The organism is Acidovorax sp. NO-1, assembly GCF_000238595.1.
GTDB lineage: Bacteria > Pseudomonadota > Gammaproteobacteria > Burkholderiales > Burkholderiaceae_C > Acidovorax.
The window spans coordinates 1-51,780 of the sequence record NZ_AGTS01000149.1; the positions used below are offsets into that span (position 1 = coordinate 1).

Annotated in this window: 42 protein-coding genes and 2 tRNA genes; 30 read left to right on the forward strand and 14 right to left on the reverse strand. The window is 64.9% G+C overall.

Annotated elements, in window-relative coordinates:
• The 17 genes from KYG_RS21665 to KYG_RS21745 all read left to right on the forward strand — a co-directional run.
• Positions 1–527 (forward strand): EF-Tu/IF-2/RF-3 family GTPase (locus KYG_RS21665; RefSeq protein ID WP_008906423.1); only part of this gene is annotated, 527 nt, incomplete at its 5' end.
• A gap of 12 nt (positions 528–539) precedes the next feature.
• Positions 540–615, forward strand: a tRNA-Trp gene (locus tag KYG_RS21670).
• Between the two features lie 91 nt (positions 616–706).
• Entirely contained in the window at positions 707–1,093 is a 387-nt protein-coding gene (secE, locus tag KYG_RS21675) for a preprotein translocase subunit SecE (protein ID WP_008907080.1), read from the forward strand.
• Positions 1,090–1,686 carry a transcription termination/antitermination protein NusG gene (nusG, locus tag KYG_RS21680; RefSeq protein ID WP_008907081.1) on the forward strand — a complete coding sequence of 199 codons (597 nt, stop codon included), beginning with the start codon at positions 1,090–1,092 and terminating at the stop codon, positions 1,684–1,686. The genes secE and nusG overlap by 4 nt, the downstream gene beginning before the upstream one ends.
• A gap of 137 nt (positions 1,687–1,823) precedes the next feature.
• The gene (rplK, locus tag KYG_RS21685) at positions 1,824–2,255 is read left to right on the forward strand and encodes a 50S ribosomal protein L11 (protein WP_008907082.1); all 432 of its coding nucleotides are present in this window, start codon (positions 1,824–1,826) and stop codon (positions 2,253–2,255) included.
• Positions 2,256–2,951 (forward strand): 50S ribosomal protein L1, encoded by a 696-nt coding sequence (gene rplA, locus KYG_RS21690; protein ID WP_008907083.1) that lies wholly within the window; start codon positions 2,256–2,258, stop codon positions 2,949–2,951.
• Between the two features lie 240 nt (positions 2,952–3,191).
• The gene (gene rplJ / locus KYG_RS21695; RefSeq protein WP_034695835.1) at positions 3,192–3,716 is read left to right on the forward strand and encodes a 50S ribosomal protein L10; all 525 of its coding nucleotides are present in this window, start codon (positions 3,192–3,194) and stop codon (positions 3,714–3,716) included.
• A gap of 40 nt (positions 3,717–3,756) precedes the next feature.
• On the forward strand, positions 3,757–4,134 hold the full coding sequence (gene rplL / locus KYG_RS21700; RefSeq protein ID WP_008907085.1) for a 50S ribosomal protein L7/L12: 378 nt from the start codon (positions 3,757–3,759) through the stop codon (positions 4,132–4,134).
• A gap of 266 nt (positions 4,135–4,400) precedes the next feature.
• Positions 4,401–8,513, forward strand: a complete 4,113-nt coding sequence (rpoB, locus tag KYG_RS21705) for a DNA-directed RNA polymerase subunit beta (RefSeq protein ID WP_008907086.1) — start codon at positions 4,401–4,403, stop codon at positions 8,511–8,513.
• Positions 8,514–8,644: 131 nt separating this feature from the next.
• Positions 8,645–12,880 carry a DNA-directed RNA polymerase subunit beta' gene (gene rpoC / locus KYG_RS21710; RefSeq protein WP_008907087.1) on the forward strand — a complete coding sequence of 1,412 codons (4,236 nt, stop codon included), beginning with the start codon at positions 8,645–8,647 and terminating at the stop codon, positions 12,878–12,880.
• A gap of 153 nt (positions 12,881–13,033) precedes the next feature.
• Positions 13,034–13,618, forward strand: coding sequence for a LemA family protein (locus KYG_RS21715; RefSeq protein ID WP_008907088.1), 585 nt, complete (start codon positions 13,034–13,036; stop codon positions 13,616–13,618).
• Positions 13,619–13,637: 19 nt separating this feature from the next.
• Positions 13,638–15,068, forward strand: coding sequence for a 16S rRNA (cytosine(967)-C(5))-methyltransferase RsmB (rsmB, locus tag KYG_RS21720; RefSeq protein ID WP_085942650.1), 1,431 nt, complete (start codon positions 13,638–13,640; stop codon positions 15,066–15,068).
• Positions 15,069–15,102: 34 nt separating this feature from the next.
• Positions 15,103–15,687: a DUF4390 domain-containing protein gene (locus tag KYG_RS21725; protein WP_008907090.1), complete on the forward strand. Its 585-nt coding sequence runs from the start codon at positions 15,103–15,105 to the stop codon at positions 15,685–15,687.
• Positions 15,684–17,981, forward strand: coding sequence for an ATP-binding protein (locus KYG_RS21730; RefSeq protein WP_008907091.1), 2,298 nt, complete (start codon positions 15,684–15,686; stop codon positions 17,979–17,981). Before KYG_RS21725 ends, KYG_RS21730 begins: the two co-directional genes overlap by 4 nt.
• A gap of 39 nt (positions 17,982–18,020) precedes the next feature.
• Positions 18,021–18,707: a response regulator gene (locus tag KYG_RS21735; protein ID WP_008907092.1), complete on the forward strand. Its 687-nt coding sequence runs from the start codon at positions 18,021–18,023 to the stop codon at positions 18,705–18,707.
• A 65-nt stretch (positions 18,708–18,772) separates the two neighbouring features.
• Positions 18,773–18,848: transfer RNA gene (locus tag KYG_RS21740), tRNA-Phe, on the forward strand.
• A gap of 202 nt (positions 18,849–19,050) precedes the next feature.
• Entirely contained in the window at positions 19,051–20,307 is a 1,257-nt protein-coding gene (locus tag KYG_RS21745) for an Hsp70 family protein (protein WP_008907093.1), read from the forward strand.
• Positions 20,308–20,439: 132 nt separating this feature from the next.
• Here KYG_RS21745 and rsmI read toward each other — a convergent pair whose 3' ends face one another.
• Positions 20,440–21,399, reverse strand: coding sequence for a 16S rRNA (cytidine(1402)-2'-O)-methyltransferase (rsmI, locus tag KYG_RS21750; protein ID WP_008907094.1), 960 nt, complete (start codon positions 21,397–21,399; stop codon positions 20,440–20,442).
• Here rsmI and KYG_RS21755 point away from each other — a divergent pair.
• The 3 genes from KYG_RS21755 to KYG_RS21765 all read left to right on the forward strand — a co-directional run bounded on the left by KYG_RS21755 (position 21,399) and on the right by KYG_RS21765 (position 23,167).
• Positions 21,399–21,800 carry a YraN family protein gene (locus KYG_RS21755; protein ID WP_034695839.1) on the forward strand — a complete coding sequence of 134 codons (402 nt, stop codon included), beginning with the start codon at positions 21,399–21,401 and terminating at the stop codon, positions 21,798–21,800. The two genes, rsmI and KYG_RS21755, sit on opposite strands and share 1 nt — an antisense overlap.
• 99 nt (positions 21,801–21,899) lie before the next feature.
• A complete protein-coding gene (locus KYG_RS21760; RefSeq protein ID WP_008907096.1) occupies positions 21,900–22,502 on the forward strand; it encodes an SIS domain-containing protein in 603 nt (200 codons plus the stop codon).
• Positions 22,499–23,167 carry a BON domain-containing protein gene (locus KYG_RS21765; RefSeq protein ID WP_008907097.1) on the forward strand — a complete coding sequence of 223 codons (669 nt, stop codon included), beginning with the start codon at positions 22,499–22,501 and terminating at the stop codon, positions 23,165–23,167. Before KYG_RS21760 ends, KYG_RS21765 begins: the two co-directional genes overlap by 4 nt.
• A 97-nt stretch (positions 23,168–23,264) precedes the next feature.
• Here KYG_RS21765 and KYG_RS21770 read toward each other — a convergent pair whose 3' ends face one another.
• The 4 genes from KYG_RS21770 to KYG_RS21785 form a co-directional block, all read right to left on the reverse strand.
• The gene (locus tag KYG_RS21770; protein ID WP_008907098.1) at positions 23,265–24,179 is read right to left on the reverse strand and encodes an NAD(P)-dependent oxidoreductase; all 915 of its coding nucleotides are present in this window, start codon (positions 24,177–24,179) and stop codon (positions 23,265–23,267) included.
• A 96-nt stretch (positions 24,180–24,275) separates the two neighbouring features.
• Complete coding sequence (locus KYG_RS21775; protein WP_008907099.1) at positions 24,276–25,412, reverse strand: PilT/PilU family type 4a pilus ATPase; 1,137 nt, start codon at positions 25,410–25,412, stop codon at positions 24,276–24,278.
• Positions 25,413–25,476: 64 nt separating this feature from the next.
• Positions 25,477–26,112 carry a Crp/Fnr family transcriptional regulator gene (locus KYG_RS21780; protein ID WP_008907100.1) on the reverse strand — a complete coding sequence of 212 codons (636 nt, stop codon included), beginning with the start codon at positions 26,110–26,112 and terminating at the stop codon, positions 25,477–25,479.
• 58 nt (positions 26,113–26,170) lie between these two features.
• Positions 26,171–27,214 (reverse strand): type IV pilus twitching motility protein PilT, encoded by a 1,044-nt coding sequence (locus tag KYG_RS21785; protein WP_008907101.1) that lies wholly within the window; start codon positions 27,212–27,214, stop codon positions 26,171–26,173.
• 37 nt (positions 27,215–27,251) lie between these two features.
• On the opposite strand from KYG_RS21785, the gene KYG_RS21790 reads away from it, so the two are divergent.
• Complete coding sequence (locus KYG_RS21790; protein ID WP_008907102.1) at positions 27,252–27,971, forward strand: YggS family pyridoxal phosphate-dependent enzyme; 720 nt, start codon at positions 27,252–27,254, stop codon at positions 27,969–27,971.
• A gap of 6 nt (positions 27,972–27,977) precedes the next feature.
• Here the strand turns inward: KYG_RS21790 and ltaE are convergent, their stop codons facing one another.
• The 3 genes from ltaE to KYG_RS21805 all read right to left on the reverse strand — a co-directional run bounded on the left by ltaE (position 27,978) and on the right by KYG_RS21805 (position 30,870).
• Positions 27,978–29,048, reverse strand: a complete 1,071-nt coding sequence (ltaE, locus tag KYG_RS21795; protein ID WP_008907103.1) for a low-specificity L-threonine aldolase — start codon at positions 29,046–29,048, stop codon at positions 27,978–27,980.
• A 132-nt stretch (positions 29,049–29,180) separates the two neighbouring features.
• Positions 29,181–30,158 carry a tripartite tricarboxylate transporter substrate binding protein gene (locus KYG_RS21800; RefSeq protein WP_008907104.1) on the reverse strand — a complete coding sequence of 326 codons (978 nt, stop codon included), beginning with the start codon at positions 30,156–30,158 and terminating at the stop codon, positions 29,181–29,183.
• 64 nt (positions 30,159–30,222) lie between these two features.
• The gene (locus tag KYG_RS21805) at positions 30,223–30,870 is read right to left on the reverse strand and encodes a TetR/AcrR family transcriptional regulator (RefSeq protein WP_008907105.1); all 648 of its coding nucleotides are present in this window, start codon (positions 30,868–30,870) and stop codon (positions 30,223–30,225) included.
• A gap of 155 nt (positions 30,871–31,025) precedes the next feature.
• Between KYG_RS21805 and KYG_RS21810 the strand changes: the two genes are divergently transcribed.
• The 6 genes from KYG_RS21810 to KYG_RS24605 all read left to right on the forward strand — a co-directional run bounded on the left by KYG_RS21810 (position 31,026) and on the right by KYG_RS24605 (position 40,087).
• The gene (locus tag KYG_RS21810) at positions 31,026–32,630 is read left to right on the forward strand and encodes an AMP-binding protein (RefSeq protein ID WP_008907106.1); all 1,605 of its coding nucleotides are present in this window, start codon (positions 31,026–31,028) and stop codon (positions 32,628–32,630) included.
• Between the two features lie 219 nt (positions 32,631–32,849).
• A complete protein-coding gene (locus KYG_RS21815; protein ID WP_008907107.1) occupies positions 32,850–36,134 on the forward strand; it encodes a carboxyl transferase domain-containing protein in 3,285 nt (1,094 codons plus the stop codon).
• Positions 36,135–36,224: 90 nt separating this feature from the next.
• Positions 36,225–37,364, forward strand: coding sequence for an aminotransferase class V-fold PLP-dependent enzyme (locus tag KYG_RS21820; protein ID WP_008907108.1), 1,140 nt, complete (start codon positions 36,225–36,227; stop codon positions 37,362–37,364).
• 54 nt (positions 37,365–37,418) lie between these two features.
• Entirely contained in the window at positions 37,419–38,717 is a 1,299-nt protein-coding gene (locus KYG_RS21825) for a DUF445 domain-containing protein (protein ID WP_008907109.1), read from the forward strand.
• A 267-nt stretch (positions 38,718–38,984) separates the two neighbouring features.
• The gene (locus KYG_RS21830; protein WP_160165359.1) at positions 38,985–39,794 is read left to right on the forward strand and encodes a hypothetical protein; all 810 of its coding nucleotides are present in this window, start codon (positions 38,985–38,987) and stop codon (positions 39,792–39,794) included.
• Positions 39,794–40,087: a hypothetical protein gene (locus KYG_RS24605; protein WP_139019448.1), complete on the forward strand. Its 294-nt coding sequence runs from the start codon at positions 39,794–39,796 to the stop codon at positions 40,085–40,087. The genes KYG_RS21830 and KYG_RS24605 overlap by 1 nt, the downstream gene beginning before the upstream one ends.
• Positions 40,088–40,940: 853 nt before the next feature.
• On the opposite strand, the gene KYG_RS21835 is transcribed toward KYG_RS24605, so the two are convergent.
• From KYG_RS21835 to purU, 5 genes are all read right to left on the reverse strand, one after another.
• Positions 40,941–41,666 carry an LrgB family protein gene (locus tag KYG_RS21835; protein WP_008907111.1) on the reverse strand — a complete coding sequence of 242 codons (726 nt, stop codon included), beginning with the start codon at positions 41,664–41,666 and terminating at the stop codon, positions 40,941–40,943.
• Complete coding sequence (locus KYG_RS21840; protein ID WP_008907112.1) at positions 41,650–42,024, reverse strand: CidA/LrgA family protein; 375 nt, start codon at positions 42,022–42,024, stop codon at positions 41,650–41,652. Before KYG_RS21840 ends, KYG_RS21835 begins: the two co-directional genes overlap by 17 nt.
• 6 nt (positions 42,025–42,030) lie before the next feature.
• Positions 42,031–43,530, reverse strand: coding sequence for an FAD-linked oxidase C-terminal domain-containing protein (locus KYG_RS21845; RefSeq protein WP_008907113.1), 1,500 nt, complete (start codon positions 43,528–43,530; stop codon positions 42,031–42,033).
• Between the two features lie 269 nt (positions 43,531–43,799).
• Entirely contained in the window at positions 43,800–44,705 is a 906-nt protein-coding gene (locus tag KYG_RS21850; RefSeq protein WP_008907114.1) for a LysR substrate-binding domain-containing protein, read from the reverse strand.
• 21 nt (positions 44,706–44,726) lie between these two features.
• On the reverse strand, positions 44,727–45,575 hold the full coding sequence (gene purU / locus KYG_RS21855) for a formyltetrahydrofolate deformylase (protein ID WP_008907115.1): 849 nt from the start codon (positions 45,573–45,575) through the stop codon (positions 44,727–44,729).
• Positions 45,576–45,639: 64 nt separating this feature from the next.
• Between purU and KYG_RS21860 the strand changes: the two genes are divergently transcribed.
• The gene (locus tag KYG_RS21860) at positions 45,640–47,949 is read left to right on the forward strand and encodes a bifunctional diguanylate cyclase/phosphodiesterase (protein WP_008907116.1); all 2,310 of its coding nucleotides are present in this window, start codon (positions 45,640–45,642) and stop codon (positions 47,947–47,949) included.
• Positions 47,950–47,975: 26 nt separating this feature from the next.
• On the opposite strand, the gene KYG_RS21865 is transcribed toward KYG_RS21860, so the two are convergent.
• On the reverse strand, positions 47,976–48,875 hold the full coding sequence (locus tag KYG_RS21865) for a ChaN family lipoprotein (RefSeq protein ID WP_008907117.1): 900 nt from the start codon (positions 48,873–48,875) through the stop codon (positions 47,976–47,978).
• 73 nt (positions 48,876–48,948) lie between these two features.
• Between KYG_RS21865 and KYG_RS21870 the strand changes: the two genes are divergently transcribed.
• Entirely contained in the window at positions 48,949–50,937 is a 1,989-nt protein-coding gene (locus KYG_RS21870; protein ID WP_050813922.1) for a type IV pili methyl-accepting chemotaxis transducer N-terminal domain-containing protein, read from the forward strand.
• Positions 50,934–51,695 (forward strand): response regulator, encoded by a 762-nt coding sequence (locus KYG_RS21875; protein ID WP_008907119.1) that lies wholly within the window; start codon positions 50,934–50,936, stop codon positions 51,693–51,695. Before KYG_RS21870 ends, KYG_RS21875 begins: the two co-directional genes overlap by 4 nt.
• The last annotated feature ends 85 nt before the right edge of the window (positions 51,696–51,780 follow it).

A 51,780-nucleotide genomic window follows, 5' to 3' on the forward strand; every position in this document is an offset into this window, starting at 1 on the left:
CGATCTCTGGTCGCGGCACCGTGGTGACCGGCCGTATCGAGCGCGGCATCATCAAGGTCGGCGAAGAAATCGAAATCGTCGGTATCAAGGACACTGTCAAGACCACCTGCACCGGCGTGGAAATGTTCCGCAAGCTGCTGGACCAGGGCCAGGCTGGCGACAACGTCGGCCTGCTGCTGCGCGGCACCAAGCGCGAAGACGTGGAGCGTGGCCAGGTGTTGTGCAAGCCCGGCTCGATCAAGCCCCACACGCACTTCACCGCTGAAGTGTATGTGCTGAGCAAGGACGAAGGCGGCCGCCACACCCCCTTCTTCAACAACTACCGTCCCCAGTTCTACTTCCGTACCACGGACGTGACCGGCGCCATCGAGCTGCCAGCCGACAAGGAAATGGTCATGCCTGGCGACAACGTGTCGATCACTGTGAAGCTGATCAACCCCATCGCCATGGAAGAAGGTCTGCGCTTCGCTATCCGCGAAGGCGGCCGTACCGTCGGCGCTGGCGTCGTGGCCAAGATCATTGCTTAATTGGCAGGATACAGGGGTATAGCTCAATTGGCAGAGCGTCGGTCTCCAAAACCGAAGGTTGTAGGTTCGATTCCTACTGCCCCTGCCACTTGAAAGTGGCCCAAAACAAGCCCGCCAGACCCTGGCGGGCTTCGGCGTCTTAGGTGACACCGTGTTCAGAAGCAGGAAATATTTCAAAGATGGCCACTTCACAGGTTGAAACTGTCAATACCGGCGCAGACAAGATCAAGCTCGCAGCAGTTGTGGCTTTGGTGGTCGCTTCGGTGGCGGGCTTTTATTTGCTGAGCAAGCAAGGACCGATTGCTCAATGGGGGGCGCTCATTGCTGGGCTGATTGCCGCAGCAGGAATGTTTTTGGTCTCCGAGCCTGGCCGCCAGTTTGTAGCCTTTGCCAAGGATGCTTGGCGTGAAGTGAAGAAGGTCGTGTGGCCCACCCGCAAGGAAACCTTGCAGATGACCGCCTACGTGTTTGCATTTGTTGTGGTGATGGCGCTTTTCCTGTGGCTCACCGACAAGACGCTGGAATGGGTCTTGTACGACTTGGTTTTAGGTTGGAGGAAGTCATGACCACGGCTGCGGAAATCACTGGAGCGGAAGCTCCTGCCGGCGCTGCTGCATCGGCGAATCCAGACTTGCGCTGGTACATCGTCCATGCCTATTCGGGCATGGAAAAGGCGGTGGAACGCAACATTCTGGAGCGTATCGGTCGCTCTGGCATGCAGGACAAATTTGGCCGTATTCTCGTCCCGACCGAAGAAGTTGTGGAGATGAAAAACGGTCAGCGTAAAACGACCGAGCGTCGGCTTTTTCCTGGCTACGTATTCGTCGAAATGGTCATGGACGACGACACCTGGCACTTGGTGAAGCACACCAACAAGGTGACTGGATTTGTGGGTGGGGCAAAGAATCGGCCAGCCCCCATTTCTGAAGAAGAAGTCCAGAAAATTGTCAGCCAGATGCAGGAAGGCACGGACAAGCCTCGCCACAAGATCGAGTTTATGGTGGGTGAGTTGGTCCGGGTCAAGGAAGGGCCCTTCACAGACTTTAATGGCTCTGTGGAAGAAGTGAATTATGAAAAGAGCCGCGTACGCGTCTCTGTCATGATTTTCGGTCGCTCAACGCCGGTTGAGTTGGAATTCGGTCAGGTAGAAAAAACCTGAAGCCTGCACCCTCAGGCATGGATCTGGATGTCGCACTTTTCGGCTCGGTGCGAACATTTTGATAGCGAGTCGTTAACCCCGGGGAGCCACAAGCTGCGTAGTGCGGCGCTGGCGTTATCACCCGCAAGGAGTAAAGCATGGCGAAAAAAATCGTCGGTTTTATCAAGCTGCAAGTTCCAGCTGGTAAGGCCAACCCGTCACCACCCATTGGTCCCGCACTGGGCCAGCGCGGTCTCAACATCATGGAGTTCTGCAAGGCGTTCAACGCCCAGACCCAAGGTGTGGAGCCAGGTCTGCCATTGCCCGTGGTCATCACGGCATTTGCGGACAAGAGCTTTACCTTCATCATCAAGACGCCTCCCGCGACGACCCTGATCAAGAAGGCCATCAAGCTCGAAAAGGGTTCTTCCAATGCCCTGAAGACCAAGGTTGGCAAGATCACGCGCGAACAGCTCGAAGAGATCGCCAAGACCAAGATGAAGGACATGAACGCCGCTAACGTTGACGCTGCTGTCCGTACGCTGGCTGGTTCCGCACGCTCGATGGGCGTGACGGTGGAGGGTTTGTAAATGGCCAAGTTGACGAAAAAGCAAAAGGCCCTGCAGGGCAAGGTTGACAGCACCAAGCTGTACGCTTTTGCAGATGCAGTGGCGCTCGTGAAAGAAGCTGCAACGGCCAAGTTCGATGAGTCCATCGACGTGGCAGTGCAACTGGGCATCGATGCCAAGAAGTCGGATCAAGTGGTGCGTGGCGCCGTGGTGCTGCCCAATGGCACTGGCAAGACGACCCGCGTGGCTGTGTTTGCGCAAGGCGCCAAGGCAGATGAAGCCAAGGCTGCAGGTGCTGACATCGTTGGCATGGACGACTTGGCCGCCATGGTCAAGGCTGGTGACATGCCTTTCGACGTGGTGATTGCTGCCCCTGACGCCATGCGCGTTGTGGGTACCCTGGGCCAGATCCTCGGCCCTCGTGGACTGATGCCTAACCCCAAGGTTGGCACCGTGACCCCTGACGTCGCCACCGCTGTGAAGAACGCCAAGGCTGGTCAAGTGCAGTTCCGCGTGGACAAGGCCGGTATCGTGCACAGCACCATTGGCCGCCGCTCGTTCGACAACGAAAAGCTGCAAGGCAATCTGGCTGCGCTGATCGATGCCCTGAACAAGGCCAAGCCAGCTTCTAGCAAGGGCCTGTACCTGCGCAAGGTTGCTGTGTCCTCCACGATGGGCGTTGGCGTCCGCGTGGATACGCAATCCATCGCAGCGTAATTGCGATAAAAAATCTTCGGGCCTGTCAAAGGGCCTGATGTGGTGGGCTGCAGGTGGTGCAATACCTGCCTGCAGGCCATCCAAGACCGTTGGTGTGTGGCTCGCCGCACTTAATCCCCTTGTGGGGCCAACGCAGATGGCGATCCCGCTGCAGATGGAATTCGTTCCGAAACAGTTGGTCGCTGCAACAAGAGCGCGCAGGAGGGTGCAAGCCTGAATGCGCAATTTAAGGAGTAGACCTTGAGTCTTAATCGCAGTGAGAAAGAAGCGGTCATCAGTGAAGTGACCAGCCTCGCCGCTAAAGCTCAAACGCTTGTGATCGCGGAATACCGTGGCATCACGGTCGCCGACATGACCAAACTGCGCGTTGATGCACGCAGCAAGGGTGTGAGCCTGAGTGTTCTGAAGAACACCCTGGCCCGCCGTGCTGTGGCAGGCAGCCAGTTTGACGTGGTGGCTGACCAGATGACTGGTCCCCTGATCTATGGCTTCTCCGAAGACGCCGTGGCCGCCGCGAAAGTGGTGGCTGACTTTGCGAAGACCAACGACAAGTTGGTGATTCGCGGTGGCGCTTTCGGTGGTAAAGCCCTGGACGTTAACGGCGTGAAGCAACTGGCCAACATTCCTTCCAAGGAAGTTCTGCTGGCTCAGATTTGTGGCTTGCTTATGTCCCCCATGTCGCGTACGGCCGTTGTGCTGGGCGCACTGGCGGCGAAAAAAGGCGAAGGCGCAGCCGCTCCGGCCGCCGAACCTGCAGCAGCTTGATAGCTGGGCAGTCAACCAACACAATTGTTAGGAAATCAAAATGGCATTCGATAAAGACGCATTTTTGACCGCGCTGGACAGCATGACGGTTCTGGAACTCAATGACCTGGTGAAGGCCATTGAAGAGAAGTTTGGCGTGAGCGCTGCAGCCATGGCTGCTCCTGCTGCCGCTGGTGGTGGCGCTGGCGCTGCTGCTGCCGAAGAAAAGACGGAATTCAACGTGGTGCTGACGGAAGCCGGCGCCAACAAGGTGTCCGTCATCAAGGCAGTGCGCGAAATCACCGGCCTGGGCCTCAAGGAAGCCAAGGACCTGGTGGACGGCGCTCCCAAGAACGTCAAGGAAGGCATTGCCAAGGCCGACGCCGAAGCAGCCGTCAAGAAGCTGGTGGAAGCCGGCGCCAAGGCCGAACTCAAGTAATTCGGTCTTGCTCAAGGGCTGGAGTGCTCCTCAAAGGGCCTCCAGCCTTTGGTGCTTTCAGAGAGCACCCGTAAGCCCCGTTCGCAACGAGGCTTTCGAGTGTCTTCTGACAACCCCGACAGCAGAAGACGCCTTGGTTCGGGTGATGTGCAACGCATCACCGTCCGCCATGGTTGGTAGTGGCCAACCGCCAAGCCCATAAGGACAACGCTCCTTGTGGGTCAGTCGTCGAAGACCCAGGACTCATGTCTTTGCCCGGAGATCTCATGGCCTATTCCTACACCGAACGCAAGCGAATTCGCAAAAGTTTCGGCACCCGCGATAGCGTGCTCGAAGTTCCTTATCTGCTGCAGATGCAGAAGGATGCCTACACCGCTTTCTTGCAGGCTGATAAAGCACCCCAAAAACGTACCATTGAAGGTCTTCAGGCTGCATTTGACGCCGCCTTCCCCATCGTCTCCCACAACGGGTTTGTGGAGATGAAGTTCATCGAATACAACCTGGCCAAGCCGGCTTTTGACGTGCGCGAGTGCCAGACACGTGGTCTGACCTTTGCCTCGGCCGTGCGCGCCAAGGTTCAGCTGATCATCTATGACCGCGAGTCCTCGACATCGCAGTCCAAGGTGGTCAAGGAAGTGAAGGAGCAAGAGGTCTACATGGGTGAAGTGCCCCTGATGACCGACAAGGGCTCGTTCATCATCAACGGTACCGAGCGCGTGATCGTGTCGCAGTTGCCCCGTTCGCCTGGCGTGTTCTTTGAACACGACAAGGGCAAGACGCACAGCTCGGGCAAGCTGCTGTTCTCGGCACGGATCATTCCATACCGTGGCTCATGGCTGGATTTCGAGTTCGACCCCAAGGACATCCTGTACTTCCGTGTGGACCGCCGCCGCAAGATGCCGGTCACGATCCTGCTCAAGGCCATCGGCCTGAACCCCGAGTCCATCCTGGCGAACTTCTTCGTCAACGACAATTTCCGCCTGATGGACAGTGGCGCGCAGATGGAATTCGTGTCCGAGCGCCTCAAGGGTGAAGTGGCGCGCTTTGACATTACCGACAAGAGCGGCAAGGTCATCGTCGCCAAGGACAAGCGCATCACCGCGCGCCACACCCGTGAGCTGGAGCAGTCTGGCACCACGCACATCAGCGTGCCCGAAGACTTCCTCATTGGCCGCGTGGTCGCCCGCAATATTGTGGACGCCGACACCGGCGAAATCATCGCCAAGGCCAACGAAGAGCTGACCGAAGCGCTGCTCAAGAAGCTGCGCTCTGCTGGCGTGCAAGACCTGCAGGTCATCTACACCAACGAACTCGACCAAGGTGCCTACATCTCGCAAACGCTGCGCATCGATGAAACGGTGGACGAGTTTGCTGCGCGCGTGGCCATCTACCGCATGATGCGTCCTGGCGAACCGCCGACGGAAGACGCCGTGCAGGCGTTGTTCCAGCGCCTGTTCTACAACCCCGACACGTACGACCTGTCGCGCGTGGGCCGCATGAAGTTCAACGCCAAGATTGGCCGCGACGAATCCACCGGCCCCATGGTGCTGTCCAACGAAGACATCCTGGCCGTGGTCAAGATTCTGGTGGACCTGCGCAACGGCAACGGCGAAGTCGATGACATCGATCACCTGGGCAACCGCCGCGTGCGTTGCGTGGGCGAGCTGGCCGAAAACCAGTACCGCACCGGCCTCGCACGTATCGAGAAGGCTGTAAAGGAACGTCTGGGCCAGGCCGAGCAAGAGCCGCTGATGCCCCACGACCTGATCAACAGCAAGCCGATCTCGGCCGCACTGAAGGAATTCTTCGGCGCATCCCAGCTGTCGCAGTTCATGGACCAGACCAACCCGCTGGCGGAAATCACGCACAAGCGCCGCGTGTCCGCACTGGGCCCAGGCGGTCTGACCCGCGAACGTGCAGGCTTTGAAGTGCGTGACGTGCACGTGACCCACTATGGCCGCGTCTGCCCTATCGAAACGCCTGAAGGCCCGAACATTGGTCTGATCAACTCGCTGGCCCTGTACGCCCGCCTGAACGAGTACGGTTTCATTGAAACCCCGTACCGTCGCGTGGTGGATGGCAAGGTGACCAACGACATCGATTACCTCTCTGCCATCGAAGAAGGCAAGTACGTGATTGCGCAGGCGAATGCGCAGCTCGACAAGGACGGCCGCCTGACGGGCGAACTGGTCTCCGCCCGTGAAAAGGGTGAGTCCATCCTGTGCGGCGCAGACCGTGTGCAGTACATGGACGTGTCGCCTGCACAGATCGTTTCCGTGGCGGCTTCGCTGGTTCCGTTCCTGGAGCACGACGATGCGAACCGCGCACTGATGGGCGCCAACATGTCGCGCCAGGCCGTGCCTGTGCTGCGCCCCGAAAAGCCGCTGGTCGGCACGGGTATCGAGCGCGTTGCTGCAGTCGATTCCGGCACGGTGGTCACGGCCAACCGTGGTGGCATCGTGGATTACGTGGATGCCACCCGCATCGTGGTGCGCGTGAACGACGCCGAAGCCGTGGCTGGCGAAGTGGGCGTGGACATCTACAACCTGATCAAGTACCAGCGTTCGAACCAGAACACCAACATCCACCAGCGCCCCATCGTCAAGAAGGGCGACATGCTGGTCAAGGGTGATGTGATCGCCGACGGCGCATCGACGGACTTTGGCGAAATCGCCATCGGCCAGAACATGCTGATCGCGTTCATGCCCTGGAACGGCTACAACTTCGAAGACTCGATCCTGATCTCCGAACGCGTGGTGGCCGAAGACCGCTACACCTCGATCCACATCGAGGAACTGGTGGTGATGGCCCGCGACACCAAGCTGGGCGCCGAAGAAATCACGCGCGACATTCCGAATCTGTCGGAACAGCAGCTGAACCGCCTGGACGAGTCCGGCATCATCTACGTGGGCGCCGAAGTGCAGCCCGGCGATACGCTGGTGGGCAAGGTCACGCCCAAGGGCGAAACCACCCTCACGCCCGAAGAGAAGCTCCTGCGCGCCATCTTCGGCGAGAAGGCATCGGATGTGAAGGACACCTCGCTGCGCGTGGACCAGGGCTCGCAAGGCACGGTGATCGACGTGCAGGTGTTCACCCGCGAAGGCATCCAGCGCGACAAGCGCGCCCAGCAGATCATCGACGATGAACTCAAGCGCTTCCGCCTCGACCTGAACGACCAGCTGCGCATTGTGGAAGCCGACGCCTTTGATCGTATCGAGAAGCTGCTGACCGGTCGCGTGGCCAACGGTGGCCCGCAAAAGCTGGCCAAGGGCACGAAGATCGACAAGGCTTACCTGGCCTCGGTGGAGAAGTTCCACTGGTTTGACATCCGCCCTGCGGAAGACGAAGTCGCCACCCAGCTCGAATCCATCAAGAATTCGCTGGAGCAGACGCGCCACAGCTTCGACCTGGCTTTTGAAGAAAAGCGCAAGAAGCTCACGCAAGGCGACGAGCTGCCCGCTGGCGTGCTCAAGATGGTTAAGGTGTACCTGGCCGTCAAGCGCCGCCTGCAGCCTGGTGACAAGATGGCAGGCCGCCACGGTAACAAGGGTGTGGTGTCCAAGATCGTTCCCGTCGAAGACATGCCTTACATGGCCGACGGCACCCCTGCCGACATCGTTCTGAACCCGCTGGGCGTGCCATCGCGGATGAACATTGGTCAGGTGCTGGAAGTTCACCTGGGCTGGGCCGGCAAGGGCATTGGCCAGCGCATCGGCAACATGCTGCAGGAGCAGGCCAAGGCCGCTGAAGTGCGCAAGTTCCTCGAAGAGGTGTACAACTCGCGCGGCCGCACGGAAGACCTCTCGCTGCTCAGCGATGACGACGTGATGGCCATGGCTGCCAACCTGACCAACGGTGTGCCCTATGCGACGCCCGTGTTCGATGGTGCTTCGGAAGAAGAAATCAAGGACATGCTCAAGATCGCCTACCCGGACGACATCGCCGAACGCAAGGGCCTCACGCCCACCCGCACGCAGGCTTACCTGTTTGACGGCCGCACGGGCGAGCGCTTTGAGCGCCCGACCACCATCGGCTACATGCATTACCTGAAGCTGCACCACTTGGTGGACGACAAGATGCACGCCCGCTCGACTGGTCCTTACTCGCTCGTCACGCAGCAGCCGCTGGGTGGTAAGGCGCAGTTCGGTGGCCAGCGTTTCGGGGAAATGGAAGTGTGGGCGCTGGAAGCGTACGGCGCCGCCTACGTGCTGCAGGAAATGCTGACCGTGAAGTCCGACGATGTGGTGGGCCGTACCAAGGTGTACGAATCCATCGTCAAGGGCGAACACGCCATCGAAGCCGGCATGCCGGAATCGTTCAATGTGCTGGTCAAGGAAATTCGTTCCCTGGGCCTGGACATCGAACTCGAACGCTCCTGAACAGGATCGGGATTATTAAAAAAGTGAGCTGCTAGCGCTTGTTAATAAAGGCTTTGCGTATGTTTAAGCATCCAAAGCCCCGTGTATCAAGCGCTGGTAGCTATGATTTTTGACGAAAAGGAAAGAGTCACATGAAATCGCTACTCGACCTGTTCAAGCAATTTACGCCGGATGAGCACTTTGACGCCATCCGCATTGGCATGGCCTCGCCCGAGAAGATCCGTTCGTGGTCTTTCGGTGAAGTGAAGAAGCCCGAAACCATCAACTACCGTACGTTCAAGCCCGAGCGCGACGGCCTGTTCTGCGCCAAGATTTTTGGTCCTATCAAGGACTACGAATGCCTGTGCGGCAAGTACAAGCGCCTGAAGCACCGCGGCGTGATCTGCGAGAAGTGCGGCGTGGAAGTCACGCAGACCAAGGTGCGCCGCGAGCGCATGGGCCACATCGATCTGGCCGCGCCTTGCGCCCACATCTGGTTCCTGAAGTCGCTGCCATCGCGTCTGGGCCTGGTGCTGGACATGACCCTGCGCGACATCGAACGCGTGCTGTACTTTGAAGCCTACGTGGTGACCGACCCCGGCATGACCCCGCTGAAGAAGTTCAGCATCATGTCCGAGGACGACTACGACGCCAAGCGCAAGGAATACGGCGACGAATTCATCGCCAAGATGGGCGCTGAAGGCATCAAGGACCTGCTGGAATCCATCGACATCGACCTGTCGATCGAGAAGCTGCGCGGCGACCTGACCGGCTCCGAAGTCAAGGTCAAGAAGAACGCCAAGCGCCTGAAGGTGCTGGAAGCGTTCAAGAAGTCGGGCATCAAGCCCGAGTGGATGGTGCTGGAAGTGCTGCCCGTGCTGCCCCCGGACCTGCGTCCGCTGGTGCCGCTGGACGGTGGCCGCTTCGCCACATCCGACCTGAACGACCTGTACCGCCGCGTCATCAACCGCAACTCGCGTCTGCGCCGCCTGCTGGAGCTGAAGGCCCCTGAAATCATCGCGCGCAACGAAAAGCGGATGCTGCAAGAGGCTGTCGATTCGCTGTTGGACAACGGCCGCCGTGGCAAGGCCATGACCGGCGCCAATAAGCGCGCACTGAAGTCCCTGGCTGACATGATCAAGGGTAAGTCGGGCCGCTTCCGCCAGAACTTGCTGGGTAAGCGCGTGGACTACTCCGGTCGTTCCGTGATTACCGTGGGCCCAACGCTCAAGCTGCACCAGTGCGGTCTGCCCAAGCTGATGGCGCTGGAGCTGTTCAAGCCCTTCATCTTCTCGCGCCTCGAAGCCATGGGCATCGCGACGACGATCAAGGCCGCCAAGAAGGAAGTCGAATCCGGCACCCCCGTGGTGTGGGACATTCTGGAAGAGGTCATCAAAGAGCACCCCGTGATGCTGAACCGTGCGCCTACGCTGCACCGTTTGGGTATCCAGGCCTTTGAGCCCATCCTGATCGAAGGCAAGGCCATCCAGTTGCACCCCCTCGTTTGCGCGGCCTTCAACGCCGACTTCGACGGTGACCAGATGGCTGTTCACGTGCCGCTGTCGGTGGAAGCGCAGATGGAAGCCCGCACGCTGATGCTGGCCTCCAACAACGTGCTGTTCCCTGCGTCGGGCGAGCCCTCCATCGTGCCTTCGCAGGACGTGGTGCTGGGCCTGTACTACGCCACCCGCGACCGCATCAACGGCAAGGGCGAAGGCCTGGTGTTTGCCGATACCGGCGAAGTGCAACGTGCCCTGGACGCTGGCGAAGTGGAGCTGGCCGCCAAGATCACGGTGCGCATGACCGAGTGGACCAAGGACAAGGAAACCGGCGAATTCGTGCCGTCGTACTCTCTGGTCGAAACCACGGCGGGCCGTGCGCTGCTGTCTGAAATCCTCCCCAAGGGGTTGCCGTTCTCGCACATGAACAAGGCGCTCAAGAAGAAGGAAATCTCCAAGCTCATCAACGTGTCCTTCCGCAAGTGCGGCCTGAAGGAAACCGTGGTGTTTGCCGACAAGCTGCTGCAAAACGGCTTTCGCCTGGCCACACGCGCCGGTATCTCCATCGCCATTGACGACATGCTGGTGCCGCCGCAAAAGGCCGGCATCATCGAGCGCTCCGAGAAGGAAGTCAAAGAGATCGAACAGCAGTATGTGTCCGGTCTGGTGACGTCTGGCGAGCGCTACAACAAGGTGGTGGACATCTGGGGCAAGGCCGGTGACGAAGTCTCCAAGGTGATGATGGCCCAGCTGTCCAAGCAGAAGGTCATGGACCGCCACGGCAAGGAAGTGGATCAGGAGTCCTTCAACTCCATCTACATGATGGCCGACTCCGGCGCCCGTGGCTCTGCCGCCCAGATCCGCCAGGTGGCCGGTATGCGGGGTCTGATGGCCAAGCCAGACGGCTCGATCATCGAAACGCCCATCACCGCGAACTTCCGCGAAGGCCTGAACGTGCTGGAGTACTTCATCTCCACCCACGGTGCCCGTAAGGGTCTGGCCGACACGGCGCTGAAGACGGCCAACTCGGGTTACCTCACGCGCCGTCTGGTGGACGTGACGCAGGATCTGGTCGTGACCGAAGAGGACTGCGGCACTTCCAATGGTTCGCTGATGCGCGCCATCGTCGAAGGTGGTGAAGTGATCGAGTCGCTGCGCGACCGTATCCTGGGCCGCACCGCCGCCGAAGACGTGCTGCACCCCGAAACCCGCGCTGTGCTGGTCGAAGCGGGCGTGATGCTCGAAGAAGACGTGATCGAAGAGCTGGAAAGCGCTGGCGTGGACGAAGTGAAGGTGCGTACCGCACTGACCTGCGAAACCCGCTATGGCCTGTGCGCCAAGTGCTATGGCCGCGACCTGGGCCGTGGCGGCCTGATCAACCTCGGCGAAGCCGTGGGTGTGATCGCTGCCCAGTCCATCGGCGAGCCCGGCACGCAGCTGACCATGCGTACGTTCCACATCGGTGGTGCCGCTTCGCGTGCTGCCATCGCGTCCAGCGTGGAAGCCAAGTCCAACGGCGTGATCGGCTTCAATGCCACGATGCGCTACGTGAGCAACACCAAGGGCGAGCTGGTGGTGATTGCACGTTCGGGTGAGATCATCATCCAGGACGAGCATGGCCGCGAGCGTGAGCGCCACAAGGTGCCTTACGGCGCCACGCTGACGGTGAAGGCCGACCAGCAGATCAAGGCCGGCACGATCCTGGCCAACTGGGATCCGCTGACGCGACCCATCATCACCGAGTTCGCCGGTCAGACCAAGTTCGAGAACGTCGAAGAAGGCCTCACCGTTGCCAAGCAGGTCGATGAAGTGACCGGCCTGTCCACGCTGGTGGTGATCGACCCCAAGCGCCGCGGCGCTGCCAAGGTCGTTCGTCCGCAGGTCAAGCTGATTGACGCCCAGGGCAACGAGGTGAAGATCCCCGGCACCGACCACTCGGTGACCATCGGCTTCCAGGTGGGCGCTCTGATCCAGGTGCGCGACGGCCAGGATGTGGGCCCCGGCGAAGTGCTGGCGCGTATTCCGGTCGAAGGCCAGAAGACCCGCGACATTACCGGCGGTCTGCCCCGCGTGGCCGAGCTGTTCGAAGCCCGTACGCCCAAGGACAAGGGCACGCTGGCCGAGATGACCGGTACCGTGTCGTTCGGCAAGGAAACCAAGGGCAAGGTCCGCCTGCAGATCACCGATCCTGAAGGCCACGTGTTCGAAGAACTCGTGCCCAAGGAAAAGAACATCCTGGTGCACGAAGGCCAGGTGGTGAACAAGGGCGAATCGATTGTGGACGGCCCGGCCGACCCGCAGGACATCCTGCGTTTGCTGGGTATCGAAGAGCTGTCGCGCTACATCGTCGATGAAGTGCAGGACGTGTACCGCTTGCAGGGCGTGAAGATCAACGACAAGCACATCGAGGTGATCGTTCGCCAGATGCTGCGCCGCGTCGTGGTCGAGAACGTCGGCGAGTCGAACTACATTGCCGGTGAACAGGTCGAGCGTTCCGAGATCCTCAACACCAACGAGGCACTGCAGTCCGAAGGCAAGATTCCTGCGACCTACAGCAACCTGCTGCTGGGTATCACGAAGGCATCGCTGTCGACCGACTCGTTCATCTCCGCCGCTTCCTTCCAGGAAACCACCCGCGTGCTTACCGAGGCGGCCATCATGGGCAAGCGCGACGAGCTGCGTGGCCTGAAGGAAAACGTGATCGTGGGTCGCTTGATCCCGGCTGGTACCGGCCTGGCCTACCACCAGGCACGCAAGGCCAAGGACGCCATGGACGACGCAGAGCGCCGTGCCATCGCCGAAGCCGAAGCCGCCGAGATGGAAGCCCAGGGCGAAGCAACGGAAGTCGAAGGCAGCGCATCCGCCGCTACCGACGCAGCCGCTGACTAAGCTCCCGGGCTGGCTCCAGAAAGCTCCCGTCCTGTCCCTGGCAGGCCGGGAGCTTTTTTCTGGGGACACGCAGAAAGATCGATCCCCCTGGATCGTTTTGATTGTCTTTTTCGGGCCGGTAATGCGCAGTTCATGCCAAACCGGCCAATGAGCATGTGGTCATCGCCCCTTTTCTGGATTGTTTTTGCCATCGCCATGTTCTGGGCGCTGGGCGCGTACAACCGTCTGATGCGCTTGCGCTCGGCCGTGGTGCAGGCGTTTGGCAGTTTTGATGCGCACATGGTGCGGCAGCTCGCGTTTCTGGGCGAGGTCGATGCATCGCATGCCGCACAGGCACCCGAGCTCGCTGGCGCCGCAGCGCCCGAGATGGCCGCCTTGCAAGGTGCCGCTACCCAGCTGAGTGCGTCGCTGGCCATGGCCCGTGCGCGGCCTCTCAAGCCCGACGCCGTAGCAGCGCTGGCGGCGGCGCGTGAGGTGCTGCATGCCTGCTGGCAGAAGGTCGACCGCGGCATGCCAGCGCAAAGCGTCGCCGCCACGCCTGCAGGGGCTGATTCCGCGGTCGTGCCTCCATCGGTGCCCAGGGCACTGGGCGCGCGGTGGCAGGAGCTTGTTCAGCAAAACGAACAGGCGATTGGTGTGTTCAACGATGCGGTGTTGCACTACAACGCCGCCATTGCCCAGTTTCCGGCCAGTGTTCTGGCCTGGGTGTTCGGATTCAAGGCCGCACGCGGGCTGTAGACAGTAAGCGAGAAACACGATGAGCCCATCCCGGCCACCACCTCCTGCCCGCGCACCGAGCGGTTCCGGCCCTGACCAGGCTCTGCGTGCTGCCCGCACTCCGCCCGCGGCGGGCGGCCAACCCGTGCCGCTGTGGCAACAGCTGGCAGCTGTGGCCGGGGCCTTGCAGGCCATCCGCGCCGGCCAGTCGGGCACTGCAGCCCTGGCGGCCGTAGACGCCGCGTTACGCCCGGGCGTGCAGGCTCTGCTGTTCCAGGTGCTGCGCCAGGCGGGGCGGGCCGAGGCGCTGCGCAGTCAGATGGTGGCACGCACGCCCCCACCGGCTGCAGATGCGCTGCTGTGCACGGCGCTGGCGCTGTGCTGGGACCCCGAACAATCCCCGTATGAGCCTTTCACCCTGGTCAACCAGGCGGTGGAAGCCGCCAAGCGCAGCGCGTCCACCCGGGCGCAGTCGTCGTTCCTCAATGGGTGCCTGCGGCGTTTTCTGCGCGAACGCGAGGCGCTGGTGGCACGGACCGACCGTGATCCGCTGGCCCGATGGAACCATCCGGTGTGGTGGATCGAGCGTTTGCGCAAGGACCACCCCACACACTGGGAGCAGATTCTGCGGGCCAACAATGCCCACGCTCCGATGACGCTGCGCGTTAATGCACAAAAAAGCACTCCAGTGCTTTACCAGAAAGCGCTCGCAGCTATTAATTTGGAAGCAAAACCGGTGGGTGATATGGGGCTGCTGCTGCGCAAGCCCGTACCGGTGCCAACCCTGCCGGGCTTTGCTGAGGGCTGGGTTTCAGTGCAGGATGCCGCCGCCCAGATGGCTGCGCCCTTGCTGCTGGGAGGGCTGGATCTCGCCCAGCCTTTGCGTGTGCTGGACGCCTGCGCGGCACCCGGGGGCAAAACCGCCCACCTCCTGGAGATGGCGGGGAGCGGTTCGCCCCTGCAGGTTACGGCCCTGGAGGTGGATGCCGTTCGCAGTACCCGGATTGGCGATGCCTTGCAGCGCCTGGGACTGCGTGCCAAGGTGGTGGTGGCCGATGCAGCGCGCCCGCAAGACTGGTGGCAGCAGCACTGCGAGGGCGTCCCGTTCGATGCCATTTTGCTGGATGCTCCCTGCACCGCTTCCGGCATCGTGCGACGCCATCCGGATGTCCGCTGGCTGCGCCGTGAAAGCGATATTGCCCAGCTCGCCAGGCTGCAGGCGCGTTTGCTGGCAGCGCTTTGGCCGCTTCTGCGCCCGGGCGGTCGGCTGCTGTACTGCACCTGCTCTGTCTTCCGGGAAGAGGGCGATGAACAGGTGCAAACGTTTCTTGCACACAACACCGACGCCACGTTGCTCCCGTCGCCGGGCCATTTAATTCCCGGCAACGACGACAAGCGCGGTGCCGTCCCGGACAATCAGTCGGGTGATCACGACGGTTTTTTTTACGCACTGTTGCAAAAATCAGCGTAATGAGCTTCTCAGAGCTCGTTGGCTGCTGGCCGGGATGTTTTGCCTGTTTTTGGGCTGGGCTGCATGGGCGCCGTCGGCCGTGGCCGGGCAACCGGTGGCTCCGGAAGTGGGAGAGCTGCGCCTGGACCGGGCCGAGGACGGCCTGTATCTGAGCACCACACTGGATCTGATCCTGCCGGAATTGGCAGAAGACGCCCTCTACAAAGGCATCCCCATGTTCTTTGTGGCCGAGGCCCAGGTGCTGCGCGACCGCTGGTACTGGTCTGACCGCCAGGTTGCCGAAGCGACCCGTTACCTGCGGCTCAGTTATCAGCCCTTGACCCGACGATGGCGATTGAACATCTCGCCTGTGCCCTTTGCAAACAGTGGACTGGGGGTGGTACTGGGCCAGAACTTCGATGACTACTCGGACGCACTATCGGCCATTCAGCGCATTTCGCGCTGGAAGATCGCTGATAGCGACGTGATCGAGGCCGATGCGGTCCACACTGTCAATTTCCGGTTTCGACTCGACATGTCCCAGCTGCCCCGTCCTTTCCAGATCGGGGTGGCGGGGCGATCGGGCTGGAACCTACTGGTGTCCCGCAGCCAGCGCCTGGCCGCGGAACCTGCAAAGTGAACCCGCCCGGCACCTCACAGTCCACCGCGTCTGCCTCTGCCCAGGCGGCGGCCAGCCAGTCGCGCGCCGTGCGGTGGGCGGTGGGGGTTGGCGCGGCCATCATGTCGGCCATCGGCCTGGTGCTGATGTTCCTGCTCACCCTGGCCACCAACAACCGGGCGCTGTACGAGCGCAACTACGCATGGCTTTTCGGCGTGAATGTGCTGGTGGCGATGCTGCTTCTGGCCGTGCTGCTGTGGGTTGCGGTGCGGTTGGGCATGCGCCTGCGCAAGGGGCGCTTTGGCAGCAGGCTGCTGGTCAAACTCGCTGCCATCTTTGCGCTGGTGGGTCTGATGCCGGGGTTGCTGATCTACGTGGTGTCCTACCAGTTCGTCACGCGTTCGATCGAAAGCTGGTTCGATGTCAAGGTCGAGGGTGCCTTGTCCGCAGGGGTCAACCTGGCGCGCGTGTCCCTTGACGCCATGGCGGCCGACATGGCCGCCAAAACCCGCAATGCGAGTGCGCAGGTGGCACAGGTCCCCGATGCGGCAGCCGGCCTGGTGCTGGAGCGCATCCGCGACCAGCTGGGCGCCACCGATGTGGTGCTCTGGAATGCGGCGGGCCAGGCGGTGGCCAGTGCCGGCCAGTCGCGTTTCAGCCTGAACCCCGACCGGCCGGGGGTGCCCTTGCTGCGCACCGTGCGCCAGCAACGCGCCACCGCACAGATTGAAGGGCTCGACGATATTTCCGACCCCGCAGCCGTTCAGAACGCGCGCGTGAAGGTACTTGCGCTGGTGAGCAGCCCCAGCGTGGGGTTGCTGGTGGAGCCGCGCTACCTGCAGGCCACGCTGCTGCTGCCACCCGCGCTGGTGGCCAACGCCATTGCGGTGCAGGAGGCCAATCGCGAATACCAGGAGCGCGCCCTGGCCCGGGGGGGGCTGCGGCGCATGTATGTGGGCACCCTCACGCTGAGCCTTTTCTTGGCGGTGTTTGGCGCCGTGCTGCTGGCGGTGTTGCTGGGCAATCAGCTCGCCCGCCCACTGCTGGTGCTGGCCGAAGGTGTGCGCGAGGTTGCCGCGGGCAACCTCAGCCCCAAGGCCGTGCTGCAAGGCAAGGACGAGCTGGGCGGGCTCACGCGTTCCTTTGCGCTGATGACCCAGCAACTTTCCGATGCGCGCCAGGCGGTGGAGCAGAGCATGGGCGAGGTGGATGCCGCGCGCGCCAACCTGCAGACCATTCTGGACAACCTCACGGCCGGGGTCATCGTGCTCGATGCCCAGGGCCTGATCCGATCTTCCAACCCGGGCGCAACCCGCATCCTGCGGGCACCGATGGCGGCGTATGAGGGGCGGCCGCTGTCGGAAGTCCCCGGGCTTGCCGAATTTGCGAGATCGGTACAGGGGCACTTTGATGCCTTTCTGGGCGACCACGAACGCCACGGGCTCGACCACTGGCAGCAACCGTTTGAGCTGCATGCAAGCTCCGGCGGAGTCGGCCAGCACGCCACCAGCCTCGTGGCGCGGGGGGCCGAACTGCCCGATGCGACCAGGCTGTTGGTTTTTGACGACATTTCCGAAATTGTTTCTGCCCAACGCGCGCAGGCCTGGGGCGAGGTGGCGCGGCGCCTGGCGCATGAAATCAAGAACCCGCTCACGCCCATCCAGCTGTCGGCCGAGCGGCTGGAAATGAAGCTCTCGGGCAAGCTGCCCGGCCCCGAGCAGGCCATCCTCGCCAAGTCGGTGAAGACCATCGTGGATCAGGTCGATGCGATGAAGCGGCTGGTCAACGAGTTCCGCGATTACGCGCGTTTGCCCGCGGCAGAACTCCATGCGCTGGACCTCAATGCCCTGGTGACGGACGTGCTCCATCTGTACGGTGAAGAGACCGCCATGGTGCGGGTGGAGGCAGAGCTGGACCCGCGCTGCCCCCCGATAGCAGGCGATGCACAGCAGCTGCGGCAGGTCGTGCACAACCTTTTGCAAAACGCGCAAGATTCCACCGAACAGGCGCGGGCCGGCACTGCTGATCCCGTGCCGCCCGTGCGCATCAGCACCCGCTGGAGTGAGTCCTCGCGCCGCGTCCGGCTCACGGTGTCAGACAGCGGAGGAGGCTTTCCCGCGCACATCCTCCAGAGGGCCTTTGAGCCCTATGTCACTACCAAGGCCCGGGGCACTGGACTGGGGCTTGCCGTGGTCAAAAAAATTGCCGACGAGCATGGTGCGCGCATCGACCTGTCCAATCGCACGGAGGATGGCGTGGTGCGCGGCGCCCAAGTGTCGTTATCATTCGCCCCTGAACCAGCGGTGGCGTCATAACAACACCGCCCCGCAGTACCCCAAGGCGCTTCAACACACATGGCAAACATTCTGGTGGTCGACGATGAGCTCGGCATTCGTGATCTGCTGTCGGAAATCCTGAACGACGAAGGTCACAGCGTAGACCTCGCAGAAAACGCCACCCAGGCGCGCTCCGCCCGGGCCGGCAACATCTACGACCTCGTGCTGCTCGACATCTGGATGCCAGATACCGACGGGGTTTCGCTGCTCAAGGAATGGGCCACGGCGGGCGTGCTGACCATGCCCGTGATCATGATGAGTGGCCACGCCACGATCGACACTGCCGTCGAGGCCACGCGGATCGGCGCCTTCTCGTTCCTAGAAAAACCCATCACCCTGCAAAAGCTGCTCAAGGCCGTGGAGCAGGGCCTGGCGCGCAACGCTGCCCACCAGGCCGCCCCGGTGGCTGCCGCCCCGGCGCCCGTGCACGCCCCGGCCGACCCCACGTTTTCGCAACTGCCCGCCGTGACGGCGGCCCTCATGGCCGGCGTGGAGGCAGGGCCCCATGCGCACCAGGGGTTTGACCTGGACCGCCCCCTGCGCGAAGCACGCGATGGCTTTGAAAAGGCTTATTTCGAATTTCACCTGGCCCGCGAAGGCGGCTCCATGACGCGCGTGGCCGAAAAGACGGGGCTGGAGCGCACGCATCTATATCGCAAGCTGCGCCAGCTGGGCGTCGATCTGGGCCGGGGTAAGCGCGGCTAGGTGTGCAAGAAATTCCTGGCACTCTGGTTCAAAGGCAGTTTTTTCTGGTTATAATTTGAGGCTCAGGCCCGGTAGCTCAGTCGGTAGAGCAGAGGATTGAAAATCCTTGTGTCGGTGGTTCGATTCCGCCCCAGGCCACCAAATAAAAGCCCTTGATTTTTGCGAATCAAGGGCTTTTTCAATTCCGGGTGCGTCGCGCTTCGGTAGCTTTTGGCTGGGCGGCAGCTCTGCCCCCACTGCCCTGCGGGTTCTTCTTGCCCCAAAACTGCATCCGATATCTTCGTTCACCGAGGCCTCAGCCGGTGCGCGTTGAACACTTTTTCATCGCTTCCACACGTCACCCATGCCCCTCCTGAAGGACACCACCCTCGGTATCGACTTTGGCACTTCCAACTCCGCGATGGCCGTGCGCCAGGGGGCGGGGTTGGCGCGGATGATTGCGCTGGAGGGGAGTGCGCACACACTGCCCACCGCACTGTTCTTCAACGCAGAGGATCACCGCACACACTTTGGTCGCGATGCCGTGGGCCAGTATCTGGCAGGCACCGAGGGGCGCCTGATGCGGTCGCTCAAGAGCCTGCTCGGCAGTGCGCTGCTGCAGGACAAGACGGCGGTGCACAACAAGATGGTGAGCTACCAGGACATCATCAGCCTCTTCTTGCGCATGCTGGTGCAAAGGGCTCGCGATGAGCTGGGCGGCATGCCCGCCCGTGTGGTGATGGGGCGGCCGGTGCATTTTGTGGATGGGGATGCCGACCGCGATCAGCAGGCGGAAGATGCGTTGCGCCAGGCTGCGCTGGATGCGGGGTTTGCCGAGGTGTCGTTCCAGCTGGAGCCGATTGCTGCCGCGCTGGACTACGAGCAGCGCGTCGCGCACGAGTCGCTGGTGCTGGTGGTGGACATTGGGGGTGGTACCTCGGACTTCACGGTGGTGCGGCTGGGGCCGGAGCGCATGGCGCGTGCCGAGCGTGGCAGTGATGTGCTGGCCACCACCGGCGTGCATGTGGGTGGCACCGACTTTGACCGGCGGCTGAGCCTGGACCTGTTGATGCCCTTGCTCGGGTTTCGGAATACCGGGCCCACGGGGCGCGAGGTGCCCAGCCGGGTGTTTTTTGACCTGTCCACCTGGCACCTGATCCAGTGGCTGTACTCGCCGCGTGCACTGCGCGATGCGCAGAACCTGCGCACCGACTATTCCGATGCGCGGCTGCACGCGCGGCTCATGCGGGTGCTGCACGAGCGCCTGGGGCACCGCATGGCCAATACCGTGGAGCAGGCCAAGATCGCCGCGTCGCTGGCCGATGCCGACGCGCCCATGCCGCTGGACTGGATCGAGGCAGGGCTGGGCGCCGCCGTCACGCCACATGGGCTGGCGCAGTTCCTCGCTCAACCGCTCGAACAGGTGGTGGCCTGCGCGCAGGAATGTGTGCAGCTGGCGGGCCTGGGTGTGCAGGGGCTGGATGCGATCTATCTCACCGGGGGCTCGTCGGCCTTGCGGCCGCTGCGCCAGGCGCTCAAAGCGGCGTTTCCCGACACTCCCCAGGTGGAAGGCGATTTGTTTGGCGGGGTGGCGGCCGGGTTGGCGGTGTCGGGGCGATAGATCCGGAGGGGGCGGCGGCACCAGGGCCGGTAGTGGATTCGCTGTGGCGGATGAAATGCTATTAAAAATATAGCTATCAGCGCTTGTCCATCAAGCGCCAGGTGCCAATTTGGCCTGAAATCCGAGGTGTTATCAGCTCCCGGCGTCGCCTACTTCGTCTTCATTTTCCCCGCTCGCGCCGCTGCGCTTCCACGTCAGGGCCGTGTCGTACAGCGCGTTGCGCGATGCACCCGTGATCTCGGCAGCCAGGCGCACAGCGGTTTTCAGCGGCAGCTCCTGCACCAGCAGGCGCAACACCCGCAGGCTGGCGCCATCGTCGCTGGCCACCGCCACCGGGTGCAGCAGCACCACAAACTCGCCGCGCGAGCGCTGGGGTGCGCCGTCCAGCCAGGCCGTCAGCTCCCGGGCGGGCCGCGTGGTCACTTCCTCGAACTGCTTGGTCAGCTCCCGTGCCAGCGTTACCGGGCGATCACCCAGCACCGCCAGGGCCTGGGCCAGCTCGTTGATGCGGTGGGGGGCTTCAAGCAGCACCACGCAGCGCGGCTCCGGGGCCAGCTGCTGCGCAATCACCGTGGCGCGTTCTGCGTTCTTCACGGGTAGAAACCCTGCGAACACAAAACCGCCATGTTCAGTGCTGTGGGCCACTGCGCCTGCCACGCTCAGCGCTGTGGTGATGCTGCTGGCGCCGGGCAGGGGCACGGCCCGCAGGCCGGCCGCCTGCACGGCGGCCACGAGCCGGGCGCCAGGGTCACTCACGCCGGGCGTGCCGGCGTCACTCACATACGCCACGCGCTGGCCCAGCTGCAGCCGCTGCACCACGTTCTGCGCGGCTTCGGCCTCGTTGTGCTGGTGCACGGCCAGCAGCTGGGCGGCACCCTTGTCGATGCCGTAGGCGCGCAGCATGGACTGTGTGTGGCGCGTGTCTTCGCAGGCCACGGTGTCGGCCATCTGCAGCACGTGCAGCGCGCGCAGGGTGATGTCCGCCAGGTTGCCAATGGGTGTGGCCACCACGTACAGGGCGCCCTCGGGATAATGCTGGAGAGCCGCCGCTTCGCGCGCGGCATCAAGGGCTGAAGCGAAAGATGCGCTCAATGAAATTCCTTGGAATGAGAAAACCGGCGAAGGACTCGGGCCCTGCCACCACCACACGCGCACGCGGCAACGCGGCGGAGGACCAGGCCCTGGCCCATCTGCAGGCGGCCGGCCTGCAGCTGGTGGTGCGCAATTATCGGACGCCCGGGCGCGGCGGTGGCGAGATTGACCTGGTGATGCGCGAGCGGGATGGCACGCTGGTCTTTGTCGAAGTGCGCAGTCGGTCGGGCAGCGCGTTTGGCGGCGCCGGGGCGAGTATCAGCGCCACCAAGCAGCAGCGCATCATTTTTGCGGCCCGGCACTACCTCCTACGCCTGCCATCGCCGCCGCCCTGCCGCTTTGATGTGGTGCTGGTCGAGGCCTCGGTGCAGTGGCTCAAGGCGGCCTTTGATGCGCAGTAGGCATCGGGGTTCCGCAAAGCGACCAAGCCCCCAGCGCAAGACCGGTGGCTACGGTTTGCTACAAAAGCTGTAACACCCGGCGGGTATCATCGGGCCCTCATGCTTGAGCAACGCATCCAACAGCATTTCATCGACAGCGCCGACCTGAAGTACCAGGCCGCGCAGGTTCTGAGCCATCCCATCGCCGCCGCCGTGCAGGCCGTTCTGGCCTGTGTGACCAGCGGCGGCAAGGTGTTGGCCTGTGGTAACGGCCCCTCGGCCGCCGAGGCGCAGCAGTTTGCCGCGTTCTGCGTGGCCGGCTTCGAGCGCGAACGGCCCGAACTGGCGGCGCTGGCCCTCACGTCCGACAGCACCCTGCTCACGGCCGCAGCGGGCGGCAGCCACGATGCCGCGCAGCAGTTTGCCCGCCAGGTGCGTGCGCTGGGCCAGGCGGGCGATGTGCTGCTGGCTCTGTCGGTGTCCGGCAACGACGCCAACCTGCTGGCCGCTGCCGAGGCCGCCCACGAGCGCGACATGACAGTGGTGGTGCTGACGGGCCGCACCGGTGGCAAGCTGGCCGCCATGCTGCGCGAAACCGATGTGTTGATCAGCGTGCCCCACGACCGCGCCGCACGCGTGCGCGAAGTCCATGCCCTGGTGCTGCATTGCCTGAGCGACGGCGTGGACGCCCAGTTACTTGGTGAACAGGAGATTCCCCTATGACCCCGACAACCGTGAACCGCACCCAGCGCACTGTCATGACCGCACTGGCGGCAGCCACCCTGGCTGCAGGCCTGTCGGCGTGTGCTCCATTGATCGTCGGCGGTGCCGTGGTGGGCAGCGTCATGGCGGTGGACCGTCGCACTGCAGGGACGCAGATCGAAGACGAGGGTATCGAGCTGCGCGCTGCCAACCGGATTCGCGAAACCCTGGGCGACCGAGTGCATGTCAACGTGACAAGCTACAACCGCCAGGCGCTGCTGACCGGCGAAGTGCCCAACGCACAGGACCGCCAGACGGTGGAGCAGATCGTGTCGCAGGTGGAGAACACGCGCTCTGTGGTGAACGACCTGGCCGTGATGCCATCGACCACCCTGAGCCAGCGCTCCAACGACACCTTCATCACTGGCAAGGTGCGCGCCAGCCTGGTGGATGCGCGGGACATCTCGGCCACCTCCTTCAAGGTGGTGACGGAGCGCAATGTGGTGTACCTGATGGGCCGAGTTTCGCAGCGTGAGGCCAATCGCGCCACCGAGATCGCCCGGGGTGTCAGCGGCGTGGCGAAGGTGGTGCGGGTGTTTGAAATCGTGTCGGAAGAGGATCTGCGCCGACTTGCACCGCAACCCGCACCGGTGACCACCGACAGCAGCGACGCACCCCGGGGGTGAGTCGCGCACGCCGCCAAGGGCGTGGCACGAAAGCAAAAGGGGCTCTGCAAGGCCCCTTTTTGCATATGCATTGCGCGTGCCCCCGCGGGCGCAGGCGTCAGGTCAGCCGCTGGATAAGGCTGGAGGTGTCCCAGCGGTTGCCCCCCATCTTCTGCACATCGGCATAGAACTGGTCCACCAGCGCCGTCACCGGCACGCGCGAGCCGTTGCGCTTGGCTTCGTCGAGCACCAGGCCCAGGTCCTTGCGCATCCAGTCCACGGCAAAACCAAAGTCGAACTTGCCGTCCACCATCGTCTTGCCCCGGTTGTCCATCTGCCAGCTCTGGGCGGCGCCCTTGCCGATCACGTCCAGCACCTGCTTCATGTCCAGCCCGGCGTTCTTTCCAAAGGCCACGGCTTCCGACAGCGCCTGCACCAGCCCGGCAATGCATATCTGGTTGACCATCTTGGCCAGCTGGCCGGAGCCGCTGTCACCCAGCAGGGTGAAGGCGCGGGAGAACGCCATGGCGACTGGCTGGGCGGCCTCGAAGGCCGCTGTATCGCCGCCGCACATCACCGTGAGCAGGCCGTTTTGTGCACCGGCCTGGCCGCCGGATACGGGGGCGTCCACAAACTGCAGGCCCAGGGCCTTGGCCGCTGCGTACAGCTCGCGCGCAACTTCGGCCGATGCCGTGGTGTGGTCCACGAAGATGGCGCCCGGCTTCATGCCAGCAAAGGCTCCATCCGCGCCCAGCGTCACCGAACGCAGGTCATCGTCGTTGCCTACACAGCAGAACACGATGTCCGCACCGGCAGCCGCCTCCCGGGGTGTTGTTGCATGTTTTGGGGCCTTGGCGCTTGCGTACTCTGCGCACCACGCTACTGATTTGGTAGCAGTGCGGTTGTAGACCGTGACTTCATGCCCGGCCAGGGCGAGGTGGCCGGCCATTGGGTAGCCCATCACGCCCAGGCCCAGAAAGGCGACCTTGCGGGAAGGAGTGGCGTCGTAATTGCGGGGGTTGGTGCTTGGCATGGGTAGGAAGAGCAGGTGCAGGTGGAAAACAAAACCCGCCCTGGGGGGCGGGCTTCACGGGGTCCTGAAGGCGGAGAGGCGCAAGCCGGTTCAGGCTCAGACGATGGCGAAATGCTCCGTGCCGGACGCCAGATCGGGAGACTTGGCGCGCTGGCTGTTGAGCTTGATCTGCAGGCGCAAGTCATTGAGCGAGTCGGCGTTGCGCAACGCGTCTTCGTAGCTGATCACGTTGGCTTCGTACAGGTCGAACAGCGCCTGGTCAAACGTCTGCATGCCCAGGTTGCGGCTTTTTTTCATGATCTCCTTGATCTCGGAGACTTCGCCCTTGAAGATCAGATCGGAAATCAGCGGCGTATTGAGCATGATTTCCACCGCGGCCGCGCGGCCCTTGCCATCCTGCTTGGGGATCAGGCGCTGCGACACCATGGCGCGCAGGTTGAGCGACAGGTCCATCAGCAGCTGGGCGCGGCGCTCTTCGGGGAAGAAGTTGATGATCCGGTCCAGCGCCTGGTTGGCGCTGTTGGCGTGCAGCGTGGCAAGGCACAGGTGTCCGGTTTCGGCGAACGACACCGCATGCTCCATGGTTTCACGGTCGCGGATTTCGCCCATGAGGATCACGTCGGGCGCCTGGCGCAGCGTGTTCTTCAGGGCCGCTTCCCAGCTGTCGGTGTCCAGACCCACTTCGCGCTGCGTCACCACGCAGTTCTTGTGCGGGTGCACGAATTCCACCGGGTCTTCCACCGTGATGATGTGGCCGAAGGAGTTCTCGTTGCGCCAGTCGACCATGGCGGCCAGCGTGGTGGACTTGCCCGAGCCTGTGGCACCCACCAGGATGCACAGGCCGCGCTTGGTCATCGTCACTTCCTTGAGCACCTGCGGCACGCCCAGGCCATCGATGGTGGGCAGCGTGAGCGGAATCGTCCGCAGCACCATGCCCACCTTGCCCTGCTGGATGAAAGCGTTGACGCGAAACCGCCCGATGCCGGCGGGTGAAATGGCGAAGTTGCATTCCTTGGTGCGCTCAAAATCGGCCACCTGCTTGTCGCTCATGATGGCGCGTGCCAGGGTGAGCGTGTGCGTGGGCGTGAGCGGCTGGGGCGAGACCTTGGTCACTTTTCCATCGACCTTGATCGCGGGCGGAAACTCTGCGGTGATGAACAGGGCGCTGCCATTGCGGCTCACCATCAGCTTGAGCAGGTCGTTGATGAATTTACTGGCCTGATCGCGTTCCATCAGATGTTCTCCCCGGGCTGTTCGTCCGCTGTGCGTTCGTTGGTATTGTGTCGGCGCATCGCCATCACTTCTGGTTGTCGCTCAGGCGGGCACTTACCACCCGCAGGCGCAGCGAGAGCTTGCGGGCCAGCAGTGCAATCAGGCTGGCAGCCAGTTGCGGATCCTTGGTCATCATGTCGTCCATGGCCTCAGCGCTGAGCACGGCGATCTCACAATCGGTGAGCGTGGTACAGGCGGAAAACCGGATGCCACTGTCCAGCAGCGACATCTCGCCCAGGATATCGCCGGGGCGCGTCTCGGCCAGTCGCAATTGCTCGCCCCAGGGCTGCACGCGGTCCACGGCGATGGTGCCGGTCAGCAGCACCACCATGAAATTGCCATATTCGTCCTGGCGGATCACGTCGCGGTTGGACGGTACGGCCGCAAACTCGAAAAAGCGCTCCATGCGCTCCACAGCGTCCTTGTCCAGGTGCGCCATGTACTTGTCTTTGGCCCACAGGCCCTGCAGCAGCTTGCCGCCCCGGCTGGTGGGCAGGCGCTTGGCGCCCACTTCCACAGCGCGGGCCTCCCAGGGGACCAGCATGGATTCGTCTACGCCCTGGCCCGCAAACGCGGTGGAGAACAGCACGGAATCCGTGTGGTCTTCCGCAGGCTTGCCGCCCCGGCTTTTCATTTTCAGAAGGCTCAGAATGCCTTTCATACAGTGCTCCGGTGTGCGGCGGTTCATGGCGCCGCGGGATTCAGGGTGGGGGCGCAGATCAGCCGGGGAAGTTCTCGGGGATCTTGGCCTTGCTGCGGGCTTCGGCCGGGCTGATGATGTTGCGGCGCACCAGGTCGGTCAGGTTCTGGTCCAGCGTCTGCATGCCCACGCTGTTGCTGGTCTGGATGGTGGAGTACATCTGCGCCACCTTGGCCTCGCGGATCAGGTTGCGGATGGCGCTGGTGCCCAGCATGATCTCGTGCGCCGCCACGCGGCCCGAGCCGTCCTTGGTCTTGCACAGCGTCTGCGAGATGACTGCCTGCAGCGATTCGGACAACATCGCGCGAACCATTTCCTTTTCTTCGGCCGGGAACACGTCGATGATCCGGTCAATCGTCTTGGCGGCACTCGATGTGTGCAGCGTGCCAAACACCAGGTGGCCCGTTTCCGCAGCCGTCATGGCCAGGCGGATGGTTTCCAGGTCGCGCATTTCACCCACCAGGATGGCGTCCGGGTCTTCACGCAGTGCCGACTTGAGCGCCGCCGCGAACGACAGCGTCATGGGGCCGACTTCGCGCTGGTTGATCAGGCACTTTTTGGACTCGTGCACGAACTCGATCGGGTCTTCCACTGTGAGGATGTGGCCGTATTCGGTTTCATTGAGGTAATTCACCATGGCCGCCAGCGTGGTGGACTTGCCCGAGCCCGTGGGCCCGGTCACCAGCACCAGGCCGCGCGGCTTGAGGGCCAGGTCGCCGAAGATCTTGGGAGCATTGAGCTGCTCCAGCGTCAGGATCTTGCTGGGAATCGTCCGGAACACGGCGGCCGCGCCGCGGTTCTGGTTGAAAGCGTTGACCCGGAAACGGGCCAGGCCTTCGATTTCAAACGAGAAGTCGACTTCGAGAAACTCTTCATACGTCTTGCGCTGCGAGTCGCTCATGATGTCGTACACCATGCCGTGGACCGTCTTGTGGTCCAGCGCATCGACGTTGATGCGCCGCACATCGCCGTGGACCCGGATCATGGGCGGCAGGCCCGCGGACAGGTGAAGATCGGAAGCCTTGTTCTTGACGCTGAACGCGAGCAGTTGGGTAATGTCCACGGAGTCCCTCTATCGTTTGATACGCTTGCCAAACATTATGACCACGATTGCTAACAACCTCCAACAGGTTCTGGGCAGGATCGCGCAGGCATGCCGGGCTGCCGGCCGCGATCCGGCCAGCGTTTCCTTGCTGGCGGTTTCCAAGACCTTTGGCGCACCGGCGGTGCTGGAGGCGGCAGCCGCCGGCCAGCGCGACTTTGGTGAAAACTACATCCAGGAGGGTGTGGACAAGATTGCCGCCGTGCGCGCTGCCCTGCCTGGTGTGGCGCTGCAATGGCACTGCATTGGCCCCATCCAGAGCAACAAGACCCGCCTGGTGGCCGAGCACTTTGACTGGGTGCACACGGTGGACCGGCTCAAGATCGCCGAGCGCCTGTCGGCCCAGCGGCCCGACCACCTGCCGCCGCTGCAGATAGGTATCCAGGTCAACATCGACGGCGGGCCCACCAAGTCGGGCGTGGCCCCGCGCGATGCGCTGGACCTGGCACGCGCTGTCGCAAAACTGCCACGGCTTGCCGTGCGGGGGATCATGTGCATTCCGGACCATGCTCCTGAATTTGAAGCGCAACTCGCAATCCACATCAGCGCCAGAGCGCTTTTTGATCAGATTGCTGGGCTCCGGGAGCCAGGCCTTGCGCAGTTCGACACCCTGTCCCTGGGCATGACCGCCGATCTGGAGGCAGCCATCCAGGCCGGCAGCACGCTGGTGCGTGTGGGCACTGGTGTGTTTGGTGGACGGGCCTCCCCCGCCGCTTGAGCGGGTTCAGCCCGGCAGCGCGAAGCGCGCCACGCAGTCCAGCGCCGCCGTCACGTCTGCCTCGCTCACATCCAGGTGCGTCACCCAGCGCAGCCGCGTGGCGCCGCCATACAGGCTGCTGGTCACGCGCACACCATGCTGGGCCAGCCAGGCGGTGAAGGCGGGCGCCACCTCCGCATGCAGGTCGGTGAAGAGGATGTTGGTCTGCCACGGCAGTACCGTGATGCGGCCCTGCAACGCCGGGTGGCTGCGGTTGGCCTCGGCCAGCCCTTGCGCCAGCCGGTCCAGGCGGGCGTGGTCTTCGGCCAGGCGGTGCACATGCTGCTGCAGCGCATAGTGGCCCGCAGCCGCCAGCACGCCTGCCTGCCGCATGCCGCCACCCAGGATCTTGCGCGTGCGGCGCGCCTGGCGGATGAAGTCGCGCGAGCCCAGCACCAGCGAGCCCACGGGCGCGCCCAGGCCCTTGCTCAGGCACAGCGATGCAGAGTCGAAGTGGCTGCACAGCGCGCGCGCTTCGTCATACACGTCTGTGTCGTTGCGCGCGGCATTGGCCGTGGCCGCATTGAACATGCGCGCGCCATCCAGGTGCATGGCGAGGCCGCGGCTGCGTGCCAGCTGCGCCACTTCGGCGATGTAGGGCGTGGGCAGTACCTGGCCGCCGGTGGTGTTCTCCAGCACCACAAGGCGGGTGCGGGCAAAGTGCGGGTCATCCGGCTTGATGGCGGCGGCGATGTCGGCGATGCGCAGCGTGCCGTCAGGTTGGGTTTCCACCGGCTGGGGCTGGATGGAGCCCAGCACCGCCATGCCGCCCGCCTCCCAGCGATAGGTGTGCCAGCTCTGGCCCACGATGGCCTCGTCGCCGCGCTGGCAGTGGCCCCACAGCGCGATCAGGTTGGTCTGCGTGCCCGAGGGGGCGAACAGCGCCGCTTCAAAACCCAGCAGTTCGGCGGCGTGCTCCTGCAGTGCGTTCACCGAAGGGTCGTCGGCAAATACATCGTCGCCCAGCGGGGCCTTGAACATGGCCTCGCGCATGGCAGGGGTGGGCTGGGTCACGGTGTCACTGCGAAAGTCTGGCATGGGCAGGGCGATGAGATGGACGAAAGGAGTTCTATCCTAGCGGGCGCCGTACCCCGTCGCAGCCACAGGGGCATGCACAACACCGCCTCGGACGCTTTAGAAGCGGCGTTTCCCCGCATGCGGGAGTCGAGGTCAGTCGAGCGTGATGCCCAGGTCGCGCATCAGAGGGTGCCAGCGCGACACCTCGGCGGCGATCATCTGCGTGAACTCCTGAGGTGTATTGCCCACCGGCTCGATCCCTACTTCGCGGTATTTGGCACTGGTCTGTGGCGACAGCAGGGCCTGGGCGATGGATTTCTGCAGTGCCTGTACCGTGGCATCCGGTGTCGAGGCGTGCACGGCCACGCCGACCAGGGCTGTGGCTTCCACACCCTTGAGGCCCAGCTCCTCGAACGTGGGCACGTCCGGCAGGCGGGGGTGACGCCGGCTGTCGGCCACGGCGAGCGCGCGCAGCTTGCCCGACTGCAGAAAACCGCCTGCGGCCGCGTAGTCGCTCATCACCGCCGGGATCTGGCCGCCTGCCAGGTCGCCCAGGGCGGGCGATGAGCCCTTGTACGGGATATGCGTCATCTTCAGCTGGGCGTGGTGCATCAGCATCTCCATCGCCATGTGCTGCGGCGTGCCCGCGCCGGCCGAGCCAAAGTTCTGCGCACCGGGATTGCGGCGTGCCTTCTCGATGAAATCCTTCGCATCCTTGGCATCGGAGCCGGGGCCGACGACCAGGATCATGGGCGCACGCGCGAGCAGGGTGACCAGCTTGAGGTCCTTGGCGGGCGAATACCCGAGCTTGCGGTACAGCACCGGGTTGAAGACCAGTGTGCCGTTGTCGACGTTGATCAGCGTGTGCCCGTCTACCGGACTGCGCAGCAGGTCGGCCACGGCAATGGCGCCGTTGCCGCCGGGCTTGTTGTCCACCATTACGCTCTGGCCCACGGCCGTCGACATGGGCTGGCCCACCACGCGCGCCATGAAGTCGGAGCCCCCGCCGGCCGGGTACGGCACGATCCAGCGCAGCGCCTTGCTGGGGAAGGGCGCCGAGGCAAACACCGAGGGGCTCAGGCCAAGGGAGGCGGCGCCGAGCATCGCCAGAGTGGAACGTCGTGAAAGCATGGTGAAAAGTCTCCTGAAGTGCGTTGTGGTTGGAATGGAACGGGAATAACGTGTGCGTGGCAGGTCAGCGCGCGGGCTGGCGGCGGGTGCGCAGGCCCAGGACCCGATAGGCCAGCGCCGACAGTTCCTGCGCCACCTCGTCGGCGGAAAGGCGGCCGTCAGGCCGGTACCAGTTGTAGAGAAAGCCGGGCAGGCTGCAGGCCGCCAGCGCGGTGATCTTGGTGTCGTTGAAGACGAACATGCCGTCCTTCCGCCCAGCCTCCAGTAGGGCGCACAGCCGGTCATAGAAGTGGTTGGCCAGCTGCTTCTGCGCGGCCATGTACTCGGGGCGGTACACCTGGGGCTCGCGGTAGGGGAAGAACGCAGCGGGATGGTGCTCCAGCGTGGCGCGGATCAGGCGGTCGATGCCTTCGCATGCCTTGACGTGTGCGGGGCGATCGTCGTCCTCAGCAAAGTCCATGGCGGTGAAGCACGCCACGGTGGGCGCCCAGGACAGGGTCTCGAAGATCTCCTGCTTGTTGCGGAAGTAGTAATACACGAAGGGCTTGGTCACGCCCAGCTTCTGCACGATCTGTTCGATGGTGGTGTTGGCGTAACCCTGCGCGTCGAACAGCGCTTCGGCCGCGCGCAGGATGCGTTCGCGTTTCTCGTCCGATCCTGCGGTGGTGGCCTTTTGCCGGCCGCTGGCATTGACGGGGGGCTGGTGGCTCATCGGTGTCCTTTGTGCGACGTTATAGTTCTACCCATGGGTAGCATTGTTCTACCAGCCGGTATATATTGGCAATACGCCGGCGGGTCAGAGGGCCTATCGAAAACCCTTGGTCGGCGCCCGGAAGCAGCGAATACAGACACCTTGGAGACAACGCCATGTCACTCAACCCATCCCCACTGCCGCTGCACGAACACTTGCGGCGCCACGCCCGCAACACCCCGGACGGCACGGCCTACCTCTGGTACGGCCAGCCCATCACCTGGGCCGAGCTCGACGCCGCGAGCGATGCATTTGCCGCGCGCCTGCAGTCGCTGGGGGTGCAGAAGGGCGAGCCCGTGGCCTTGTTCATGAACAACTGCCCGCAGTACGTGATGGCGCACTACGGCATCCAGAAAACCGGCGCCATCGTCTGCCCCTGCGGTCCGCTGAACAAAGAGCACGAGCTGGAATACCAGCTCGCCGACCTGCAGGCGCGCGTCATCGTGGCTGCCGACGTGCTGCTGCCGGTGGTCGGCAAGGTGCGGGAAAAGACGGCCCTCGCCCATGTGTTCGTGGTGCGCTATGGCGACCTGCTGCCCGATGCGCCCAGCATCGACGTGCCCGCCGAGTTGCTGGCGATGCGCGCTGCGGCAGCGCCCGTTCCGGCTGGCTGCGAGGACTTTCTGGCAACGGTGCGTGCCGGCGGCCAGCCCCAACCGGTGGCCCTGGCGATGGACGATGTGGCCTTGATGACCTACACCTCGGGCACCACCGGCCTGCCCAAGGGCGCCATGCTGACCTACGAAAACGCGCGTTTCAAGACAGCGGCCGCAGTGAATAGCAACGACACGCGACAGGACGATGTGCTGCTGGCTGTGGCGCCGCTGTACCACATTGCCGGCATGCTGATGGGCGTGAACATCCCGGCCCTGACGGGAGCCGCTACCGTGCTGATGTACCGGTTCGACCCGCTGGGCGTGGCACAGGCGCTGGAGCGCCACCGCGTGAGCTGGTGGTACAGCATCGCGCCGATGAATGCCGCCCTCATGCAGTTGCCGGGCGCGTGTGACATGGACTGGAGCGCGCTGCGCATGAACCCGGTGACGAGCTTCGGCATCACCTTTACCGAACCGCTGGCGCAGCAGTGGAACCGCTTTGCGCCCCACTGCATCGCGTTCGAGGCGGCCTATGGCCTGTCGGAAACGCACACCATGGACACCTGCATGCCCTACACCGCCATCCGATGGGGCACCCAGGGCAAGCCCGTGCCGGGCAACACCCTGCGCATCATCGAACCCGACACCGGAGCTGAGCTGCCCGCAGGCGAAGTGGGCGAGATCACCATCCTCGGCCCCGGCAACTTCAAGGGCTACTGGAACAAGCCCGAAGCCACGGCGAAGACGCTGCGCAATGGCTGGGTGCACACCGGCGATATGGGCAAGATCGACGCGGATGGCTACCTCACCTTCATTGGCCGCACCAAGGAGATGATCAAGGTCTCGGGCTACAGCGTGTTCCCCGAAGAGGTCGAAACCCTGCTCATCAAGCACCCCGCCGTGGCCCAGGCCGCCGTGATCGGCGTGCCCGATGCCGAGAAGGGCGAGGTGGTGCGCGCCTTCATCGTGAATAAGCCGGGCCAGGAGGTAGAAGCCGCCGCGCTCGTGGCCTGGGCGCGCGAGAACATGGCGCCCTACAAGGCGCCGCGCGAGGTGCGCTTCATCGACGCGCTGCCCGCCACGGGCGCGGGCAAGGTGTTGCGCCGCCTGCTGAAGGACGAGTGACACCCCCTGTGGCGCTGCGCGCCGTCCCCCCGCTCTCACAGCGCTGCGCTCTACGGGCAGGGGGACGCAGCCAGCGCGGCGGGGCGGCCCTTGCGCGGCTGCCCTGGCCTGGGCAGCGCCTGTTTCACACGCAGCGCCTAGATCATTGAGATATCAACGAAATCGGCATCCAGCGCTTATGTAGCAAGCGCCAGAAGCTATCAGAATAGAAGCAGAACCATGAACACGCCGTTCTTTTCCAAAGTCCTGATCGCCAACCGCGGAGAGGTGGCGCTGCGCATCGTGCGCGCCCTGTACGACCTGGGCATTGCCAGCGTCGCGGTCTATGCCGACGACGACGCCGCCAGTCCGCATGTCGGGGCGGCCACCCAGGCAGTGGCGCTGGGGGCCACGGGGCCGGCGGCCTACCTCGACGGCGCGCGCCTGCTGGCGATCGCACGCGAGCACGGCTGCGACGCCGTGCACCCCGGCTACGGCTTCCTGAGCGAGCGTGCCGACTTCGCGCGCGCCTGTGCCGACGCCGGGGTGCGCTTCATCGGCCCCACGCCGGGGCAGCTGAGCCTGTTCGGCGACAAGGCCCAGGCGCGCAGCCTGGCAATGCGCTGCGGCGTACCGCTCATGCCGGGCACGCAGGCGGCGGTTTCGCTCGAAGAAGCACAAGCCTTCTGGCACTCGCAGCAAGGTGCGGGCATCGTCATCAAGGCCATTGGCGGCGGTGGCGGGCGCGGCATGCGCGCCGTGCAGTCGCTGGACGAGCTGCCCGCGGCCTACGCCCGCTGCCGCAGCGAGGCGCAGGCCGCCTTCGGGGTGGACGGGGTGTATGTCGAGCGCCTGATGAACAACGCGCGCCATATCGAGGTGCAGGTGCTGGGTGACGGGCGCGAGGCGATGGCGCTGGGCGAGCGCGAATGCACGCTGCAGCGGCGCTTTCAGAAGGTGGTGGAAATCGCGCCCAGCCCCTCGTTGCCCGGGCCACTGCGCGAGCGCATCATCAGCGCCGCCCTGGCCATGGCGCGTGAGGTGCAGTACGAGGGCCTGGGCACCTTCGAGTTTCTGGTGGATCTGGCCTCCAGCGATTTGCCCTATGTGTTCATCGAGGCCAACCCGCGCCTGCAGGTGGAGCACACCATCACCGAAGCCGTCACCGGCGTGGACCTGGTGCAGACCCAGCTGGCCCTGGCAGCAGGGCAGACCCTGCGCGACCTGGTGCTGAACCCCGACCAGCCCCCGGCGCCCGAAGGCTATGCCGTGCAGTGGCGCATCAACGCCGAAACGCTGGACGCCAGCGGCGGCGCCGTGCCGGGCAGCGGCACGCTCGCCCGGTTCGATCTGCCCACGGGCCCAGGCATCCGCGTGGACACCCATGGCGTGGCGGGCGCCGCGCCGTCACCGCACTACGACACCCTGCTCGCCAAGCTCATCGTGCACACGCGCGGCCCCCGCTTTGCCGATGCGCTGCGCCGCTCGCAGCGAGCGTTGCAAGAGTGCCGCATCACCGGCGTGGCCACCAACCTGGGCTTGCTGCAGGCGCTGGCCGGGCGGCCCGAGATGGCCAGCCAGCAGGTGCATACGCGCTGGCTGGAGTCGGTGCTGCCGGACTTGCTCAATGCTATTGAAAAAATAGCTGATGACGCCTGCCTGCAAAGCGCCGGAGGCCAAAATGAACTTCAATCCTCCGCCCCGGTACCCGAAGGCGCCGTGCTGGCGCCGATGCCCGCGCGCCTGGTGCAGCTGAGCGTGGCCGAGGGCGATGCCGTCGCCGCAGGCGCCGAGCTGGCCGTGCTCGAAGCCATGAAGATGGAGCATGTGCTTCTGGCCCCGCACGCGGGCCGGGTGCGCCGGCTGCTGGCAGCGCCCGGCGCCTACCTGGCGCAGGGCGAGCCCCTGCTGGTGCTCGATGCCGCCGAGGTGGCGGTGGAGGCGTTGGCGGACGATGCCACGGTGCACGACCCCGACCACATCCGCCCCGACCTGCAGCGCGTGCGGGACCGCCATGCCTTCACCCTGGACGCCGCGCGCCCCGCTGCAGTCGCCAAACGCCACGCGCAGGGCGGGCGCACGGCGCGCGAGAACATTGCCGACCTGTGCGATGAGGGAAGTTTCATCGAGTACGGTGCGCTGGCAGTTGCCGCCCAGACCCGCCGTCGCAGCCTGGAAGACCTGATCGCCAACACGCCTGCCGATGGCATGGTGACGGGCATCGGATCGGTCAACGGCGCGCAGTGCGGCGAGGAAGCGGCGCGCACCGTGGTCATGTCGTACGACGCCACGGTGCTCGCGGGCACGCAAGGCATGCGCAACCACGCCAAGACCGACCGCATGCTGGACATTGCGATGGCGCAAAAACTGCCCCTGGTGCTGTTTGCGGAGGGCGGCGGCGGCCGGCCTGGAGACACCGATTCGGCGGTGCTGGCGGGTCTGCACATCCACACCTTTGCCCGCCATGCTGCCTTGTCGGGCCAGGTGCCGGTGGTGGGCATTGCGGCCGGGCGCTGCTTTGCGGGCAATGCGGCGCTGCTGGGCTGCAGCGATGTGATCATCGCCACGCGCGGCTGCAACATCGGCATGGGTGGCCCGGCCATGATCGAAGGCGGCGGGCTGGGCGTGTTCAAGCCCGAGCAGATTGGCCCGAGCCGCGTGCAGCATGCCAATGGCGTGATCGATGTGCTGGTGGAGAACGAGGCCGAGGCCGTGGCGGCCGCGCGGCAGTACCTGTCGTACTTTCAGGGCCGCACCCCGCAGTGGACGGCGCCCGACCAGCGCGCCCTGCGCAGTGTGGTGCCCGAAAACCGCCTGCGCGTGTACGACACCCGCGCCGCCATGGCCGGGCTGGTGGACGAAGGCAGCCTGCTCATGCTGCGCACTGGCTTTGGCGCCGGCATCCATACGGCGCTGGCACGCATCGAAGGCCGGCCCGTGGGCCTGATCGCCAACAACCCGCTGCACCTGGGCGGCGCCATCGACGCCGATGCGGCCGACAAGGCCGCGCGCTTCATGCAGTTGTGCAACGCCCATGGCCTGCCCCTGGTCAGCCTGGTGGACACGCCCGGCTTCATGGTCGGCCCCGACGTCGAGGCGACGGCGCAGGTACGCCATGTCAGCCGCCTGTTCGTCACCGCCGCCAGTCTGCGCGTGCCGTACTTCAGCGTGGTGCTGCGCAAGGGCTACGGCCTGGGCGCCATGGGCATGACGGCCGGCGGCTTTCATGCCCCCGTGTTCACGGTGGCATGGCCCACGGGCGAGTTCGGCGCCATGGGCCTGGAGGGCGCGGTGCGCCTGGGTTTCCGCAAAGAGCTGGAGGCCCAGCCCGAAGGCCCCGCGCGCGACGCGCTGTTTGCCGAGCTGCTGGCGCGCCAGTACGCCAATGGCGAGGCCATGCAGATGGCCACCACGCTGGAGATCGACGCCGTGATCGACCCGGCCGAAACGCGCGCATGGCTGGCGCGCGGTTTGGCGTCGGCGCAGGTAAAACCCCTGTCGCACCGTTTCATCGACACCTGGTAAGCGCCTGCGAAGCGCGGCACCCCATGCTAAGCTGCCCCGCCTGGCCCGCCCGCACCGGGGTGGCGCCCCCGTTTGATGGAGACCTTGCACATGCCCGGACTGTTGCCCGATATCGACCCCGATGGTTTGCTGGAGTTTTCGGTGGTCTACACCGACCGCGCACTCAACCACATGTCCAAGCGCTTTACCGGCGTGGTGCAGGACATCCTGGGCACCCTGAAAGAGGTCTACCACGCCCACACCGCCGTGCTGGTGCCCGGCAGCGGCACCTTCGGCATGGAAGCCGTGGCGCGCCAGTTCGCCAACCAGGAAAAAGTGCTCATCGTGCGCAACGGCTGGTTCAGCTACCGCTGGACGCAGATTTTTGACGCCGACAAGGGCCTGGGCGGCGGCTCGGTGGTGTGCAAGGCGCGCCAGCAGGGTAGCGGCCCGCAGGCGCCCTGGGCACCATGCCCTGCCGACGAAGTCGCCGCCACCATCCGCGCCGAGAAGCCCAAGGTGGTGTTCGCACCCCATGTGGAGACGGCCAGCGGCATCATCCTGTCTGACGATTACCTCCGCACGCTGACCGCTGCCGCGCACGAGGTGGGCGCGCTGTTTGTGCTGGACTGCGTGGCGTCTGGCGCGATGTGGGTGGACATGCAGGCCACGGGCGTGGATGTGCTCATCAGCGCGCCACAGAAGGGCTGGAGCGGCTCGCCCTGCTGCGCCATGGTGATGTTGAGCGAACGTGCGCGCCAGGCCATCGAGGGCACCACCAGCAGCAGCTTCTCGTGCGACCTCAAGAAGTGGATGCAGATTGCAGAGGGCTACGAAAAGGGCCAGCACGCGTACCACACCACCATGCCCACGGATGCACTGGTGCGCCTCTCCGAGGTGATGGCCGAGACACGCGAATACGGCTTTGCCAAGGTGCGTGATGAGCAGATCGAGCTGGGCGCCAAGGTGCGCGCGCTGCTCGAATCACGCGGCTTCCCCAGTGTGGCGGCCGAGGGCTTCAAGGCACCCGGCGTGGTGGTGAGCTATACCACCGACCCCGGCATCCAGAACGGCAAGAAGTTCATGGAGGTGGGGCTGCAGACCGCTGCGGGCGTGCCGTTGCAATGCGACGAAGGGCCGGACTTCAAGACCTTCCGTATCGGCCTGTTTGGCTTGGAGAAGTGGCACAACGTGGACCGCACCGTGGGCCATTTGTCGAAGGCGCTGGACCAGATTGCGGCTGCGGCCTGACTGCCTGCATGGGCGTGAGGGCGTGCGCGCTGTACAGGTTGTGCGCGGCTGGCTATGACCCGCGCTGATCTCAGTCCCGCGCACCGCTCGCTGCGCACCGCCAAGCGGCAGGCGCTGGGCCTGTTGCTGCTGGTGACGGCGGTGTTCATCGCCACCAGCGTGGTCGAACGCGGCTTGGTGCTCAACTGCATCAAGGCCATCGCCGAGGCCGCCATGGTGGGGGCGCTGGCCGACTGGTTTGCGGTGGTGGCGCTGTTTCGCAAGCCGCTGGGCCTGCCCATTCCGCACACCGCAGTCATCGCACGCAACCAGGAGCGCATTGGCCGCAACCTGGCCGCATTTGTGCGCGACAAGTTTCTGGATGTGCCCTCGCTGGTCGCGCTGATCCGCCGACACGACCCCGCCGAGCGGCTGGCGCAGTGGCTGCTGGCACCGGGCAACACCGCGCTGCTGGGGCACCAGGCCACGCGGCTTGTCTCTGCGGCGCTGGAGACGGTGCAGGACGCGCAGGTGGAGCGCTTCATCCAGAAGGCGGCCCGTGCATTGATCGGGCAGGTGGACATGTCGCGTGCGTTGGCGGCGGTGCTGGACACGCTGACCCACAACGGCCGCCACCAGGCGCTGCTGGACGATGTGTTGGGCAAGCTCATCGAGTTGCTGAAGAACGAGGACACACGCGCCTGGGTGGCGCAGACCATCGTGCTGTGGCTCAAGAAGGACCACCCGCGCACCGAGAAGTTGCTACCCAGCGACTGGCTGGGCGACAAGGGCTCCGCCCTGCTGGCCCGCGCGCTGGAGAGCCTGATGGCCGACGTGGCGGCCAACCCGCAGCACGCACTGCGTGCGCAGTTTGATGTGGCGGTGCAGCGCTTTATCGAGCGCCTGCGCAGCGACCCGGAATGGGAGCGCAAGGGCGAGGAGGTCCGCACCTGGCTGCAGACCGATGCCACTGTGGGCGGCTATGTGCAGACCTTGTGGCTGGACCTGCGCGGCGCGCTGCAGCGCGACCTGGCCGATGCCGATTCGGTGCTTGCGCGGCAGGTGGGCAAGCTGGGGTTGTGGCTGGGCGAGTCGCTGGCGGGGGATGCGGCGCTCAGGCAGTCGTTCAATGACCGGCTGGAGCGGTGGGTGGAGGACCTGGCGCCGGATGTGTCGGCGTTCATTGCTCAGCACATTGAGGAGACGGTGCGGCGGTGGGATACCGAGGAGATGACGGATCTGATCGAGGTGAATATCGGGAAGGATTTGCAGTACATCCGGATCAACGGGACGGTGGTGGGAGGGTTGATCGGACTGGTGCTGTTTGCGGTGTCGCACGCGGGGGAGATTTGGCGGGCGGTGGTGGGTGGTTGAGTGCTGCCAAGCCATGGGTCCTATCTGCCCAGGAAAACACCGTCGACGCGTGCACAACCAGGGTTCAGTGCCACGAGTCGTGTGCGCGTGCTGGAATCCGCACCGCAAACCTTGGCAAACTTCACCTCGTTCGCTCCTGCGGTGCATCGGCGTGGTGAGGACTACTTCTGGTTGCAAAAAACTGTGGGTTGACGTCGGCTAGGGGCCTTAGGCTCTCGCCACTTCACCTTGGGGGCTGTCTTGACGCAACATGTAATGCCGGGTCCGATGGGGACCAAGATTGGGGACGAGGAATTTTCGGGTGAACCCGCGTGTTTGCGACGGGACTACGTCCCCAATGGTTTGACTCCTGGTCCTATGGGGCTTGGACGTGACGCGGCTGGGCACTATCCGTGGGACATCAAAGAAAAACAGAGCGTTCCGGCAGGAGGTGACCTGGGCCCTCAAAAAGCGGGGGCTGCCTTACTGTCCCGGTTCTTCGTTCCCGGCGACAAGATTGTCGGAAATCTCTTTTTCGGTGGCGCGGGAATGGACGGGGGCTACATCTCGGACATGGTGAGGGCATTTGCAGAGAAACACGTCCAGCTAATCTCCGTAGATCCAAAAAAGTGGTCTGGTGGAACGCTTGCAGATGCCGCCATCGGCGTGGATGTTTTTCGCGCTGGGAAATCGCTAATTCAAGTGCCGCTCGATAAATTTCCACAGAGTGGAACCCAGTTCAACCTGATCGGCTATTCCTACGGGTCTCTAGCTGCCGCGCAGGTCGCGATAAATTACGGCGCTGGGGGTACTGTTGTGAATCATTTGGTCCTGATTGGCTCTCCCATCAGCGGGAATTTTCTTCAGCAGGTCAAGACAACGCCAGCGATCAAAAACGTCATCGTCGTGGATCTGAAAGCTCAGGGTGATCCACTGTATGCCGGTATGAGTCGCGAAAAATTATTACTGTCTACCCCCAGCTTGGGAAAACAGATGGTCGAAGCCTCAGGCCATTTTTACTACGCCCCCAATACCGATGAAGGTAAGCGTCGGCGGCGGGAGCTGGCGGCGTACCTTTACTCAAAAGGGCTTAGATAGTGGCATCCCTTCTTAGCCGTGCGAGGTGGATTTTCTACGGGGCGGCAGCGGCTGTCCTTGCCTTGGTAAATATCTATCTGTTGACTATCCATGCCCACCTGTGGACAAGCGGAAAATTCATCGTGGGTGCTTTTTCTGGGCTGTTGTTGGCACTAGCGCTGGCGTTGGCTGGAGTTTTCTGGGGAGCTGGTTTTTATCTACGAAGAGATGCACTCTTGGATAGGCTGCTGTCGGCGGCTTTTCTGGTCTCGTTGCTTTGGTTTTTTATTCCAGGGCGATTTTCTGTGGAGTGATCTGAGGCCCGACCCCCAGTCTGCGACCCCTTCGCTGTGCGAAGGGGCAACCTACGTCGGGGCGGTTTCGGGGTGCGCCGTGGAACTCGCTTTGCGCTGCGCGCGCCGCTCGGACAACCACGGCGAGTCAGATTACGAGGCATGCGCGCTCCGACGCGCATGCTCACCCCGCAACCGCCCCGCCGCAGGCGCAGCCGGCAGGGGTGGGGGAGCCGAACAGCCAACAGCCAACAGCCACACGGGCCGTCGCTGCGCTCGGCCTCGCGGTCGCGGCGCGAAGCGCCTGCGCGTTCGGGGCCCAGCGAAGCAAAGGCCCGTGTGGATGTCCGATCCCGCTGGGTTCCCTTCTGTGCGTGCCGAGAAGCGCAGGGCAGGGGGTGCGTGCGTGTGCCGAAGGACACACGCACCTCGTGCACTGACTCACCGCAGCTGTTTGAGCGGAGCGCCGCAGGCGCGCAGCGAGTTCTGCGGTGGCACCCCCTGCCCGAGCATCGCAGGTTGCCCGTAGCGCAGCGAAGGGACTCGCACAGTAGGGTCGCCTTCTCTTTGGTGACTTTCTCTTGGCGACGCAAGAGAAAGTTACTGCGCCGCCGGGCGCACACCCCGGCTCCCGCCCTCGAACCCGGCACGCTCCACGATCAGCGCCCCGGCTTCGACAAGCTCAGCCCGAGCGGGTTGGAGGTGGCGCCCCGGCTTCGACAGGCTCAGCCTGAACGGTTTGGTCAATCAAAAACAATAGCTACTAGCGCTTGCTGCATAAGCGCTAGAGCCAAAAAACACCCAAATTCAGACCCATTTCCGACGCGATCAAATCCGTTTCGTACACCAGCCCCGCCTGCAAAGGCGGCCCCAGTCACAACAACCGAAACACGAGCGGCATCAACACCGCCGCCAATACCACCTGCAACCCCAACGCCAACCCCGCATACGCCCCCGCCTCGGCATGCACCTGCAAGGCATGCGCCGCCCCAATGCCATGCGACGCGGTGCCCAGCGCAAAACCCCGCAGCGCCATACCCTCGGCATCGGTGGGCAAGCGCATCAGCCCAAACAGCCAGCGCGCTGACAGCGCCCCCACCATGCCCGTCAGCGCTGCAAACACCGCCGCCAAGGCAGGCACGCCGCCGATCTGCGCCGCCACGCCCATGGCGACGGGGGCAGTGACCGACTTGGGCGCTAGCGACATCAGCACATCACCCGGCAGGCCCAATGCCCAACCCAGGCCCACGGCGCTGGCTGCAGCCGCACTGCCACCGGCCAGCGACGCCAGCACCAGCCGGCCCCAACGCGCGCGCAAGGCCGCGCGGCGCTGCCACAAGGGCCAGCCCAGTGCGACCACGGCAGGGCCCAGCAGGAAGTGGATGAACTGTGCGCCTGCAAAGTACGTGGGATACGCGGTGCCAGTGGCCAGCATGAGAGCGGCCAACACCACTACCGACAGCATCACCGGGTTGGCCCACGGCGCGTGGCCCGAGCGTACTGAAAGCGCCTGCGCCAGCACGTACACCGCCAGCGTGGCCGTTAGCCCGAAAAGCGGGGCCGACGCGAGGTACACCCACAGTTCAACGAAGTTCGGCATCGTTGCCCGCCTGGGGTGTGGGTGTGGGTTGCCACAGGCGTAGCACCAGCGCCGTCACGGCCATGCCGATCCATGTGGAAAGGACAATCACCACGATGAGCTGCAGGCCGTACGCGCTCAGCAGCGCCAGGTGCGTCATCACGCCGACGCCCACGGGCACGAACAGCAGCGACAGGTGATTGAGCAAAAAGGTGGCGGCAGGTGCCACGGCCTGCTGCACGGGCGCCCAGCGCAGCGCCAGCAGCAACGCCACCATGCCCACCACAGGCCCCGGCACGGGCAGCGCCAAAAAGTGCGACAACGCCTCGCCCGCCGACTGCATGAGCAGCAGAAAAGCCAGGCCCTGCAGCGGCTTCATGGCGCGTCAAAAGCGGGGCAGGTCGGGGTGGCTGATCTGCCCCCCACGCACCAGCATCTTTCCGTATTCGGCACACCGGTTCAGCGTGGGGATGACCTTGCCCGGGTTGAGCAAACCGGCGGGGTCGAACGCATGCTTGAGCCCGAACATCTGCGCGTTCTCCGCCGCAGAGAACTGCACGCACATGCTGTTGAGTTTCTCCACGCCCACGCCATGCTCACCCGTCACCGTGCCGCCCATGGCCACGCTGGTCTCCAGGATGTCGGCGCCAAACAGCTCGCAGCGGTGCAGTTGGTCGGCATCGTTCGCATCGAACAGGATGAGAGGGTGCAGGTTGCCGTCGCCCGCATGGAACACGTTGGCGCAACGCAGCTGGTACTTCTTTTCCATCTCCTGGATGGCGAGCAGGATGTCGGCCAGGCGCTTCCTCGGGATGGTGGAGTCCATGCACATGTAGTCAGGGCTGATGCGGCCGCTGGCGGGGAAGGCGTTCTTGCGACCGCTCCAGAAGCGCAGGCGCTCGGCTTCGTCGTTGCTGACCGAGATGGCGGTGGCGCCTGCAGCGCGCAGCACGTCGCTCATGCGGCCAATTTCTTCCTCTACCTCTTCGGGGGTGCCGTCGCTTTCGCACAGCAGGATGGCTTCGGCCGTCAGGTCGTAGCCTGCGTGCACAAAGTCCTCCACGGCGGCGGTCATGGGCTTGTCCATCATCTCCAGCCCGGCGGGGATGATGCCGGCGGCAATGACGGCGGCCACGGCGTCGCCCGCTTTGCGCACGTCGTCAAAGCTGGCCATGATGCAGCGCGCCAGTTGGGGCTTGGGGATGAGCCTGACCGTCACTTCGGTGGTCACGGCCAGCATGCCTTCGCTTCCGATCACGGCGGCCAGCAGGTCGTAGCCGGGGGCGTCCAGTGCCTCGCTGCCGAATTCGACAGGTTCGCCCTCCACTGTGAAGCCCTTCACCTTGAGCACGTTGTGCACCGTGAGGCCGTATTTCAGGCAGTGCACGCCACCTGAGTTCTCGGCCACGTTGCCGCCAATGGTGCAGGCGATCTGGCTGCTGGGATCGGGCGCGTAGTACAGGCCGTAGGGCGCAGCAGCTTCGCTGATCGCCAGGTTGCGCACGCCACACTGCACCACGGCCGTGCGGCTTTCGGGGTTGATGTCGAGGATGCGGTTGAACTTGGCCAGCGACATCGTCACGCCCAGGGCGTGCGGCATGGCGCCGCCCGACAGGCCCGTGCCCGCGCCGCGTGCCACCACGGGCACCTGCAGCTGGTGGCATACCTGCAGCACGGCCTGCACCTCGTCATACGTTTCCGGCAGACACACCACCAGCGGGCGCTGGCGGTAGGCGGTGAGGCCGTCGCATTCATATGGAGTGGTGTCTTCGCTGTGCCAGAGCAGGGCGTGTGAGGGTACGACGCGGCTCAGGGCCTGGACCACTTCGGCCTGGCGCGCGGCGCGTTCTGACGGAGCTGCGGTGGGGGCGGCGGCAGTGTTCATGGCTGCCACTGTAGGGGATGGCCGGGTGCCCGGGCGTGAGCTTTTCTGCAGGCGTTTGTGAAAAGCGCCAGAATGCTCACTAATTGATAGCTATTGGCGCTTGATGGACAAGCGCTGGGGCTGATTTTTGCCTGAATCTGGTGGAGGAGGGCGCGGCTCGGGCGAGGGCCGCCGAGCAAGGGCCGCCCCGCAGCGAGGGCTGCGTCCCCCTTCCAGGCGCAGCCGAGAGAAGGGGGAAGGCGCCAAAGGCGACTCAGGGGATGCCTCTACTACGCCATCGTCTTGCGCAGCCACTCGGCAAATGCAGCGCATTCCCACCGGTCCATGGTGCCGGTGCGCCAGCACAGGTAATGGGCGTGGGGGCTGGCGGTGTCGGTGGCAAACAGGCGGACCAGCGTGCCGTTTTCCAGCCACGGCGCGCCGAGCTTCAGGCGCACCAGCGCCACGCCCATGCCGGCAGCGGCGCCGTCGCACATCAGGCCGATGTCATTGAACTGCGAGCCTTCGCTGGGCTCGGCCCAGTCGAGGCCGGTGGCGGCAAACCAGGTGCGCCAGGGCTCCAGCGGGCTGCGCAGCAGGGGCACGCCCTCCAGGTCTTCGGGGCGCTCGAACGGCCCGTGTTCGCGCACAAAGGCGGGCGAGGCCAGGGGCGTGACCACATCGCGCGCAATTTCCACGTGTTCCACGTCGGCATAGTGGCCGGGGCCGAAGCGCACCATCAGGTCTGCGTCTTCGGCCACCACGTCCAGCAGCGGGATGGACACCTGCAGCGCCAGGTCGATCTCGGGGTACGCCTCGGTGAACTGGCGCAGGCGCGGGATGAGGATGGTGCGCGCAAACGTGGGCGTGACGGCCAGCTTGAGCCGCCGGCGCCCTGGCGCGGCCGCCTGGCCCGGAAAGCGCTGCAGCGCGCCCAGCCCTTCACGCACATGGGCCAGGTAGGCGCTGCCCTCGGTGGTCAGCGAAAAATCCGCCCGGCCAAACAGCCGCACGCCCAGGATCTGCTCCAGCTGCTTGACCCGGTGGCTCACGGCGCTGGGCGTCACGCACAGCTCGTCGGCCGTCTGCGTCACACTGCGCAGGCGGGCCAGGGCCTCGAACGTCAGCAGGCACTGGATGGGCGGAATGCGCCGCGCCGCGCTGCTGAGGAAGGAGGTGGGAGCTGCCGTGGCCATGGGACAGAACGGGTTATCGGGCTAGCGGAAGATCACGGTCTTGTGGCCGTTCAGGATCACGCGGTGCTCGCTGTGCCACTTCACGGCGCGGGCCAGCACCTGGCTTTCGGTGTCGCGGCCGCGGGCCGTGAGGTCTTCCACCGTGTCGGTGTGGTCTGCGCGGGCCACGTCCTGCTCGATGATCGGACCTTCGTCCAGGTCGGCCGTCACGTAGTGAGCCGTGGCGCCAATGAGCTTCACGCCCCGGTCATGGGCCTGGTAGTACGGCTTGGCGCCCTTGAAGCTCGGCAGGAAGCTGTGGTGGATGTTGATGGCCCGTCCGGCCAATTTTTGACATAAGTCAAGAGAAAGTATCTGCATGTAACGGGCCAGCACCACCAGTTCGGCCCCTTCGGCCTCGATAATCTCCAGCTGCCTGGCTTCGGCCTGCGCCTTGGTCGCGCTGGTCATGGGGATGTGGTGGAACGGCACGTTGTAGCTGGCCGCCAGCTGATAAAAGTCGCGGTGGTTGCTGATGATGGCGCGTATGTCGATGGGCAGCAGGCCACACTTCCAGCGGAACAGCAGGTCGTTCAGGCAGTGGCCCTCCTTGCTGACCATGAGCACGGTTTTCATGGGGGCTGCCGTGGCGTGCAGGCTCCAGTGCATGTTGTGGGGCTCGGCAAAGCTGGCCAGGCGGGCTTTCAGGGTGGCGTGGTCGTGCTGGTCGCAGGCAAACTGCACCCGCATGAAGAACAGCCCGGTGGCGTGGTCGTTGTACTGCGCGGCTTCTTCGATGTTGCCGCCGTGCTCCAGCAGAAAGCCCGAGACGGCGTGCACCAGCCCCAGGCGGTCGGGGCAAGACAGGGTAAGGATGTAGGCGTTGGTCATAGCTGCGCAATTGTCGCAGCATGGCCTGTGGTGCGTGGAACGCGCGGGGAACAGGAAAAGGTCGATGGACAATCCAGGCTACGCCTCCAAATTGCTCCCGTGGCAGGGGATGCTGCTGTACCTGGTGGTGGGGGTGGCCTGGGTGTTTGTGGGCGATGCCTTGCTCATCCACTGGGTCAGAGACCCCGAGGCGCTCACGCATTTTCAGACTTGGAAGGGCTGGGGCTACGTCGCCTTCACCGCCCTGCTGGCCTGGTGGTTGCTGCGCCGCATGCGGCGGGCCGAGCGGGTGCGCATGGCCATGGCGCAGGAGCTGTCGCAGATCGTGCGCCACGCCCCTGCCGGTTTTGCGCGCGTGGCGCCGGACGGCCAGATCCTCTGGGCCAACGGCCGCCTGTGCGGGCTGCTGGGGGCCTCGCTGGAACACCTGCTCACCCTGCGTGCGCGGGACGTGATGCCCCCTCCCGATCTGGAGCGCGCCCGCATTCTGCTGGCGCGCCTGGTGGATGGCACGATCGACCACTTCGTGGAAGAGCGCGAGTGCCTGCGCCCGGGCGATGGCAGCCGCGTGCCGGTGCTGCTCACGGTCACCATGGTTCCGCAGGCGGGCGACGAGCCTGCCCACCTGGTGTGCGTGGTGCAGGATCTGGACGAGATCAAGGCCGCGCGGGCTGCGCTCAAGAGCAGCGAGGCGCGCCAGCGGCTGGCCGCCACGGTGGTGGACAACACCATCGAGGGCGTGGTGGTGACCGATGCGCAAAGCCGCATCCTGTCGGTCAACGCCGCCGTCACGCGCCTCTTGGGCTACACCGAGGAGGAGCTGCTGGGCAAGACGCCGCGCATCTTCAAGTCGGGCCGGCACGACAAGAGCTTTTACGACGCGATGTGGGGCGTGGTGCGGCACACAGGCCACTGGCAGGGCGAGATCTGGAACCGGCGCAAGAACGGGGAGGTGTTTCCCGAGCACATGTCGCTCTCCGTCGTGCGCGACGCGGCAGGCCAGATCACGCACTACGTGTGCATGTTCACCGACATTTCCGCAGACAAGGCCCAGCGCAAGCAGCTGGAGTTTCTGGCGCACAACGATGCCCTCACGGGCTTGTCCAACCGTGCGTGGTTCGGCCAGCAGCTCGAGCAGGTGGTGCAGGAGGCCAGCATCAGCGGCGAGCTTTTTGCGGTGCTGCTGCTCAACCTCGACCGCTTCAAGGACGTGAACGACAGCTACGGCCACACCATCGGCGACGAGGTGCTCAAGCACATTGCGCGGCAAGTGCAGTCGGCCCTGCGGCCCGGCGATGTGCTGGGCCGCCTGGTGGGCGACGAGCTGGCCGTGGTGGCGCGCGACCTGCGCCATGCCGAGGGCGCCGCCGCCGTGGCGCGGCATCTGATAGCGGCCGTGGCCGAGCCCTGGCGTTCGCCCGATGGTTTTGAAGTGGTGGCGGGCGTGAGCGTGGGGATCTGCATGTTCCCCGAGCACGCGGGCAGCAAAGAGCTGCTGCTGCAGGGCGCCCACGCGGCGGTGTACGGCGCCAAGGCACAGGGCCGCGGTGCCTGGTGCTTTTTCCATGAGGCGATGACGCAGGCCGCCCGCGAGCGGCTGGCGCTGGAGTCGCGCCTGCGCCTGGCGCTGGCCCAGGGCCACCTGCAGATGTACTACCAGCCCCAGGTGGACATCGCCACCGGCCGCATCCTGGGTGCCGAGGCGCTGGTGCGCTGGAACGACCCGGCGGAGGGGCTGATATCGCCCGCCCGCTTCATCCCGGTGGCCGAGACTTCGGGGGTGATCGGGCCGCTGGGCGAGTGGGTGCTGCGCGAGGTGTGCCGCCAGGGCCAGCAGTGGCGCGCCGAAGGCCTGCCGCCCATCACGCTGGCGGTGAACGTGTCGCCACGGCAGTTCCACCTGACCGACCTGGCCGGCTGCGCTGCCAGTGCGCTGGCGGAGTCGGGCTTTCCGGCCGAGTCGCTGGAGCTGGAGATCACCGAAACCGCCCTGGCGGAACGCACCGACGAGGCGCGCCAGGTGCTGATGCGGCTGCGCGCGCTGGGCCTGCGCATTGCGGTGGATGACTTTGGCACCGGATATTCATCGCTGGCGCAGCTCAAGCGTTTCCCCATCGATGTGCTCAAGATCGACCAGGGTTTCATCCGCGACATCCCGCAAAGCGAAGATGACATGGCGATCAGTGCCGCCATCATCGCCATGGGCCACAGCATGGGCATGGCGGTGCTGGCCGAAGGGGTTGAAACCCCGGGCCAGCTGGCGTTCTTGGAAGAGCGCGGCTGCGATGCCTACCAGGGCTACCTGTGCAGCCGCCCCCTGCCAGCCGACGCGTTTGCTGCGCTGCTGGGCGAACAGCGCGGCGCTGGAGGCTGAGCGCCGGTGGCGCTGGCGCGGCCCGCTTACCCGCCCGCGCGCCCACCCTGCTGCCACCGCTGGCGCAGCGCGGCGCAGTGATCCTGGGGTGGCAGGGCAGGGGTCTGCACCACGGAATCCACTTCTGTTTTGATAGCTGATTGCGCTTGACCAGCTTGTGCCAGAAGCACTTTTGACCTCAAATCTGCGGGCCAGTGCGTGGGCACGCCCCGGTCGCGCAGCACATGGCCACCGCCCGCAAGCAGCAGCACGGTCAGCCCCGGGCGCACCGCCTGCAGCGCGCTGCGGGCCAGGCTGGCGTCGCGGGCGATCTGGATGCGCGCCATCGGGGCCATCTGCGATTCGGGCAACAGGCCGCAATGGCCTTCGCGCAGCGCCTCGTACTGGCGTTGCAACGCGGGCGCGGGCAGGTGCTGGTCCCAGGCTGTCTCGCCCATGGTTGCGCGCATGCGGGCGCGGGGCAGGTTGCCGCCCAGCACGGGCACACCGGCGGCCACGGCGGCCATCACCACGGGGCCATAGGCCTTCCAGGGCCAGGCGGCGTCGTTCCAGTGCAGCGCGGCCTGCACCTGGGCTTCGGTAGCGTCCGGGGCAAGGGCCTGGGTGCCGTGGCCGCTCTCGGCCATCTCCAGCACCACGGCGGCCAGCTGCCCCCGCGCCGCCAGCCATTGCACCGCACCCTGCTGCAGGCGCTGGTGGTCTGGCGCGTCGTGCTGTTCGCCCAGCAGCAGCACATCGGCAGGCAGCACGGCCGCCAGGGCGTCGGGCCAGGCGGCGGAGGTCCAGCGCAGCGGCTCGGCGTGCGGCGCGGAGCCAAGCGCGCCGCAGCCGCCCAGCACCACCGCCAGGGCCAGCGCCACCGCCGGGCGCCAGGCGGGGCGGGTGGGGTTTTGACGGGCGGGGGCGAGGGTCTGGGGGGCGGGCATGGCGTAAATGCTAAGGGCTTAGGACTTGATGCAGGTCAAGAATGCGGGCATGCCCCCTGCCTACACTGCGCCCATGCGCGCCAAGCCCACCCTGACCACCAAGCTCCTGGCCATGGGGGCGGGTTTTCTGCTGGTGGCGCTCACGTCCATCAGCCTCACCCTGTGGGTCACCTGGAAGCTCGAAGGCGGCGCCGCCGCCGTCAACGAAGCGGGCCGCCTGCGCATGAACATGCTGCGCATGGTGCTGGTGCTGCAGACCGAGCCCCAGGAGGCGGTGCGCGAGCGCGTGCGCCAGTTCGACGCCAGCCTGGACCTGTTGCGCACCGGCGACCCCTCGCGCCCCCTGTTTGTGCCCTGGAGCGATGAGACCAGCGCCCGTTTTGAGGCCGTTCGCAGCCAATGGGCGCAGGCCCGCAGCGACTGGATGGTGGTGCCCCCGCCCAGCCGCGCGCAGACGCTGGCCCAGGCCGACGCATTTGTGCAGGAAGTCGATGGCTTTGTGGACGCCATCGAGATTCAGATCGCCGGCTGGACCGCAGCGCTGCACCTGTTCCAGTTGTTCATGATGGCCGTGGCCATCGTGGCGGCCATGACCTTCATGGCCGTGAGCTACCTGCTGGTCATCAACCCCGTGGCCCGGCTGCAGCAGGCCCAGACGCGCCTGCGCCAGGGCGAGCTGGGAACGCGCCTGCCTGTCGAAACAGACGACGAGTTCGGCCAGCTCTCGGCGGGCTTCAACCTCATGGCGCACGCGCTGCAGGCGTCCCATGACGGGCTGGAGCACAAGGTGCGCGAGAAGACGGCCAGCATCGCGGTGCAGAACCAGCGCCTTGCCGCGTTGTACGAGGTGAGCGCGCTGGCCTCCACCGCCGGTAGCCTGGAGCTGCTGGCCCAGGGCTTTGTGCGGCAGATTCGCCGCGTGGCGGGGGCTGATGCTGCCGCCGTGCGCTGGTCCAACGAGGCCAACGAACGCTATGTGCTGCTGGCAGCAGACGGCCTGCCCCGCAGCATGGCCGAGGGCGAGCACTGTCTGCACACCGGCAGCTGCCTGTGTGGCCAGGCCCAGGCCCAGGCCCGCACGCGGGTCATCCCCATCACGCCGTCCACCCAGCTGGCCCTGCCCCACTGCCGTGAGGCGGGTTTTGAAACCATGGTGACCATTCCGGTGCAGATGCAGCAGCGCGTGCTGGGCGAAGTGGACCTGTTCTTTCGCTCGCCGGTGGAGATGAACGACGAGTTGCGCGAGCTGCTCGAAGCCATGACGCGCCACCTGGCCAGCGCCATGGAAGGGCTGCGCGCCACCGCGCTCGAGCGCGAGGCGGCGGTGGCGCAAGAGCGCAGCATGCTGGCGCGGGAGCTGCACGACTCCATTGCGCAATCCCTGGCTTTCCTCAAGATCCAGACGCAGCTGCTGCGCGATGCCGTGGCGCGGGGCGACACGGTCAAGCGCGACCGCAGCATGGGCGAGCTGGAAGAGGGCGTGCGCGAGTGTTATGCCGACGTGCGCGAGCTGCTGGTGCACTTTCGCACCCGCACCAGCGATGAGGACATCGAATCTGCACTGCGCGCCACCTTGTCCAAGTTTGAACACCAGACCGGCATGGCCACCACGCTCAGCATGGAGGGCCATGGCCTGCCGCTGCCTTCGGACCTGCAGATCCAGGTGCTGCACATGGTGCAGGAGGCGCTGTCGAACGTGCGCAAGCACGCCGGTGCCACGCGGGTGGACCTGCGCATGCACCGCCACCCGCGCTGGCGTTTTGAGGTGCAGGACAACGGTCGCGGCTTTGACGTGGCCACCGTGCCGCCCGATTCGCTGCATGTGGGCCTGGGCATCATGCGCGAGCGGGCCCAGCGCGTGGGCGCGGTGCTGCAGGTGGAGTCCTCGCCCGGCCAGGGCACCCGCGTGTGCATCGAGCTGCCCACGGTGAACGCCGCGAGCACGCCGGTTGTGCCATCTTCCGGTGATATGGTGGCGGGTCGCGCCCCCGGCAGTGCCGGTACCGACACCGTCTTTGCACCCCCGGCTGTTGCGGCCAGGGTGCCCACGCCCACGACATGACAACAAGCACCCATCTTTCCGTTTCTCCGCCCCCCGCTGCCGACCCGGATGCCGGGCAGCAGCCCCCGGTCACGCTGCTGGTGGTGGACGACCACACGCTGTTCCGTCGCGGGCTGATCGCGCTGCTGGGCCAGGATGCCGGCCTGCAGGTGGTGGGCGAGGCGGGAGACGCTGCCGAGGCCCTGCGTCTGGCGCCGCAACTGCAGCCCCAGGTGATCCTCATGGACAACCACCTGCCCGGCGTGATGGGTGTGGATGCCATCCGGGGCCTGCGCGAAGTGGCGCCCGCGTCGCGCGTGCTCATGCTCACCGTGAGCGAGGATGCCCAGGACCTGGCGGCCGCGCTGCGCAACGGCGCACAGGGCTACCTGCTCAAGACGATCGATGGCGACCTGCTGGCCGAGGCCATCCGCCGCGCAGCGCGCGGCGAGCCTGTGGTGAGCCCCGAGCTCATGGGCAAGCTGGTGGCGGCATTCCAGTCGCAAGGCGTGGCCGAGGCCGCCGCGCTCATGGCCGCCCCGGCCACAGCCCCGGCGCCGCTGCCGGAGGCGGGCAGCGGTGCGGCGCCCTTGTCGCCCCGCGAGGAAGACGTGCTGCGCGAGATTGCCCGCGGCGCCAGCAACAAGGAAATCGCGCGCGCGCTGGACATCGCCGAGACCACGGTGAAGATCCACGTGCAGCACATCCTGCGCAAGCTCGGGCTGAGCTCCCGCGTGCAGGCGGCGGTTTACGCGTCGGACCGCCAGCGCACGGAGTAGCGGCCCTGCGCTGCGGGCCGTACCAGCCAAGGCCCGCAGCATTCATTTGCTATTAAATATGTAGCTATTGGCGCTTTACCACAAA

Bases quoted from the DNA above. Each gene is read 5' to 3' on its own strand.
- secE (WP_008907080.1), top strand. From the start codon at position 707: ATGGCCACTTCACAGGTTGAAACTGTCAATACCGGCGCAGACAAGATC.
- nusG (WP_008907081.1), top strand. From the start codon at position 1,090: ATGACCACGGCTGCGGAAATCACTGGAGCGGAAGCTCCTGCCGGCGCT.
- rplK (WP_008907082.1), top strand. From the start codon at position 1,824: ATGGCGAAAAAAATCGTCGGTTTTATCAAGCTGCAAGTTCCAGCTGGT.
- rplA (WP_008907083.1), top strand. From the start codon at position 2,256: ATGGCCAAGTTGACGAAAAAGCAAAAGGCCCTGCAGGGCAAGGTTGAC.
- rplL (WP_008907085.1), top strand. From the start codon at position 3,757: ATGGCATTCGATAAAGACGCATTTTTGACCGCGCTGGACAGCATGACG.
- rpoB (WP_008907086.1), top strand. From the start codon at position 4,401: ATGGCCTATTCCTACACCGAACGCAAGCGAATTCGCAAAAGTTTCGGC.
- rpoC (WP_008907087.1), top strand. From the start codon at position 8,645: ATGAAATCGCTACTCGACCTGTTCAAGCAATTTACGCCGGATGAGCAC.
- KYG_RS21715 (WP_008907088.1), top strand. From the start codon at position 13,034: ATGTGGTCATCGCCCCTTTTCTGGATTGTTTTTGCCATCGCCATGTTC.
- rsmB (WP_085942650.1), top strand. From the start codon at position 13,638: ATGAGCCCATCCCGGCCACCACCTCCTGCCCGCGCACCGAGCGGTTCC.
- KYG_RS21725 (WP_008907090.1), top strand. From the start codon at position 15,103: ATGTTTTGCCTGTTTTTGGGCTGGGCTGCATGGGCGCCGTCGGCCGTG.
- KYG_RS21735 (WP_008907092.1), top strand. From the start codon at position 18,021: ATGGCAAACATTCTGGTGGTCGACGATGAGCTCGGCATTCGTGATCTG.
- KYG_RS21745 (WP_008907093.1), top strand. From the start codon at position 19,051: ATGCCCCTCCTGAAGGACACCACCCTCGGTATCGACTTTGGCACTTCC.
- KYG_RS21755 (WP_034695839.1), top strand. From the start codon at position 21,399: ATGAAATTCCTTGGAATGAGAAAACCGGCGAAGGACTCGGGCCCTGCC.
- KYG_RS21760 (WP_008907096.1), top strand. From the start codon at position 21,900: ATGCTTGAGCAACGCATCCAACAGCATTTCATCGACAGCGCCGACCTG.
- KYG_RS21765 (WP_008907097.1), top strand. From the start codon at position 22,499: ATGACCCCGACAACCGTGAACCGCACCCAGCGCACTGTCATGACCGCA.
- KYG_RS21770 (WP_008907098.1), bottom strand. From the start codon at position 24,179: ATGCCAAGCACCAACCCCCGCAATTACGACGCCACTCCTTCCCGCAAG.
- KYG_RS21775 (WP_008907099.1), bottom strand. From the start codon at position 25,412: ATGGAACGCGATCAGGCCAGTAAATTCATCAACGACCTGCTCAAGCTG.
- KYG_RS21780 (WP_008907100.1), bottom strand. From the start codon at position 26,112: ATGAAAGGCATTCTGAGCCTTCTGAAAATGAAAAGCCGGGGCGGCAAG.
- KYG_RS21790 (WP_008907102.1), top strand. From the start codon at position 27,252: ATGACCACGATTGCTAACAACCTCCAACAGGTTCTGGGCAGGATCGCG.
- ltaE (WP_008907103.1), bottom strand. From the start codon at position 29,048: ATGCCAGACTTTCGCAGTGACACCGTGACCCAGCCCACCCCTGCCATG.
- KYG_RS21800 (WP_008907104.1), bottom strand. From the start codon at position 30,158: ATGCTTTCACGACGTTCCACTCTGGCGATGCTCGGCGCCGCCTCCCTT.
- KYG_RS21805 (WP_008907105.1), bottom strand. From the start codon at position 30,870: ATGAGCCACCAGCCCCCCGTCAATGCCAGCGGCCGGCAAAAGGCCACC.
- KYG_RS21810 (WP_008907106.1), top strand. From the start codon at position 31,026: ATGTCACTCAACCCATCCCCACTGCCGCTGCACGAACACTTGCGGCGC.
- KYG_RS21815 (WP_008907107.1), top strand. From the start codon at position 32,850: ATGAACACGCCGTTCTTTTCCAAAGTCCTGATCGCCAACCGCGGAGAG.
- KYG_RS21820 (WP_008907108.1), top strand. From the start codon at position 36,225: ATGCCCGGACTGTTGCCCGATATCGACCCCGATGGTTTGCTGGAGTTT.
- KYG_RS21825 (WP_008907109.1), top strand. From the start codon at position 37,419: ATGACCCGCGCTGATCTCAGTCCCGCGCACCGCTCGCTGCGCACCGCC.
- KYG_RS21830 (WP_160165359.1), top strand. From the start codon at position 38,985: ATGGGGACCAAGATTGGGGACGAGGAATTTTCGGGTGAACCCGCGTGT.
- KYG_RS21835 (WP_008907111.1), bottom strand. From the start codon at position 41,666: ATGCCGAACTTCGTTGAACTGTGGGTGTACCTCGCGTCGGCCCCGCTT.
- KYG_RS21840 (WP_008907112.1), bottom strand. From the start codon at position 42,024: ATGAAGCCGCTGCAGGGCCTGGCTTTTCTGCTGCTCATGCAGTCGGCG.
- KYG_RS21845 (WP_008907113.1), bottom strand. From the start codon at position 43,530: ATGAACACTGCCGCCGCCCCCACCGCAGCTCCGTCAGAACGCGCCGCG.
- KYG_RS21850 (WP_008907114.1), bottom strand. From the start codon at position 44,705: ATGGCCACGGCAGCTCCCACCTCCTTCCTCAGCAGCGCGGCGCGGCGC.
- purU (WP_008907115.1), bottom strand. From the start codon at position 45,575: ATGACCAACGCCTACATCCTTACCCTGTCTTGCCCCGACCGCCTGGGG.
- KYG_RS21860 (WP_008907116.1), top strand. From the start codon at position 45,640: ATGGACAATCCAGGCTACGCCTCCAAATTGCTCCCGTGGCAGGGGATG.
- KYG_RS21865 (WP_008907117.1), bottom strand. From the start codon at position 48,875: ATGCCCGCCCCCCAGACCCTCGCCCCCGCCCGTCAAAACCCCACCCGC.
- KYG_RS21870 (WP_050813922.1), top strand. From the start codon at position 48,949: ATGCGCGCCAAGCCCACCCTGACCACCAAGCTCCTGGCCATGGGGGCG.
- KYG_RS21875 (WP_008907119.1), top strand. From the start codon at position 50,934: ATGACAACAAGCACCCATCTTTCCGTTTCTCCGCCCCCCGCTGCCGAC.